Source organism: Camelimonas lactis, from assembly GCF_004342915.1.
GTDB lineage: Bacteria > Pseudomonadota > Alphaproteobacteria > Rhizobiales > Beijerinckiaceae > Camelimonas > Camelimonas lactis.
In genome coordinates this window covers 171,560-228,418 of sequence record NZ_SLWL01000005.1, presented here as the reverse complement: position 1 = coordinate 228,418, position 56,859 = coordinate 171,560, and the positions used below count along the sequence as shown (strand labels likewise).

54 protein-coding genes and 1 tRNA gene (2 of these 55 only partly in view) are annotated in these 56,859 nt (G+C 66.0%); 33 read left to right on the top strand and 22 right to left on the bottom strand.

Going from position 1 to position 56,859, the window contains the following annotated elements:
• The 6 genes from crcB to EV666_RS08350 all read left to right on the top strand — a co-directional run.
• Positions 1-255 carry the 3' portion of a fluoride efflux transporter CrcB gene (gene crcB, locus EV666_RS08375; RefSeq protein WP_132005956.1) on the top strand. 126 nt of this gene lie to the left of the window's left edge, so only the last 255 of its 381 coding nucleotides appear in the window; its start codon lies off the left edge, out of view; the stop codon is at positions 253-255.
• A 617-nt stretch (positions 256-872) separates the two neighbouring features.
• The gene (locus tag EV666_RS08370; RefSeq protein WP_132006025.1) at positions 873-2,177 is read left to right on the top strand and encodes an RluA family pseudouridine synthase; all 1,305 of its coding nucleotides are present in this window, start codon (positions 873-875) and stop codon (positions 2,175-2,177) included.
• 324 nt (positions 2,178-2,501) lie between these two features.
• Positions 2,502-3,275 (top strand): ATP12 family chaperone protein, encoded by a 774-nt coding sequence (locus tag EV666_RS08365; protein WP_132005953.1) that lies wholly within the window; start codon positions 2,502-2,504, stop codon positions 3,273-3,275.
• A 135-nt stretch (positions 3,276-3,410) separates the two neighbouring features.
• On the top strand, positions 3,411-4,946 hold the full coding sequence (locus EV666_RS08360; protein ID WP_132005951.1) for an acyl-CoA carboxylase subunit beta: 1,536 nt from the start codon (positions 3,411-3,413) through the stop codon (positions 4,944-4,946).
• 86 nt (positions 4,947-5,032) lie between these two features.
• Positions 5,033-6,016 carry a malate dehydrogenase gene (locus EV666_RS08355; RefSeq protein ID WP_132005948.1) on the top strand — a complete coding sequence of 328 codons (984 nt, stop codon included), beginning with the start codon at positions 5,033-5,035 and terminating at the stop codon, positions 6,014-6,016.
• Between the two features lie 262 nt (positions 6,017-6,278).
• Positions 6,279-8,291, top strand: a complete 2,013-nt coding sequence (locus tag EV666_RS08350; protein WP_132005945.1) for an acetyl-CoA carboxylase biotin carboxylase subunit — start codon at positions 6,279-6,281, stop codon at positions 8,289-8,291.
• A gap of 112 nt (positions 8,292-8,403) precedes the next feature.
• Here the strand turns inward: EV666_RS08350 and EV666_RS08345 are convergent, their stop codons facing one another.
• Positions 8,404-8,928 carry a hypothetical protein gene (locus tag EV666_RS08345; RefSeq protein ID WP_132005942.1) on the bottom strand — a complete coding sequence of 175 codons (525 nt, stop codon included), beginning with the start codon at positions 8,926-8,928 and terminating at the stop codon, positions 8,404-8,406.
• A gap of 244 nt (positions 8,929-9,172) precedes the next feature.
• On the bottom strand, positions 9,173-9,565 hold the full coding sequence (locus EV666_RS08340) for a rhodanese-like domain-containing protein (RefSeq protein ID WP_132005939.1): 393 nt from the start codon (positions 9,563-9,565) through the stop codon (positions 9,173-9,175).
• A 213-nt stretch (positions 9,566-9,778) separates the two neighbouring features.
• Between EV666_RS08340 and EV666_RS08335 the strand changes: the two genes are divergently transcribed.
• Together EV666_RS08335 and EV666_RS08330 are read left to right on the top strand one after the other, a co-directional pair.
• On the top strand, positions 9,779-10,474 hold the full coding sequence (locus EV666_RS08335) for a DUF599 domain-containing protein (protein WP_245514296.1): 696 nt from the start codon (positions 9,779-9,781) through the stop codon (positions 10,472-10,474).
• A 216-nt stretch (positions 10,475-10,690) separates the two neighbouring features.
• Positions 10,691-10,987 (top strand): DUF3253 domain-containing protein, encoded by a 297-nt coding sequence (locus EV666_RS08330; RefSeq protein WP_245514295.1) that lies wholly within the window; start codon positions 10,691-10,693, stop codon positions 10,985-10,987.
• 141 nt (positions 10,988-11,128) lie between these two features.
• Here the strand turns inward: EV666_RS08330 and EV666_RS08325 are convergent, their stop codons facing one another.
• The 8 genes from EV666_RS08325 to EV666_RS08290 form a co-directional block, all read right to left on the bottom strand.
• Positions 11,129-11,941, bottom strand: a complete 813-nt coding sequence (locus EV666_RS08325) for a YdcF family protein (protein ID WP_132005933.1) — start codon at positions 11,939-11,941, stop codon at positions 11,129-11,131.
• A 245-nt stretch (positions 11,942-12,186) separates the two neighbouring features.
• A complete protein-coding gene (locus EV666_RS08320) occupies positions 12,187-13,044 on the bottom strand; it encodes an aldo/keto reductase (protein WP_132005930.1) in 858 nt (285 codons plus the stop codon).
• Between the two features lie 55 nt (positions 13,045-13,099).
• Positions 13,100-13,927 carry an ornithine lipid ester-linked acyl 2-hydroxylase OlsC gene (gene olsC / locus EV666_RS08315; RefSeq protein WP_245514294.1) on the bottom strand — a complete coding sequence of 276 codons (828 nt, stop codon included), beginning with the start codon at positions 13,925-13,927 and terminating at the stop codon, positions 13,100-13,102.
• 421 nt (positions 13,928-14,348) lie between these two features.
• Entirely contained in the window at positions 14,349-14,699 is a 351-nt protein-coding gene (locus tag EV666_RS08310) for a hypothetical protein (protein WP_132005927.1), read from the bottom strand.
• Positions 14,700-14,787: 88 nt separating this feature from the next.
• Complete coding sequence (locus EV666_RS08305; RefSeq protein WP_132005925.1) at positions 14,788-15,198, bottom strand: PRC-barrel domain-containing protein; 411 nt, start codon at positions 15,196-15,198, stop codon at positions 14,788-14,790.
• A gap of 180 nt (positions 15,199-15,378) precedes the next feature.
• A complete protein-coding gene (locus EV666_RS08300) occupies positions 15,379-16,551 on the bottom strand; it encodes an isovaleryl-CoA dehydrogenase (RefSeq protein ID WP_132005922.1) in 1,173 nt (390 codons plus the stop codon).
• A 273-nt stretch (positions 16,552-16,824) separates the two neighbouring features.
• Positions 16,825-17,010 (bottom strand): hypothetical protein, encoded by a 186-nt coding sequence (locus EV666_RS08295; protein ID WP_132005919.1) that lies wholly within the window; start codon positions 17,008-17,010, stop codon positions 16,825-16,827.
• A gap of 352 nt (positions 17,011-17,362) precedes the next feature.
• Positions 17,363-18,196, bottom strand: a complete 834-nt coding sequence (locus EV666_RS08290; protein WP_207906362.1) for a glycoside hydrolase family 25 protein — start codon at positions 18,194-18,196, stop codon at positions 17,363-17,365.
• A 242-nt stretch (positions 18,197-18,438) separates the two neighbouring features.
• Between EV666_RS08290 and EV666_RS08285 the strand changes: the two genes are divergently transcribed.
• A complete protein-coding gene (locus EV666_RS08285; RefSeq protein WP_132005916.1) occupies positions 18,439-19,155 on the top strand; it encodes a TetR/AcrR family transcriptional regulator in 717 nt (238 codons plus the stop codon).
• A 96-nt stretch (positions 19,156-19,251) separates the two neighbouring features.
• On the opposite strand, the gene EV666_RS08280 is transcribed toward EV666_RS08285, so the two are convergent.
• Positions 19,252-19,989, bottom strand: a complete 738-nt coding sequence (locus tag EV666_RS08280) for an SDR family NAD(P)-dependent oxidoreductase (RefSeq protein ID WP_132005913.1) — start codon at positions 19,987-19,989, stop codon at positions 19,252-19,254.
• Positions 19,990-20,287: 298 nt separating this feature from the next.
• Here EV666_RS08280 and EV666_RS08275 point away from each other — a divergent pair, with 298 nt between their 5' ends.
• From EV666_RS08275 to EV666_RS08230, 10 genes are all read left to right on the top strand, one after another.
• A complete protein-coding gene (locus EV666_RS08275) occupies positions 20,288-21,502 on the top strand; it encodes an ABC transporter substrate-binding protein (RefSeq protein WP_132005910.1) in 1,215 nt (404 codons plus the stop codon).
• 238 nt (positions 21,503-21,740) lie between these two features.
• The gene (locus tag EV666_RS08270; protein ID WP_132005908.1) at positions 21,741-22,958 is read left to right on the top strand and encodes an ABC transporter substrate-binding protein; all 1,218 of its coding nucleotides are present in this window, start codon (positions 21,741-21,743) and stop codon (positions 22,956-22,958) included.
• Between the two features lie 425 nt (positions 22,959-23,383).
• Positions 23,384-24,619, top strand: coding sequence for an ABC transporter substrate-binding protein (locus EV666_RS08265; protein WP_132005906.1), 1,236 nt, complete (start codon positions 23,384-23,386; stop codon positions 24,617-24,619).
• Positions 24,620-24,891: 272 nt separating this feature from the next.
• The gene (locus EV666_RS08260; protein WP_132005903.1) at positions 24,892-26,097 is read left to right on the top strand and encodes an ABC transporter substrate-binding protein; all 1,206 of its coding nucleotides are present in this window, start codon (positions 24,892-24,894) and stop codon (positions 26,095-26,097) included.
• Positions 26,098-26,450: 353 nt separating this feature from the next.
• Complete coding sequence (locus tag EV666_RS08255) at positions 26,451-27,992, top strand: acyl-CoA synthetase (protein ID WP_132005900.1); 1,542 nt, start codon at positions 26,451-26,453, stop codon at positions 27,990-27,992.
• 109 nt (positions 27,993-28,101) lie between these two features.
• Positions 28,102-28,890, top strand: a complete 789-nt coding sequence (locus EV666_RS08250) for an enoyl-CoA hydratase-related protein (RefSeq protein WP_132005897.1) — start codon at positions 28,102-28,104, stop codon at positions 28,888-28,890.
• 2 nt (positions 28,891-28,892) lie between these two features.
• Complete coding sequence (locus EV666_RS08245) at positions 28,893-30,044, top strand: iron-containing alcohol dehydrogenase (protein ID WP_165909935.1); 1,152 nt, start codon at positions 28,893-28,895, stop codon at positions 30,042-30,044.
• Between the two features lie 36 nt (positions 30,045-30,080).
• Positions 30,081-30,836 carry an SDR family NAD(P)-dependent oxidoreductase gene (locus tag EV666_RS08240; RefSeq protein ID WP_165909934.1) on the top strand — a complete coding sequence of 252 codons (756 nt, stop codon included), beginning with the start codon at positions 30,081-30,083 and terminating at the stop codon, positions 30,834-30,836.
• A 106-nt stretch (positions 30,837-30,942) separates the two neighbouring features.
• The gene (locus EV666_RS08235) at positions 30,943-31,800 is read left to right on the top strand and encodes an MBL fold metallo-hydrolase (protein WP_132005888.1); all 858 of its coding nucleotides are present in this window, start codon (positions 30,943-30,945) and stop codon (positions 31,798-31,800) included.
• A gap of 220 nt (positions 31,801-32,020) precedes the next feature.
• Complete coding sequence (locus EV666_RS08230) at positions 32,021-32,809, top strand: hypothetical protein (RefSeq protein WP_132005885.1); 789 nt, start codon at positions 32,021-32,023, stop codon at positions 32,807-32,809.
• A 377-nt stretch (positions 32,810-33,186) separates the two neighbouring features.
• Here EV666_RS08230 and EV666_RS08225 read toward each other — a convergent pair whose 3' ends face one another.
• Entirely contained in the window at positions 33,187-33,648 is a 462-nt protein-coding gene (locus EV666_RS08225; RefSeq protein WP_132005882.1) for a hypothetical protein, read from the bottom strand.
• Between the two features lie 352 nt (positions 33,649-34,000).
• Positions 34,001-34,807: a potassium channel family protein gene (locus tag EV666_RS08220; RefSeq protein ID WP_132005878.1), complete on the bottom strand. Its 807-nt coding sequence runs from the start codon at positions 34,805-34,807 to the stop codon at positions 34,001-34,003.
• A gap of 421 nt (positions 34,808-35,228) precedes the next feature.
• Between EV666_RS08220 and EV666_RS08215 the strand changes: the two genes are divergently transcribed.
• The gene (locus EV666_RS08215) at positions 35,229-35,513 is read left to right on the top strand and encodes a hypothetical protein (protein ID WP_132005875.1); all 285 of its coding nucleotides are present in this window, start codon (positions 35,229-35,231) and stop codon (positions 35,511-35,513) included.
• Positions 35,514-35,536: 23 nt separating this feature from the next.
• Positions 35,537-35,665: a hypothetical protein gene (locus EV666_RS18770; RefSeq protein ID WP_280990830.1), complete on the top strand. Its 129-nt coding sequence runs from the start codon at positions 35,537-35,539 to the stop codon at positions 35,663-35,665.
• A gap of 253 nt (positions 35,666-35,918) precedes the next feature.
• Here the strand turns inward: EV666_RS18770 and EV666_RS08210 are convergent.
• Positions 35,919-36,004: transfer RNA gene (locus tag EV666_RS08210), tRNA-Leu, on the bottom strand.
• Positions 36,005-36,286: 282 nt separating this feature from the next.
• Between EV666_RS08210 and lipB the strand changes: the two genes are divergently transcribed.
• A complete protein-coding gene (gene lipB, locus EV666_RS08205) occupies positions 36,287-37,051 on the top strand; it encodes a lipoyl(octanoyl) transferase LipB (protein ID WP_132005872.1) in 765 nt (254 codons plus the stop codon).
• A 101-nt stretch (positions 37,052-37,152) separates the two neighbouring features.
• The gene (locus tag EV666_RS08200) at positions 37,153-38,760 is read left to right on the top strand and encodes a carboxyl transferase domain-containing protein (protein WP_207906361.1); all 1,608 of its coding nucleotides are present in this window, start codon (positions 37,153-37,155) and stop codon (positions 38,758-38,760) included.
• A 235-nt stretch (positions 38,761-38,995) separates the two neighbouring features.
• Here EV666_RS08200 and EV666_RS08195 read toward each other — a convergent pair whose 3' ends face one another.
• Positions 38,996-39,769: an FkbM family methyltransferase gene (locus EV666_RS08195; RefSeq protein WP_245514304.1), complete on the bottom strand. Its 774-nt coding sequence runs from the start codon at positions 39,767-39,769 to the stop codon at positions 38,996-38,998.
• 465 nt (positions 39,770-40,234) lie between these two features.
• On the opposite strand from EV666_RS08195, the gene map reads away from it, so the two are divergent.
• Positions 40,235-41,041, top strand: a complete 807-nt coding sequence (map, locus tag EV666_RS08190) for a type I methionyl aminopeptidase (RefSeq protein WP_280990829.1) — start codon at positions 40,235-40,237, stop codon at positions 41,039-41,041.
• A gap of 328 nt (positions 41,042-41,369) precedes the next feature.
• On the top strand, positions 41,370-42,083 hold the full coding sequence (gene radC / locus EV666_RS08185; RefSeq protein ID WP_132005862.1) for a RadC family protein: 714 nt from the start codon (positions 41,370-41,372) through the stop codon (positions 42,081-42,083).
• A 43-nt stretch (positions 42,084-42,126) separates the two neighbouring features.
• On the opposite strand, the gene EV666_RS08180 is transcribed toward radC, so the two are convergent.
• The gene (locus EV666_RS08180) at positions 42,127-42,729 is read right to left on the bottom strand and encodes an exopolysaccharide biosynthesis protein (protein WP_132005859.1); all 603 of its coding nucleotides are present in this window, start codon (positions 42,727-42,729) and stop codon (positions 42,127-42,129) included.
• Positions 42,730-43,146: 417 nt separating this feature from the next.
• Between EV666_RS08180 and EV666_RS08175 the strand changes: the two genes are divergently transcribed.
• The 4 genes from EV666_RS08175 to EV666_RS08160 all read left to right on the top strand — a co-directional run bounded on the left by EV666_RS08175 (position 43,147) and on the right by EV666_RS08160 (position 46,905).
• Positions 43,147-43,557, top strand: coding sequence for a CidA/LrgA family protein (locus EV666_RS08175; protein ID WP_132005856.1), 411 nt, complete (start codon positions 43,147-43,149; stop codon positions 43,555-43,557).
• A complete protein-coding gene (locus EV666_RS08170; protein WP_132005853.1) occupies positions 43,554-44,300 on the top strand; it encodes an LrgB family protein in 747 nt (248 codons plus the stop codon). Before EV666_RS08175 ends, EV666_RS08170 begins: the two co-directional genes overlap by 4 nt.
• Before the next feature lie 89 nt (positions 44,301-44,389).
• On the top strand, positions 44,390-46,399 hold the full coding sequence (locus tag EV666_RS08165; protein ID WP_132005850.1) for an acetyl-CoA carboxylase biotin carboxylase subunit: 2,010 nt from the start codon (positions 44,390-44,392) through the stop codon (positions 46,397-46,399).
• Between the two features lie 74 nt (positions 46,400-46,473).
• Positions 46,474-46,905: a DUF1489 family protein gene (locus tag EV666_RS08160; RefSeq protein WP_132005847.1), complete on the top strand. Its 432-nt coding sequence runs from the start codon at positions 46,474-46,476 to the stop codon at positions 46,903-46,905.
• A 100-nt stretch (positions 46,906-47,005) separates the two neighbouring features.
• On the opposite strand, the gene EV666_RS08155 is transcribed toward EV666_RS08160, so the two are convergent.
• The 3 genes from EV666_RS08155 to EV666_RS08145 form a co-directional block, all read right to left on the bottom strand.
• The gene (locus EV666_RS08155; RefSeq protein ID WP_132005844.1) at positions 47,006-48,259 is read right to left on the bottom strand and encodes a cytochrome P450; all 1,254 of its coding nucleotides are present in this window, start codon (positions 48,257-48,259) and stop codon (positions 47,006-47,008) included.
• A 150-nt stretch (positions 48,260-48,409) separates the two neighbouring features.
• Positions 48,410-48,730, bottom strand: a complete 321-nt coding sequence (locus tag EV666_RS08150; RefSeq protein ID WP_132005841.1) for a 2Fe-2S iron-sulfur cluster-binding protein — start codon at positions 48,728-48,730, stop codon at positions 48,410-48,412.
• Between the two features lie 75 nt (positions 48,731-48,805).
• Entirely contained in the window at positions 48,806-49,468 is a 663-nt protein-coding gene (locus EV666_RS08145; protein WP_132005838.1) for a TetR/AcrR family transcriptional regulator, read from the bottom strand.
• 272 nt (positions 49,469-49,740) lie between these two features.
• Between EV666_RS08145 and EV666_RS08140 the strand changes: the two genes are divergently transcribed.
• Positions 49,741-50,127: a hypothetical protein gene (locus EV666_RS08140; RefSeq protein ID WP_132005835.1), complete on the top strand. Its 387-nt coding sequence runs from the start codon at positions 49,741-49,743 to the stop codon at positions 50,125-50,127.
• 152 nt (positions 50,128-50,279) lie between these two features.
• On the opposite strand, the gene EV666_RS08135 is transcribed toward EV666_RS08140, so the two are convergent.
• Positions 50,280-50,564 carry a hypothetical protein gene (locus EV666_RS08135; protein ID WP_342635655.1) on the bottom strand — a complete coding sequence of 95 codons (285 nt, stop codon included), beginning with the start codon at positions 50,562-50,564 and terminating at the stop codon, positions 50,280-50,282.
• The gene (gene panC / locus EV666_RS08130) at positions 50,561-51,409 is read right to left on the bottom strand and encodes a pantoate--beta-alanine ligase (protein ID WP_132005832.1); all 849 of its coding nucleotides are present in this window, start codon (positions 51,407-51,409) and stop codon (positions 50,561-50,563) included. The genes EV666_RS08135 and panC overlap by 4 nt, the downstream gene beginning before the upstream one ends.
• Positions 51,410-51,658: 249 nt before the next feature.
• Here panC and EV666_RS08125 point away from each other — a divergent pair, with 249 nt between their 5' ends.
• Complete coding sequence (locus EV666_RS08125; protein ID WP_132005829.1) at positions 51,659-52,375, top strand: DnaJ domain-containing protein; 717 nt, start codon at positions 51,659-51,661, stop codon at positions 52,373-52,375.
• 361 nt (positions 52,376-52,736) lie between these two features.
• Here EV666_RS08125 and EV666_RS08120 read toward each other — a convergent pair whose 3' ends face one another.
• Positions 52,737-54,221, bottom strand: a complete 1,485-nt coding sequence (locus EV666_RS08120) for a D-alanyl-D-alanine carboxypeptidase (protein ID WP_132005826.1) — start codon at positions 54,219-54,221, stop codon at positions 52,737-52,739.
• 609 nt (positions 54,222-54,830) lie between these two features.
• On the opposite strand from EV666_RS08120, the gene clpS reads away from it, so the two are divergent.
• Both clpS and clpA read left to right on the top strand, forming a co-directional pair.
• Positions 54,831-55,175: an ATP-dependent Clp protease adapter ClpS gene (gene clpS / locus EV666_RS08115; protein WP_132005823.1), complete on the top strand. Its 345-nt coding sequence runs from the start codon at positions 54,831-54,833 to the stop codon at positions 55,173-55,175.
• A gap of 21 nt (positions 55,176-55,196) precedes the next feature.
• Positions 55,197-56,859, top strand: the 5' portion of a protein-coding gene (gene clpA, locus EV666_RS08110; protein WP_132005820.1) for an ATP-dependent Clp protease ATP-binding subunit ClpA. Its footprint extends 914 nt past the window's final position; the window shows 1,663 of its 2,577 coding nt (coding positions 1-1,663); its start codon is at positions 55,197-55,199; the stop codon falls past the right edge of the window.

Genomic DNA, 56,859 nt, shown 5'->3' with positions numbered 1-56,859 from the left:
ACCGGCTCGCTGGCCATGGGCCTGCTGGTAGGGTGGATGGCGCTGCGTCCCGATGGCGCGTCGCAGAATCTGCGGCTGTTTCTGGCGACCGGCGTGCTGGGCGGCTATACGACCTTTTCGACTTTTTCACTTGAGGCGGTTTTGCTGTGGCAGCGGGGCGATTTCGCCGCCGCCATGGCTTACGTTCTTGGGTCTTTGATATGTGGCGTCGCGGGTCTGGCGGTCGGACTTGTGATGATGAGGAGCCTGGCATGACCCGCGACACTGGCAACCGCAATGGCGGACGCGGGGGCAAACCCGGCGGGTTCAAATCCGGAGGCGGCAAATCCGGCGGCTTCCGGGCAGGCGGCGCGCGCCCGGGAGGTTCGCGGCCAGATGGCGCACGCGGTCCGGCGCGCGGCGGGCAGGGTTTCCGGGGCAAGCGCTTCGATGATCGCGGCGACCGGGGGTATCGCGGGCCTCCGGCTGAGGTGCAGAACACCGGAAGTGGCGGCGATGAAGACTGGTTCGCCAGGTCGCGGGGACCGGGCGGCGTCGCCGGCAAAAGCGCCGGCCGGCCAGACGCGCGCGGCGTCGGCGGCAAGGTGACTGGCAAGACGACTGGCAAGGCGACTGGCAGGGCGACTGGCAGGCCGGCGGGGAAGGCGGCTGGTCCGCGCAAACCCACTTACGACAAGGCCGCTGGCCGGTTCGTGCGCAAGGAAGAGGCGCGCGGCGCAGCCGCCGGCGCCCGATCGGGCAAACCAGCGCGTAAAACCGCAGGCCGTGGGGCCAGACGGGACGACGGTTATGCGCGCCCGGGCTGGAACCCGGCGGCAGACGAGGCGGAGGCCTCCCGCGACATCCAGACGGCGGACGCCGAACGGGGCGATATGTGGGATGGCGGCGTCGATGACGGCGACGCCGATATCGACTGGGCTGCTGTCGAGGTTGAGGCGGCCGGGGGCGTTTTCGCTGCCGGCTTTGACGATGACGATGACGGCGCGACCGGCGAAGCGGCGCCTGTCGTCGAAACCCGCCAGACCGGCGCCAGGCGCGCGCCGCAGGGAGGCCCGGAGCGGCAGCTGAAGGAGCGCCAGCCGGGCGAGCGCGCTGCCGCCCGCAAGCCGGTTGGGGGCAAAAGCATCGCGGCGCCAGGGCAGAAGGCCCGTATCCGCGCCGAAACCAGCGAGGCTTTGGCCACCGGCGTGCAGACGCTGATCGTTGAGCCGGATGAGGCTGATATGCGCCTCGACCGCTTCCTGACGGCGCGGTTCCCGCAATTGGCTTTCACCCACATCCAGCGCATCGTTCGCAAGGGCGAGTTGCGTGTTGATGGCGGGCGGGTGAAACCGAACGATCGCCTGAAGGCTGGGCAAAGCGTCCGCATTCCGCCGCTGAAGCTTACGGAAGCGCGCCCCACCGGCCGCACGCCGCGTCAGGATGAGGATGACGCCGCCTATCTGCGCTCGCTGGTGCTCTATGAGGACAAGGACCTGATGGTGCTGAACAAGCCCATGGGGCTGGCGGTGCAGGGCGGCTCCGGCACGCACCGGCATGTGGACGGCATGCTGGAGGCGCTGCGCGATCGGGATGGCCAGAAGCCGCGTCTGGTGCATCGTCTCGACAAGGACACAGCCGGCTGCCTGGTGATCGCCAAAACGCGTCTGGCGGCGGCGACGCTTGGCAAGAGCTTCCGCTCGCGCGTCACCCGCAAGGTGTACTGGGCGCTGGTGGCCGGCGTGCCGCGCGTCAAGCAGGGGCGCATCTCAACCTACATCGCCAAGGAAGAGGACCCCGACGGCGAATCGCGCATGGGCGTGGCCCAGCATGGCGACGACGGGGCCAGCCACGCGGTGACCTATTATGCTCTGGTGGAGAACTCGGCGCAGAAAGTGTCGTGGGTGTCGCTGAAACCGGTGACGGGACGCACCCATCAGCTGCGGGTGCACACAGCGCACATGGGGCATCCGATTGTCGGCGACCCGAAATATTTCAACGTGGAGAACTGGGAGTTGCCCGGCGGCATTCAGAAGAAGCTGCACCTGCTGGCCCGCCGCATCGTCATTCCGCATCCGCGTGACGGCCGGCCGATCGACGTCACGGCGCCGCTGCCGCCGCATATGGCGCAGACCTGGAACCTGTTGGGCTTTGACGCCTCGCGTTACGACCCGATCGTCGAATCGCCGGAAGAGTGAGGACAGAACGTAATCCCTGAAACTTGCGACGGAGATTAACAAAAGCATCGTAAGTATTTGTCAGGGAACGGATTCTGAGTGTTTGCGCTTTCATGCGCGTCCGCAAGCTCTTGCCCCCGTTTCTGACGGTTCGCTGTTGCGGTTGGCCGCCGGACCCGATGGCAGGTTTTTCACCTCGCCATGGCCGCGGCGATGAGACGGGCAAACAGGCTGCTCGCGCGGCGGATGGTCCTGGACGACCGGGGCGCGTCGTTATTGATTATATTGTATGAAAATCAATGTGATGTGCTTGTTTTCCGTCACATTGATTGAGCGGGGTTGACCATGAGTTTTCGTGCTCCTGACGGCGGTGATCCAATCCGTCTCAGTCAGCAGGCCATGAAGCCGGCGCTGCCGCGCCGGTTCTACAGGGACGTGACGGTTCAGGCAGAGGACGACGGGTCCTTTTCGGTGCGGCTGGACGGGCGGCAGGCCCGCACATCGGCGAAGCGCCTGCTGACCCTGCCGACCCAGGAACTGGCGGAAGCCGTGGCGGATGAGTGGCGAGCGCAGGTTGAACTGATCAACCCGGCGAACATGCCGCTGACCCGCATGGCGTTCGCCGCTCACGACGCCGTGGCTCCCGATCCTGAGCCGGTGCTTGCCGAACTCATCCGCTACGCCGGGACCGATCTGCTGTGCTACCGGGCGACGGAGCCGGAGAGCCTGGCGCTGCGGCAGACGCAGGCATGGGACCCGCTGCTGGCCTGGATGGACGAGCGTTACGGCGCACGGTTCATGCTGGCCGAGGGCGTCATGCATGTGGCGCAACCCCCGGAGACGCTGGCCGCGGCCGGGGCGGCGGCGCGCGCTTCCACAGGCCCGTTTTCCATTGCGGGCCTGCACGTGATGACCGCGCTGGCGGGCTCGCTGGTGATCGCGCTGGCGGTGCGCGACGGGCGACTCGGCGTCGCGGAAGCATGGGCCGCGGCCCATGTGGATGAGGATCACCAGATCGCCCGCTGGGGTGAAGACGCGGAGGCAAAGGCCCGCCGGGACCGGCGTTTCGCGGATTTCGCCGCGGCGGCCCAGGCGTGCAAAGCCGGCCTGACTGCGTGAATTAAGCCGTATTGCGCAGCATTTTGCAGTGAATTGGCTGCTGCGCACGTTTGTTGAGGAAGACGCTTCCTAATCCGTTAGTTGAGTGATAGGGAGCACGCCAGTTTTCGGCAATCCGATCGCGGGGGACCCAGAATGAAGAATATTCTCGAGGCGCTGGAGGAGCGTCGCGCCGCAGCGAAGCTCGGCGGCGGTCAAAAGCGCATCGAGGCGCAGCACGGACGCGGCAAGCTGACCGCGCGTGAGCGCATCGAACTTCTCCTGGACAGCGGCTCCTTCGAAGAGTTCGACATGTTCGTGCAGCACCGCTGCGTCGACTTTGGCATGCAGAACCAGGACAAGATCCCCGGCGACGGCGTCGTCACCGGCTGGGGCACGGTCAATGGCCGCACCGTCTTCGTGTTCGCCAAGGACTTCACCGTGTTTGGCGGCTCGCTCTCCGAGACGCACGCGCAGAAGATGGTCAAGATCCAGGACATGGCGCTGAAAATGCGCGCCCCGATCATTGGCCTGTTCGACGCCGGCGGCGCCCGCATTCAGGAAGGCGTCGCGGCCCTGGGCGGCTACGGCGAGGTGTTCAAGCGCAACGTGATGGCCTCGGGCGTGATCCCGCAGATCTCCGTCATCATGGGCCCCTGCGCCGGCGGCGACGTCTACTCGCCCGCCATGACCGACTTCATCTTCATGGTCCGCGACACGTCCTACATGTTCGTGACCGGCCCGGACGTGGTGAAGACCGTCACCAACGAGACGGTGACCGCTGAAGAGCTGGGCGGCGCCAAGGTTCACTCCACCAAATCCTCGGTCGCCGACGGCGCCTGGGACAATGACGTGGAGGCCATGCTGCAGGTGCGTCGCCTGATCGACTTCCTGCCCTCCAACAACACCGACGGCGTGCCGGAGCTGCCGAGCTTCGACGATCCGACCCGCTTCGACATGTCGCTGGACACCCTGATCCCCGACAATCCCAACAAGCCTTACGACATGAAGGAGCTGATCCAGAAGGTCGTGGACGAGGGGGATTTCTTCGAGATCCAGGAAGGCTACGCCAGGAACATCATCACCGGCTTCGCCCGCGTCGAGGGCCGCACCGTCGGCGTCGTCGCCAATCAGCCCATGGTGCTCGCCGGCGTGCTCGACAGCGACGCCTCGCGCAAGGCCTCGCGCTTCGTGCGCTTCTGCGACAGCTTCGACATTCCGATCGTGACTTTCGTCGACGTTCCGGGCTTCCTGCCTGGCACGGCGCAGGAATACGGCGGCCTGATCAAGCACGGCGCCAAGCTGCTGTTCGCCTACAGCCAGGCTACCGTGCCGCTGGTCACCATCATCACCCGCAAGGCCTTCGGCGGCGCCTATGACGTGATGGCCTCCAAGCACATTGGCGGCGACGTCAATTACGCCTGGCCGACGGCGCAGATCGCGGTGATGGGCGCCAAGGGCGCCGTGGAGATCATCTTCCGCCAGGACATTGGCGACGCGGAGAAGATCGCCGCCCGCACCCAGGAATACGAAGAGCGCTTCCTCTCGCCGTTCGTCGCCGCCGAGCGCGGCTACATCGACGAGGTGATCATGCCGCACTCCACCCGTCGCCGGGTGTCGCGCGCCCTCGCCATGCTGCGCACCAAGAAGGCGGAGCAGCCGTGGAAGAAGCACGACAACATTCCGCTGTAAGGCGGTTGTCGCACTGACCCGTTGAGCCGATCAGCGTCCGGTCCGGACCACAGCCATGGACCGGGCGCCACACTCAAGGAGCTAACATGAGCAAGACTCCCATGCGCGTCGCCGTCACCGGCGCCGCTGGCCAGATTGGCTACGCTTTGCTGTTCCGCATCGCCAATGGCGATCTCCTCGGCAAGGACCAGCCAGTTCACCTGTCGCTGCTCGACCTGCCGCAGGCCCAGAACGCCGTGCGCGGCGTGGTGATGGAGCTGGAAGACTGCGCCTTCCCGCTGCTCGCCGGCTTCACCGTCACCGATGATCCGAAGGTGGCCTTCAAGGACGCCGACGTCGCCATCCTGGTCGGCGCCCGTCCGCGCGGCCCCGGCATGGAGCGCGCCGACCTGCTGAGCGCCAACGCCGAGATATTCACCGTTCAGGGCCGCGCCCTTAACGACGTGGCGAAGCGTTCCGTCAAGGTGCTGGTCGTCGGCAACCCCGCTAACACCAACGCCTACATCGCCATGAAGTCGGCGCCGGACCTGCCGGCGGAAGCCTTCAGCGCCATGCTGCGTCTGGACCACAACCGCGCCCTGTCGATGCTTGCTTCCAAGGCCAATGTGCCGGTCGCCGACATCGAGAAGCTGGCCGTGTGGGGCAACCACTCGCCGACCATGTACCCGGACTACCGCGAGACGACCGTCGGCGGAAAGAAGATCGCCAGCCTGATCAACGATGAGGCCTGGAACCGCGAGACTTTCATTCCGCAGGTCGGCAAGCGCGGCGCCGCCATCATCGAGGCGCGCGGCCTGTCGTCGGCGGCTTCCGCCGCCAACGCCGCCATCGACCACGTGCGCGACTGGGTGCTGGGCAGCAATGGCAAGTGGGTGTCCATGGGCATTCCGTCCGATGGCAGCTACGGCATCCCGGAAGGCGTGATGTTCGGCGTGCCGGTGATCTGCGAAGGCGGTCACTACAAGCGCGTCGAGGGCCTGTCGTTCGACGACTTCTCGAAAGAGCGCATCAAGCTCACGCTTGACGAGCTGGAAGGCGAGCGCGCTGCGATCGCCCACCTGCTGAAGTAAGCAGAAACCGGGCGCCTGGCGCGCCCGCCGAACAACGCGATCCGGACCAGCTTCCGCAACTGGGCGGGCCGGATCGCAGGCAACTGGCGCGCTGCAGACAAGCTCCGCCCTTGGTGGACGCGCTGTGGCTCTGGAGCGCCTCCTGTGAATCATGGTTCACAGGAGGCGCCCTATCTCTCTGGTTCGACGCATTTTCTTCACGAAAAGTGGGGTCCACTTTTCCCGAAAATGCTCCAGCTTTTTGGAATGGAAACGGGCGGGCATGTTCAGCAAGATCCTCATCGCCAACCGTGGAGAAATCGCCTGTCGCGTCATCAAGACGGCGCGCCGGATGGGCATCAAGACTGTCGCCGTCTATTCGGACGCCGATCGCGATGCGCTCCATGTCGAGATGGCTGACGAAGCGGTTCACATCGGCCCGCCGGCCGCCGCCCAGTCGTACCTCCTGATCGACAAGATCATCGACGCCTGCAAGGCGACGGGCGCAGAAGCCGTGCATCCTGGCTACGGCTTCCTGTCCGAGCGCGCCGCCTTCGCTGAAGCGCTGGCCGCGGCCGGCATCGTCTTCATCGGTCCCAACCCCAAGGCCATCGAGGCCATGGGCGACAAGATCGAATCGAAAAAATTCGCCAACGCCGCCAAGGTCAGCACGGTGCCGGGCTATCTCGGCGTCATCGAGAGCGCCGAACAGGCCGGCAAGATCGCCGAGGAAATCGGTTTCCCGGTCATGATCAAGGCGTCCGCCGGCGGCGGCGGCAAGGGCATGCGCATCGCCTACAGCCTCGACGAGGTGAAGGAAGGCTTCGACCGCGCCCGTTCCGAAGCCGCGTCGTCGTTCGGCGACGACCGCGTGTTCGTCGAGAAGTTCATCGTCAATCCGCGCCACATCGAGATCCAGGTTCTCGGCGACAAGCACGGCAACGTGATTTACCTGGGCGAGCGTGAATGCTCGATCCAGCGCCGCAACCAGAAGGTGATCGAAGAAGCGCCGTCGCCGCTGCTGGATGAGGAAACCCGTCGCAAGATGGGCGAGCAGGCCGTGGCTCTGGCCAAGGCCGTGAACTACGACAGCGCCGGCACCGTGGAGTTCGTCGCCGGTCAGGACCGTTCGTTCTTCTTCCTTGAGATGAACACCCGCCTGCAGGTCGAGCATCCGGTCACCGAGATGATCACCGGCATCGACCTTGTCGAGCAGATGATCCGCGTCGCCTACGGCGAGAAGCTGGCCATCACGCAGAACGACGTGAAGCTGGACGGCTGGGCGGTGGAAAGCCGCATCTACGCCGAAGATCCGACCCGCAACTTCCTGCCGTCGACCGGCCGTCTGGTGACCTACCGTCCGCCGGAGGAAGGCGAGAACGAGTCGGGCGTCATCGTCCGTAACGACACCGGCGTCTACGAAGGCGGCGAGATCTCGATCTATTACGATCCGATGATCGCCAAGCTTGTCACGCACGCGCCGACCCGCCTGAAGGCCATCGAGGCCCAGGCCCAGGCGCTGGACGCCTTCGCCATCGACGGCATCCGCCACAACATCCCGTTCCTGTCGACGCTGATGCAGCATCCGCGCTGGCAGTCGGGCGAGCTCTCCACCGGTTTCATCGCTGAGGAGTTCCCGGAAGGCTTCAGCAATCCTGAGCCGGAGGGCGAAACCGCCCGTCTGATGGCCGTGGTCGCCGCATACATCGATCACCTGCAGAACGAGCGTCGCCGCGCCATCACCGGCCAGCTCGACCGCGTCATCGACGTGGAGTTCGAGAGCGAGCGCACCGCCGTGCTGGGTGAGCAGTCGTTCCCGATCCTGGTCAGCGGCGGTGAGGAAGACGAGGTCATCGTTTCCTTCGACGACGAGGAGCAGCCGCGCATCGTGGAATCCGACTGGGTTCCGGGCGAGCCGGTCTGGCAGGGCCTGATCGACGACGTCGAGGTGGTGGCGCAGGTCCGTCCGATCCTCAATGGCGTGCAGATCGCCCACGCGGGCACGCTGAGCGCCGCGCGCGTCTACACGCGTCGCGAGGCCGAGCTGGCGGCGTTGATGCCGGAGAAGGTGGCGGCTGACACCTCCAAGTTCCTGCTGTGCCCGATGCCTGGCCTGGTGAAGGCCATCAGCGTGGCCGAGGGCCAGGAGGTCAAGGCCGGCGAGCCGCTGGCCATGGTCGAAGCCATGAAGATGGAAAACGTGCTGCGCGCCGAACGCGACGGCGTGATCTCGAAGATCCACGCCAAGGAAGGCGACAGCCTGGCCGTGGACGCGGTGATCCTCGAGTTCGCCTGATCCTCTGGCGCTTGCGCACCTATGAAAAAGGCCCGGCGAAAGCCGGGCCTTTTTCATTGTCGATCAGCGCTGGCGACGGACTGCCCGGGCTGGCGAGCTTATGGCGGCGGGATCACCTCTGGACGGACGCCGCGCCTGATCGCGCGGACTTCGCCGCTTTCGCAGCATTCTGGTACTCCCGGGCGACATCGATCCGGGCCTGCTGGAGACGGCGATAGTAGACGAGGTAAGGCAGGGATCGGGTGTCCGCCGCGGGCTCGCAATAGTTCTGTCGTGACAGGGCAATCAGGTTGTTACGGCGGAAGATGCGCACGTGCATGCCATATTTTGCTTCAAATTTCTCAGGAATAAGGGCTTTCGGCGTCTCGAAATACTCCGTGACGCCAACGCAATAGATCTCTTCATCGCCGCCAGCGCGGATGCGCGGACCAGATATCGTGGCGTTGCGGATTTCGCCAAGGCGGACTGTTCCGCGCGGCTGAAGGCCAGCAGACCAGTTGCCGACCCTGACGGCGATTTGCTCTTCCCGACGCTCGAGCACCTTCGGGTCCTGCGCCGACGCCAGCGGTGGCCCCGGCGGCTTTGTAACGCACCCTGCAAGCGTCAGCGATGTGAGGGCGATGACGAAGGCTTTCATGGATCTCTTTGAACCCTGGCTCAGTCGGTGAGCCGCTGGCTGGCGAAGCGGCGGCGATGCCGAAGCGGGTATTGGGCCCTGATCTGGTGCGTTCCCCGGCAGGGCCGGTTGCGGCGGGCGGGGGCCGGGCGTCGCACATTGACGCCATAAGCTGCGCCGGCGCAACATCGCCGGCGCCGGCGCCGGCGCCGGCGCCGGTGGCGCGGGCCTCAGGTTTCCACTGGGTCTCAGGTTTCCCTGGGCCTCAGGTTTCCACTGGGCCGCCGGTTTTCTTCCAGGCGCCGAAGCCGCCGTCGATGTGGGCAACAGGCTTCAGGCCCATTTTCTGGGCGGTGTCGGCGGCGAGGGCGGAGCGCCAGCCGCCAGCGCAGAAGAACACGAAGGTTTTGTCTTCGCCGAACTGCGGCTTGTAATAGGGGCTGGCCGGGTCGATCCAGAACTCCAGCATGCCGCGGGTGCAGGAGAAAGCGCCGGGAATCTTGCCTTCGCGCTCGCGTTCGCGCGGATCGCGCAGATCGACAAAGGTGACGTCGTCACGGCCGTGCATGGCTTTGGCTTCATCAATGCTGAGGGTGCGAATGCGGGTGTTGGCGTCGTCAACCAGCGCCTTGACGCCGGTGGTGATGGTCTGGGGCATGGTTCTCTCCCTCATGTTGTTTTCAGGCAGCGCTCCGCCGCCAACGGTGAGACGGTAACGATGATGACGCCGGAAGTCATGGCCCCGCGTGGGGTCGGGAAAATTTTAAAGACGCCTCTCCGATTGGACGTGTTCTCCATTCTCAAAGCCGTTCATCATGCCCGGTAAGGACATGCGCGGATTCATGCGTGGATTTACAGGCGGAGCGGACGAATGAGCATGCCGTTTGGTTGGCTCGACATATTGGCTGTATGCGTTTTTCTTGGCGCCTGGGCTTTCTATGGCTACGCGGTGGAGCATTGGCGCGGGGCCGACCGTAGCCTGAACCTGCGGATGAACCGCTACCGGATGCTGTGGATGGAGCGTTCGCTGGCGCGCGAGCAGCGCGTGGTGGACTCCAGCATCATGGCGACATTGCAGAGCGGCGCGTCGTTCTTTGCCTCCACCACGCTGATCGCCATGGGCGGCGCGCTGGCGTTCCTGCGCTCCACGGATGACGTGCTGCGGATGGTGTCGGATCTGCCGTTGTCCACCGCGCCGTCCCGTCTGGCATGGGAGATCAAGATCATCGGCCTCGCCGTCATCCTGGGCTATGCGTTTTTCAAGTTCGCCTGGTCCTACCGGCTGTTCAATTACTCGGCGATTCTCCTGGGCGCCATGCCGCCGCCCGATTCCGGCGCGGCCGGGCTGCGTCACGCCCAGCGGGTAGGGGCGATGAACATCGCCGCTGGCAATCATTTCAATCGGGGCCAGCGTTCGATTTTCTTCGCCCTGGCTTATCTGGGCTGGTTCATGGGACCACTGGCGCTGCTCGGCGCGACGGCGCTGGTGCTCTGGTCCATGTGGGTGCGGCAGTTTCGTTCCGAGGCGCGCACATCTATACTGGGCGATGACCCAGACGCGCCATAGGCGGGCCGCCCATCTTGTGGACGCCCCTCCTGTCCTGGGCGCCCTCCTGTTCCTATCCTGGGCGTCCCTCCTGCCTTGGGCGCCGCCTGTGCGCCGCCGTCGCGCGGTCTTGACGCGGGCCGCTGACAGGCGCATCGATCCAGCATGGCGAAACAATCCGACCCCAAAGCTCCTTCCCATGATGCGTCCGCCGTTGGCGGCGCGCCGGAAAAACCCGTGCAGCGCCGGCGAGGCGTTGGCGTGCATCTGGGCCTTGAGGAGGCGGCGCGGGCGCTGCTGCGCGCGGCTGGCGAGGGGGAGCTGGTGGACCCGGCTGTGATCGCGCGCGCGGTTGGTGGTGAGAAGCCGGAGGGGTGGGGGCCGCTGATGCAGCCGCTGCGCCTGGCGCTCGTCAAACTGGCGCATGATGGCAGCGTCATTATCTATCGCAAGGGAACGCCGGCCGATCCTGATACGTTCAGGGGGCTGTACAAGGTCGGGCGCGGGCCGAATTTCGACGTCTGGGAAATCTGAGCGCCCCGGGCGCCGTCCTTCCGGGCGGGTGGCTGAAGCCACCGCCGGCCGTAGCGGCGCCATGCCCGGTCCCGATGCGCGGACATCAGCGCTCGGCGCTGAACGCCTGCCCATCTGCCGCCCGCATGCGGCGGGGCGCTGTCACGACGTCTGGTGACTGGGGGCGGCGCCGGGCAGCCATGTCGCCGTGTAGCCGGCAAGCCAGTAAATGGTCAGGCCAAGCCATTCCCGCACCGCCAGATCGGCCAGCCGCAGGCCGCTGGAGAAGCTGTGAAATGGCAGAAAATCAGCGATCTCGTCCCGTGTATAATAGTCGACCGGATAGGGCGTGACGTGAAAGCGCTCACGCTGGAACACGCCGGCGGCCCTGGGCATGTGGAACGCCGATGTCACCAGCAGCCAGCGCTCGCCGCGCCCGGGGGTAACAAGATCGCGGGTGAAAGCGGCGTTCTCGCGGGTATTGCGTGACCGGTCCTCGAAGATGACGCGGTCGCCCTCCAGCCCCATTTGCGACAGCAGCAGGCGCACGGCGTCCACTTCTCCCGCGCCGCGATCCAGCTGGATCAACCGTCCGTCGCCCCCAGAAAACACAACGCGCGCCTCGGGATAGCGCCTCGCAAGCGCCACGGCGGTGGTCAGCCGCGCCGCCGCGTCATTGAGCTTGATCTGCCCACGCCGCAAATGGGCGGAGCCGCCCAGCACGATGATGCCGTCCACCCGTCCCGGATCGTTCATGGCGACGGGCGGATACCGGTTCTCAAGGGCGCGCATCAGCAGCCGGGGCACGGGGCTGGCGGCAAAGATCACCAGGCCGCTCACCGCCACGACGCTCACGGCCAGTCCGGCGCGGCGCCAGCCCAGCAGCAACAGCGCCACGCCAACGACGCTCAGGGTGATCAACAGGTTGGACGGCGTGGCGAAGAACCATAGAATCTTTGAAACAGGAAAAAACATGCCGCTTCCCGAAAGCCTCCCGCGTCGCCAGCGCCCAGGGCAGACGCAGCAGGCTCCAGAAAAGCATCAGGCGGTTAACATCCTGGCCGCTCCAGCCAGGCCGGCCTGAAGCCGGGGCGGGGACGCAGGCCCGCTGCCTTCGCAAACGCCGTCCTGCAACGCCGCGCTCCCCCACAGCAAACACGGGGGCCCGGCCGCGCGCGACGCGTCTGTTCACTGCGTATGGGAGCCTCCCGCGCGGGCGGTCAGTCCCATGCCGGGGCGAAGGCGGGATTGATCATCCGCCCGTCGGGGCGGGCCAGATTGCTGATGCGGGCCATTTCAATCTCACCCAGCTCGAAATCGAACACGGCGAGATTGTTGCGGATGCGCTGCGGCGTCACCGACTTGGGCGCGGCGATGACGCCTGGTTGCTGGACAAGCCAGCGCAGCACGATTTGCGCCGGCTCGCGGCCGTGCGCTTCGGCGATGGCGGTGATCACGGGGTCGGCCAGCAGTGCGCCACGGCCCAGCGGCGAATAGGCGGTGAGCGACAGGCCGTGCGCGGCGCAGGCGCGGATCAGCCGCCCCTGGTCGAGCCGGGGGTGATATTCCACCTGGTTGGTGACCAGCGGCTCCTCGCTGAGGCGCACTGCCTCCCCGATCAGCGGAAGTGTGAAGTTGGAGACGCCGATATGGCGGGCCAGCCCCTCGCGCTTCGCCGCCACGAGGCCAGCCAGCGAATCGGCCAGAGGCACGTCCGGGTTGGGCCAGTGCAGCAACAGCAGGTCGACCGGTCCCGAATCGAGCCGGCGCACGCTGTCCGCCGCCGAGCGCAGCACGGCGTCGCGGGCCATATCATCCCGCCACACCTTGGTGGTGACGAAGAACTGGTCGCGCGCCACGCCGGAAGCCCGGATGCCTTCCGCCACCTGGGCCTCGTTGCCGTAAGCGACGGCGGTGTCGATGTGCCGATAGCCGCTGCGCAGCGCCTCCCCGACGGCGCGGGCGCAGGCGTCGTCTGTCGATTGCCAGGTGCCAAGGGCGACGGCGGGGATCGCCGCGCCATTGGCGTGCACGACGATCTGGCCATTATCGATCCGGCTTTCAGGCGGCCTGGTCATGGGAATCATCCTTGCTGGAGGCGCTGGGCCTGAAGGCGGGCCGCAGCGGGCAGGCTTATGGCTGGGGGCGGTTCCGCAACGCTTCGGCCTGGGCGTAGAACTTCTTTTCCCACTCCTTCTGGTTGTCGGCGCCCTCACGGATGAACGGCGTGAACACGGCGACATTCAGCAGCAGCCAGTTGAAGAGGCTGGCCGGGAAGCGGAGTGGCTTGACGAAATCCACGAACAGCACGACGCGGGTCTTGTCGGTGTGGTTCCACGCCTCGTGCTCGTAGGCGTCATCGAACACCAGCGCCTTGCCTTCCTCCCAGTGGCAGACCTGATCGGACACGCGAATGGCCAGCTTGTCGCGCGGCTCGGGCACGATCAGGCCGAGGTGCAGGCGCAGCACGCCGTTATATGGGCCACGGTGTGGCTTCAGGTGTTTGCCAGGTTCGAAGATGGAGAACATCGCCGTCTTCAGGCCCGGGATCTTCTGCATGATCCGCCAGGTTTCCGGGCACTGCTCGATGTTGCGATCGGACTTCAGGCCGTAGCCGGCGAGAAAGAAGGTTTTCCACCGGCTGTCGTCGCTGATGGTTTTCACGTCAGGCGACAGGTCGTGGAAGCTCGGCAGTTCGGACTGGCGCGCCAGCACCTTGTCGAGTTCGGCGCGGATCAATGGCCATTCCCGCTCGATCTCCGCCACCCAGGGGAAGGTCGCCTTGTCATACACGGGCGGGTTGCCAACCTTTGAATGGCGCAGGTTCAGGCGCTCCACCCGCTCCACCACGCCCATCAGCAGGCGCGTGATGAAGCCCGGGCGCTCCATGGCTTCAATGCCGGACGTGCCGAAGTTCTGCGAGGGCTTGCCGGTGGGGGATGGAGTAGCTTGCTGGGTCACGATCTGGTCCGGACTTGGTGCAGGGGCGCCGCCGCGAACAGGGCGGCGGTCAATCGCGCGGATGTTGCATCCGGCAATGGGCGTTTGGCAAGGCGCGGACGAAAGAAAGCGGGGACCGCCAGGGCGCGGATTTTGCTCGAAAAAACCGTCCATGTGACGGAAATATGCCATCGCGGACGTGCCGTCGCGAAGGAAGAAGGCGTCGCGAAAGAAGAGGGCCACGCGGCCGCCGGCGCGCGGCATCCAGCCACGGCAGGCTGCCGGAGCAGCCTGCTGGCGGCCGGGGCCTGTCTGCGAATCCCTGGAGAGACGGCTTCCGGGCAAACGGCTTCCGGGCAGGCGACCTCCGCGGAAGAAGCCTCGCCCCGCGCTTTAAAACCGCCGTTCTGGCCTGATCCGGGGTCCTGCCGTTCCGGCCGGATCAGCGGTGCTGATGTGTGTGATGGCGCTTGACCCGCGCCGGCGCGTGACGGGTTTTTTGCGGCGCGTGGCGCACGCGCGTGTCGTGGCGCACGCGCGTATCCTGGGGCACGCCGAGAACGCCCTTCACGCCGCCAACAACGCCGCCGCCCACCGCGCCGGCTGCTCCGCCGACCGCGCCGCCCACCGCGCCGCCAACGGGTCCGCCTATCTGGTTGCCGGCCCGTGAGCCGGCGCTGGAGCCCTGCTCGGCGCCGCGCACGACGCCCTGGGCAGGGGCGATCGTAGGCGCCAGCATCACGGCCGCGATCGCGACGCAGCATGCGAATGCGCCTGTAACAAGCGTTTTCATGGTGACCTCCACTGCCGCCGCGAGGACTGGCGATGTCGCCAGCCCCCCGCTGTCCGGTGTGGTCCGCGTTTTGTGCGGGCCAGACAGGTTATTTGGCGAAACGGCCTTCATACTTGAATTGTGGCGCCGCCTTCAGCTGATCCTTGGTGGCGTTGATGCGGGCATTCCATTTCTTGTCGCTGTCGTTCCACGTCACCGTCAGCGCGGTCGGGTCCACCGCGACATAGTGCGTGCCGGCGCCCAGGAAGCCACCCACCGAAAGAATGTAGGCATTGACGTTATGGCCGTCGATGACCACATCGGCAATTTCACCCACGGTTTCATCGCCAGCATTCTTGACGTTGAGGCCCTTGAGGCTGCTGTAAACTGCAGGACCTTCCTCAACGGTCAGAAAAATTGGCTTGTTTGTCGGTGTTGGCGCAGTTTGGGCAAGAGCAGCTCCAGAAAATGCGCCTGAAGCCATCAGCGCAACGGCAACACATCCTGCAAGCTTGTTCATTATCTTGTCTCCTGCGAATTAAATGACATTAGGTAAAGCAGGGAGGCAGGCTTTTGTTCCCGAATTCGTGTGCTTTTTGCGCCAGGCGACGTTCTGCATACGCCATGGCAAACAGCCCGGCGCGGAAAGTCGGGCCGGGCTGTCGGGTCAGTTTTCAGGAGGCGATGCGAGGGGGGCGGGTCAGCCCGTCTTGTTGAACAGCTCGCGGCCGATCAGCATGCGGCGGATTTCGCTGGTGCCGGCGCCAATCTCGTACAGCTTGGCGTCGCGCAGCAGGCGCCCGGTGGAATAGTCGTTGATATAGCCGTTGCCGCCGAGCAGCTGGATGGCGTCGAGCGACATCTGGGTGGCCTTTTCCGCCGCCAGCAGAATGGCGCCGGCGGCATCCTCGCGGGTGGTCTCACCCCGGTCGCAGGCGCGGGCGACGGCATAGACGTAAGCGCGGCAGGAATTGAGCGCCACATACATGTCCGCCACCTTGCCCTGGACAAGCTGGAAAGCGCCGATGGACTGGCCGAACTGCTTGCGCTCATGGATGTATGGCATCACCACGTCCATGCAGGCCTGCATGATGCCGAGGGGGCCGGCGGCGAGCACGGCGCGCTCATAGTCGAGGCCGCTCATCAGCACCTCGACGCCGCGTCCAACCTGGCCGAGCACATTCTCTTCGGGAACTTCGCAATCCTCGAAAATCAGCTCGCCGGTGTCGGAGCCGCGCATGCCGAGCTTGTCCAGTTTCTGGGCGGTGGAGAAGCCTTTCATGGTCTTCTCGATCAGGAAGGCGGTGATGCCGCGCGGGCCGGCGTCGGGGTCGGTGCGGCCGTAGACGACCAGGGTGTCGGCGATGGGGCCGTTGGTGATCCAGAATTTCGTGCCGTTGAGGACGAAACGGTCGCCCTTGCGCTCCGCCTTCAGTTTCAGGGACACCACATCGGAGCCGGCGCCGGTTTCCGACATGGCGAGGGCGCCGACGTGCTCACCGGACATCAGCTTCGGCAGATATTTGCGTTTCTGGGCGTCGGTTCCGTTGCGGCGGATCTGGTTGACGCACAGGTTGGAGTGGGCGCCGTAGCTCAGGCCGATGGAGGCGGAGGCGCGCGAAATCTCCTCCATGGCGATGCAGTGCTCAAGATAACCGAGGCCCGCGCCGCCGTATTCCTCCTCGACCGTCATGCCGAGCAGGCCGAGCTCGCCCATCTGCGGCCAGAGATCACGGGCAAAGGTGTTGGTGCGGTCGATCTCTGCGGCGCGCGGCGCGATCCTGTCCTGGGCGAACGCAGCCACGGTGTCCCTGATCTGGTCCGCGGTCTCACCGAGATCAAAGTTGAAGCCCGGCGAATTGCTGATGGCCATGGGTCCCTCTCCTGAAGTCCGGCCCATCGTTATCTGGGCGGGCGCGGCGGCGCGCCGTCAGGGCCGGTCGCCGGACAATACAGCGCGGCGGGCGCGGATGGGCAAGCCTCCATCCGCAGGCGACGGCCGGCGGCCACAGACGTTGGGAGGCGCGGCGGCCCGTCAGCCGGCGGTGGGGCCGGCTGACGCGATCTCCGCAGGCGGGCAGGCTGGCCGGCTTCAGGCCGTGTGGCCTCAGGCGGGGTCTGCGCCAGCGCGCCCCGCCGCCGCCTGTCAGAGGCAAAGTCCGTAGCCGGCGATCCCCCAGGGCCAGCCGCCCGCCGCGACTGGCGCGCAGACCGCGGCGCAGTTCATCAGGTTGAGGTCCGTGGCGTTGGTGCAGGCGAGCGCATGGGCGGGCGCCGCGCCGGCAACGGCGACGCCCAATGCAACCATGGCGGCAATCAGTTTGGCTTTCATGACATCTCTCCCTGTTCAGTTCGCATGAGATCCGTTCAGAAACGGTCTCCGGCTCACAGTGCCGGGGAGATGCCCCGCCGCTACCGCCATTGGGGAGCAAAATGACCAACGCCCGCAACATTCTGGTTGCGGGTTGACCAGAACGCGTCGCGGCCGGGAAAATCTGTCGCGCCAGCGGATCATCATCTGGCGTGTCGCGCGCTGGCGGCCGCCTGATGCTGGTGGCGCGCCCCGATGCTGGCGGCGCGCCTGACGCTGGCGGCGCCTCGATGCTGGCGGGCCTCTGGCGGCGGCAGACATTTTCAGGGCGCGGCATGCGTTGGCAGTCCCGCGCCCTCCTGGCGTCCGATGTTTACAGATCGCCCCTGGTGAACTTCGCCCACATGTCAGCGGTGCCGAAGAAGGCGTTGCGGTCCACCGCGCCCTTGATCCCTGGCGTCCGGCCCGTGGTGGTGTACTGCCAGAAATACCAGCGGCGATCGTAGCGCATGTGGGGTTCGGCGGCGGTGCTGCGGATCCACAGGGGGTACTGCTCGAAACCGCCTTCCTGCAGCACGTCGCGGAAGAAGGGGATGTCGGTGTAGATCACCGGACGCTTGCCGGTGTGCTGGTGCAGGGCGGTGAGCATGATTTCCATCATCTCATGGGCTTCCGCGCGCGACACCCGCTTCGGGCAGGTCCTGGAATGTCCGTTCCACTCCACGTCGAGCACCGGGGGCAGGGCGTCCGGATCGTTCGGGATATGCTGGAGGAACCACTCCACCTGCTCGCGGGCGGGGCGGCACCAGTAGACGAAATGGTAGGCGCCGCGCCAGACGCCGGCGTCCCGCGCGCCATACCAGTTGTCGAGAAAACGCGGATCGACATGGTCGCCGCCCTCGGTGGCCTTGATGAAGGCGAAGGTGGCGCCCGCCCGGCGCACCGCGCGCCAGTCGATGTCGCCCTGCCAGCGCGACACGTCGATGCCGTGCACCGGAAGCTTGAGCGCCTTGACCACGCCCGGATGGGGGCGCGCGTCGGTCATCTCGCCAAAAACCATGGACGACTGTTCAGCCGCGCATGAGGCGAGAACGGCGGAGACCAGCGCCGCCGCGACAGCGCGGGCGCGGAACTTGCTGGCGAGGGCCTTGCCAAAGGCGCGCGGGAGCGCCGCGGCAGACCGGATGCGGGATGCTGTGCGGACCATGGATTTTCTATGTCCGCGAAATGTTGACGGAGCCTTACCGAACAAGGTGAACGCGGCGTTCCTGCCGCAGGTCAGTCATCTGTTTCACGCCCGCGCTTCAGTCCGCGATGTTTTGTCATCTGTTAACCGTCCAGGCTATTGACCGGGTCATCGAATTAAACCTAAATTCAACCGGTGAGCGAGGCAGGTTGTGTGAATTTATTTCCTCGTGAATATATAATGATTATTCAGGGAATATTGCCATGTCGTCAGATGTTACTTCAGAGCGTATTCGGCGTGCGTCACGGAAACTGTTCGCGAAGCGCGGAGTCAATGGTGTCTCTGTGCGGGAGGTCGTTGCGGAAGCGGGCGCGCGCAACAATGGCTCCATCCATTATTATTTCGGCTCCAAGGACGCGCTGGTAAAAGAACTGGTGATGGAGGGCGCGCGGGCGATCGACGAATACCGGCGCGAGGCGCTGGATGCGCTTGAAAATGGCGTGGCGGCGCCGGATCTGCGCGCCATCATGGCCATTCTGGTCGACAGCATGGTGAACGAGGCTGACGAGCGCCTTGACGGCTACGCCCGGTTCATGGCCGGCGTCCGGCTCAACCAGCGCCACCTGGCCAACAATCCGCTGGAGGGACGCTGGAGCGTCGGCACCCGCCGGTGCTACGCCCACCTCGGGCGCCTGCTGCCGGGCTTTTCGGAAGCGGCGCTCCTGCAGCGCTTCACCATTTCACAGGCGCATATCGTGGCGGCCCTGGCCGAGCGGGACGCGATCCAGGACCTGGCCGCCCAGCACGACGCGACGCCAGAGATTCGGGAAAGCGCGGCGTGGTGGGGCAGCCGCCTTGCCATCGATGACGTGATTGACACGGCGGTGGCGCTGATGGTCACGCCGGCCCGGCCTGGCGCCGTGCTGTCCCGGACGGGCCTCGCCGCCGCCGCCCGGGCGCGGACGGGCGACGCCCAGTAACAGGGCCCTTCGGAGCAGGGGCCCTCGGGAACAGGCGCCTTTCGGAACAGGGGCCTTGGGGGGAGCCGGGCGGCGAGGCCGGCCGGCTTTCCGGGGTCAGTGCAGGATCAGGCCGCCGTCGACGGGGATCGACTGGCCGCAGACATAGGCGGCGAGCGGCGAAGCGAGGAACAGGGCGACGCCCGCCATGTCCGACGGCAGGCCGAGCCGGCCCATGGGGATGCCGCGCAGCGACGCCGCCAGCCGGTCGGGGTTTTCCGTGGTCACCTTGGTCAGCTTGGTGTCGACCAGGCCGGGCGCGATGCCATTTACCCGGATGCCATCCGGCGCCCAGGCTTCGCCCAGCGTGCGCACCAGGCCAACGGCGCCGGCCTTGGAGGCGTTATAGGCCGGGTTGCCTTTGGTGGAATGGAACGCGGCGGTGGAGCTGATCATGATCAGTGATCCCCGGGAGGCCGCCAGCATGTCGTGGAACTTGATATTGACGGCCATCAGGCTGTTCAGATTGATGTCCATCACCTTCTGGAACCCGTCCATCCTGAACTCGCCGCGCCGGTAAATGACGTAGCCCTGGGACTGGATCAGCACGTCCAGGGTCCCGAACGGCGGCTTGTGCGCCGCCACGGCGTCGAAATCGGCGACATCCACCTGGGAATAATGCAGGCCGGTGAGGTCACAGCCTTCGTCGGGCCGGTAGTCGGCGGCGCTGGCGCGCGTGCCCCAGACGAAGACATTGGCGCCCTTCGCGCGGAAAGCCTGGGCGATGCCATTGCCGATGCCGCTCGAGCCGCCAACCACGAGCACGTTCTTCCCGGTGAAATCAAGTTCGTTCATCTGGCGTCTCTCTCCCTGGCTTTTTTGCTGCGGCGTCATCGCGCCGCATCGGCCTGCGGCAATCTTTCAAGCAAGCGCTTGATTGCGTCAAGCATACATGATCTTGCGGGGGCGCCGCTGTGGCGTGGGGCGCCAATTTCCGGGGGGCGCGGCCTGTGGAGGTCCTTGCCGCCATGAACAGCCTCCCCTATGGCTCGCCCGCCCGTCGCCCGTTGCGAAAGGCTCCGCGGGCGGCGGCGCCGGTAGGGCGCCGCAATATATAACTTTCCAAAAAAACTTTCCAGGGAGAGCACGATAAATGATCAGCAGGCGTTCGCTTCTGCTTGCCGGAATGGCCGGCGTGATGGCCAGTTCCATGGCCGTCGCATCCGAAAAGAAATATGGTCCGGGCGTCACCGACGCTGAAATCCGGCTGGGCCAGACCATGCCGTACAGCGGGCCAGCCTCCGCCTATGGCCTCCAGGGCGTCGTCCAGCAGGCGTTCTTCAAGGAAATCAACGACAGGGGCGGCGTCAACGGGCGCAAGATCCGCCTGATTTCGCTCGACGACGGTTATAGCCCGCCCAAGGCGGTGGAGCAGACGCGCAAGCTGGTCGAAAGCGAGGACGTGCTGGCGATCTATGGCTCGCTCGGGACGCCCAGCAACACCGCGACCCAAAAATACCTCAACAGCAAGAAGATCCCGCAAATTCTGATCTCAAGCGGTGCGTCCAAATGGAACGATCCCTCCCGGTTCCCCTGGACCACGCCGTTTTTCCCGCTCTATGACGTCGAGGGCGAGATTTATGGCCGCTACGTCGTGGAGAATATGCCGAACGCCAAAATCGCCATCCTGTCGCAGAACGACGATTCGGGGCGCGATTACGTCAAGGGGTTCAGGAAGGGCCTTGGCGACAAGGCGCGCGATATCGTCGGCGAGGCGACCTATGAGGTCACCGACGCCACGGTTGATTCACAGATCGTGAAGCTGAAGGCGTCTGGCGCCGACATGTTCTTCCTGATGGCGACGCCGAAGTTCGCCGCCCAGGCCATCCGCAAGAAGCACGAGCTGGACTGGAAGGCGACCACCATCGCCTCCAGCGTCGCCGCCTCCATCGGCTCGGTGTTCAAGCCCGCCGGCTTCGACGCCTCCCAGGGCGTCATCACGGCGTCCTTCATGAAAACCCCTGGCGATCCCCAGTACAACGACAGCCCGGACATGAAGGCGTATGTGGCGTTTCTCAAACGCAACAACATGGAGCAGCATTTCCTCGACGCCAACGCCGTGCTGGCCTTCCTTTCGGCAAGCGTGATGACGCGGGCGATCGAAAAGGCAGGCGACGACCTGACCCGCGAAAACCTGCTGAAGCAGGTGACTTCGCTGAAGATGACCGATGCGCCGCTGCTGCTGGCAGGCGTGGTGGTCGAAACGAGGCCAGACAATTACAGCGCGTTCAATACCTTGCGCCTGCAACGCTTCAAGGGGGAAGGCTATGAGCTGTTCGGTGAGCCGATCAGCGTGGCGGGCAAATAATCGCCTGTCGCCGCCAGAATGCTGGTGACGCGCAAGCCGGGCTCGTGAGCCCGGCTTTTTTACTTGTCCGGCGGTCACATGCTTTTGGTGAATTGACCCCGGACAACTTTGTGAGCAAGCTCAAACTCCTGATTGAAGGAAAAGCCCGCCGGAGCGTCCGGCCAGAGACGCGGCGGGGAAGCGACATCGACACAGCAGCCAGCAAGGCCGGTCGGTGAAACAGGTTCAGGGAGGCAACATGATACGCAGACGCGCATTTCTGCTCGCGGGTCTGGCGAGCGTCGCCATGGCTTCAGCCAGCGTCGCAGCCGGCAAGAACCACGGTCCCGGTGTTTCCGACACGGAAATCAGAATCGGCCAGACGATGCCCTATAGCGGACCCGCTTCCGCCTATGGCGTTCAGGGCATGGTCGAAGTCGCCTATTTCAGAAAGCTGAACGAGAAGGGCGGGATCAACGGGCGCAAGGTCAATCTGATCTCGCTGGACGACGCCTACAGCCCGCCGAAAACCGTTGAGCAGACCCGCAAGCTGGTTGAGAGTGAAAACGTGCTGGCCATCTATGGCACGGTGGGGACGCCAACCAATACGTCGACGCACAAATATCTCAACAGCAAGAAAGTGCCGCAGATCCTGATCTCCACGGGCGCCGCCAAGTGGAACGATCCGAAGAACTTCCCATGGACGACCGCGTTTTTCCCGCTCTATGACGTGGAGGGCGCGATCTATGGCCGTTACATCATCCAGAACATTCCGGACGCGAAGATCGCCATCCTGTCCCAGAACGATGACGCCGGGCGCGACTACGTGCGCGGCTTCAAGGAAGGGCTCGGCGACAGGGCCAAATCCATGGTGGTGGCCGAGACGACCTATGAAGTGACGGACGCCACCGTCGACTCGCAGATGGTCAAGCTGAAAAATTCAGGCGCCAATGTTTTCTTTCTGATGGCGACGCCAAAATTTGGCGCCCAGGCCATCCGCAAGAAACACGAGCTGGACTGGAAGGCCCAGACCTTCCTGGTGAGCGTGGCGGCGTCCATCGGCTCGGTGCTGAAGCCGGCCGGTTTCGAGGCTGCCCAGGGGCTGATCACCGCCACCGCCATGAAGACGCCGGGCGACCCGAAGTGGAAGGACAGTCCCGACATGAAAGCCTACGCCGATTTCATGAAGAGCGCCGGCATGGAGAACCTGTTCACCGATTCCAGCGCAGCGCTTGGCTATCTGTCGGCGACGCTGCTGCACCGGATGCTGGAAGCGGCGGGCGATGATCTGACCCGCGAAAACCTGATGAAGCAGGCGACGAACCTGAACATGACGGATCTGCCGATGCTCCTGCCGGGCGTCGCCATCCACACGACGCCAGAGAACTACTCCCCATTCAACACGTTGATGTTGCAACGTTTCAAGGGCGAAGGCTTCGAACTTTTCGGCGAGCCGATCTCGGCGCAGAAGCACTGAGCGACGATGGGGGGCAGGCCAGGCTGGCCAGGCCCCCGGGTTATTCTGGCGCGCTCCGCGGACGCGGGCGCGGCCAGGGTGGGGGACATTCATGGGGCGGTCTCCGGCCTGCGTGCGAGCGGTCAACCCGGCGCCAGTCCGTACGCCAGCTGTGGGGCGGCTGGCGCGGGACGTCTGGCGTGGGACGCCTGGCGCAAGACACCTGGCGCAAGACGCCTGGCGCGGGACGCCTGGCGGAAGCGATCCGGCGGCCCGGTTGCACGCAGGCGCACGCCAGCCGTCAGTTGCGCAGGCCGCCATGACCTCGGGCGCCATGACCGCGTCAGGAACCTTACGCTCTCCAGGAGCCCGGTGCTGGCGCAACGATATCCCCCTGACGACCGGAGTTTTGACAACGCCTGACTGCAAGAAAGGGAACGAACGGGATGAAGCGCATAGCCCTGCTCGCGGCGCTGGCCGCCGTAGCCATGACAGCGTCGCCGCTGCTCGCCGCTGAAAAGCAACCTCCGAAGCAATCGGAAAAACAGTACGACCAGGGCGCCACCGACACCGAGATCAAGATCGGCCAGACGCTGCCGTGGAGTGGCCCGGCCTCGGCCTACAGCGTGGAAGGCATGGTCCAGCGCGCCTATTTCGACCGGACGAACCGGCAGGGCGGCGTCAATGGCCGCAAGATCAACTTCATCTCGCTTGACGACGCCTACAGCCCGCCAAAAACCGTCGAGCAGACGCGCAAGCTGGTGGAGCAGGAGGGCGTGCTCGCCATGTTCGCGGCGATCGGCACGGCCCCCAATATCGCGGTGCACAAATACCTCAACAACAAGAAAGTGCCGCAGATCCTGATCCTGACCGGCGCCTCACGCTGGAACGATCCAAAGAACTTCCCGTGGACGATGGCGTTCTATCCGCTCTACGACATGGAGGGGATGATCTTCGCGCGTCACGCGCTGCAGGCATGGCCCAATGGCAAGATCGCCATTCTGTCCCAGAACGATGACGCGGGGCGCGATTATGTGCGCGGCTTCAAGGAAGGGCTGGGCGACAAGGGCAAGGCCATGGTGGTGGCCGAAGCAACCTATGAGGTCACCGACCCCACCGTCGATTCCCAGATCGTCAAGCTGAAGAACTCCGGCGCGGACGTCTTCTTCCTGATGGCGACGCCGAAATTCGGCGCCCAGGCGCTGAAGAAGGCCCATGAGGTGGCGTGGAAACCGAAGACCCTGCTCGTCTCCGTCGCCTCGTCGATCGGCGGCGTGCTCAAGCCGGCGGGACTTGAGGCCTCGCAGGGCGTCATCACCACGGCCACCTTCAAGACGGCGCTTGATCCGGCCTGGGACAATGCGCCGGACATGAAGGAGTACATTGCCTTCATGAAAGAGTCGGGCCTGGAAAAATACATCACCGACCGCTCTGCCTCGCTGGGTTATGTGTCGGCGGCCCTGATGGAGCGCATCCTGCAACGCTGCGGCGATAACCTGACCCGGGCCAATATCATGAAGCAGGTCAGCAGCCTGCATGACAGCGATCTGCCGCTGCTGCTGCCCGGCGTCACGGTGAAAACCACGCCGGACAATCTCAGCCCCTTCGGCGCCATGCGCCTGCAGCGCTTTGAGGGCGAAGGCTGGGTGCTGTTCGGCGAGGCCATCTCGGCGCAGCACTGACGGCAGCTGTGCGGGTGGGCGTGGCGCATTGCCAACGCGCCGCGCCCATGCGGCGCAACGGGCATCAGGACGCGGCGACAGCGTCGCGATCCGGGCGTCGCCATTCACGGAACGAAGGCGCAAAAAGCGCCCGGGCGCGGGAAACGCGTCATGCAATCGGAGCCGGCTCCGCCGCCTGGCGACCGAAGCAGGCTCCGGACGACCCGCGAGACGGCGCCCATGCGCCGGGCAGAGCGGGCGGCAATCAATAAAACATGGGAGGATATCCGGGTATGTGGAAACGGTCAGTGTTGTTGGCGGGGGTGCTGGCGGCCGGAATAGCCGGTTCGGCCGGCGCGGCGGACAAGAAATATGGGCCGGGGGCTTCGGACAGCGAGATCCTTATCGGTCAGACCATGCCTTACAGCGGCCCTGCCTCGGCTTATGGCGTGCAGGGCATGGTGCAGCAGGCCTATTTCCGTAAGGTCAATGAAAAGGGCGGGATCAACGGCCGCAAGATCAGGCTGATTTCCCTTGATGACCATTACAGTCCGCCGAAAACCGTCGAACAGACGCGCAAGCTCGTGGAGAGCGAGCACGTGCTTTTCATCTACGGAAATGTTGGAACGCCGAGCAATACCGCCGTTCACAAATATCTCAACGCCAGGAAGGTGCCGCAAATCCTGATTTCCACTGGCGCGCGCAAGTGGAATGACCTGAAGAATTTTCCATGGACCATGGCGTTCTATCCGTCATACGACATGGAGGCGCATATCTTCGCCCGCCATATCCTGAAAACGAAGCCGGATGCGAAGATCGCCATTCTCTACCAGAATGACGACTTCGGTCGCGACTATCTCGCCGGCTTCCGCGACGGGCTGGGCGACCGGCTCAAGGACATGGTCGTGGCCGAGGCCAGCTACGAGATCGCCGACGCCACCGTCGACTCGCAGATCGTCAAGCTGAAGGCCTCCGGCGCCGATACGCTGTTCACCATCACCACGCCGAAGTTCGGGGCCCAGACCATCCGCAAGGTGCATGAGCTGGACTGGAAGCCGATGCACGTGATCGTTTCGGTCTCCGCGTCGATCGGCGGGGTGCTGCGTCACGCGGGGCTCGACAAATCGAAGGGCCTGATCACGGCGATCGCCTACAAGACCCCCCATGATCCCCTGTGGGACAACGCCGCCGACATGAAGGAATTCATTGCCTTCATGGAGGGGGCGGGCCTGCGCGAGCGCGTTATCGAGGGCAGCGCCATCATCGGCTATATCTCCGCCGTGCAGTTGCATCGCCTGCTTGAACGCGCCGGGGACGATCTCACCCGTGAGAACATCATGAAACTGGCGACCAGCATCGACGAGCCGTCGCTGCCGATGTTGCTGCCAGGCGTCGCCGTCAAAACGACTCCCGGGGACGTCAATGCTTTCCGTTCCCTGCGGTTGCAGACGTTCAACGGGCAAAGCTGGGTGTTGCAGGACGATCTCGTCGGTCGCTGAGCTGGCGGCGTCGGGCGGGGCCATGGCGCAGGGCATGGCGCGTGGACTGCAGGGGCGCAGGGGGAGGGGCAGGGCGAGGCAGAGGCGGCTGGCAATGCCTGTTCTTCCCCGCATCGAAGGGCAATCCTGGACACGGCGGACCGTTCCCGCGCGGGCCCCCGCGCAGGAATTTCGCGCGGGGGTATCCCCAGGCCCGCGCATGGCTGCGTTTGTTGGCAGTTGATCTGATCATCGCTTTGCTGTCCCTTGTCATGAACTAAAGACCAGGCCGCGCCAGACCCGTGATGGGCTGGCCGGCGCGGCGGCAACGGGTGGCGACGGCGGACCTCTGCGCTGGCCACGGGAGGAACAGGATGGGTCAGATCATCAGCGGCGATCGCCGCATCACGACCGAAGCGCTGATGGAACGGGCGGCGCGGGCGGCGTCCGGCCTGCGCGAACTGGGCGTTGGTCGCGGCGACACGGTCGCGGTTTACCTGCGCAACGACTTCGCATTTTTTGAAGCCAGCTTCGCCGCCGGCATGGTCGGGGCCTATTCGGTGCCGGTCAACTGGCACTATACGGAGAGCGAAGCCCGCTACCTGTTCGAGAACAGCGAGGCCCGGGCCATCGTCATTCACGCCGACCTGTTGGACGGCGTGCGCAAGGCCTTCCCGAAGGATGTGCCGGTGTTCGTGGTGGAGACGCCGCCCGAAATCCGGGCCGCCTACGGCGTTTCCGACGAAAAGGGCCGTATCCCGGAAGGCATGGTCAACTGGTCGTCCTGGCTGGAAAAATACGCGCCGCTGGCCGATCCGCCCCAGGATACGCCCGGTTCGATGATTTACACCTCTGGCACCACCGGCAATCCCAAGGGCGTGCGCCGGGCCCAGCCGACGCCTGAACAGGCGGCGATGACCCAGGTCATCCTGTCGCGCGCCTTCGGCTTCTATGGCGAAACCGACCTGAACGATCTGGTCACCGTGGTGACCGGGCCGATGTATCATTCGGCCCCCAACGCTTATGGCTCCATCCTCGCCCGCCTTGGCGCCAACGTCATCCTGCAGCCGCGCTATGACAGCGAGGAGTTGCTGCAACTGATTGAGAAGCACCGCATCACCCACATCCATATGGTGCCGATCATGTTCAACCGGCTGCTGCGCCTGCCGGACGAGGTGAAGAACAGATATGACCTGTCGTCGCTGCGCTTCATCGTGCACGCCGCCGCCCCGGTGTCGCCGCCGATCAAGCGGCAGATGATCGAATGGTGGGGGCCGGTCATCAACGAATATTACGGATCGACGGAAACCGGCAGCGTCACCTTCTGCACCAGCGAGGACTGGCTGCGCTATCCAGGCACGGTCGGCCGCGCTTTCCCGGAATCGACGGTGAAAATCCTCGACGCCGATGGCAATGAACTGCCGCCCGGCGAAATTGGCGACGTGGGGGCCCGCACCTTTGGCCTGGCCGATTTCACCTACCAGCTCGATGACGCCAAACGCGCCAGTTCCGAGCGCAGCCGGCTGATCCTGCCTGGCGACGTCGGCTACATGAACGAGGAAGGCTTCCTGTTCCTGTGCGATCGCGCCAAGGACATGATCATCTCCGGCGGCGTCAACATCTATCCGGCCGAGATCGAGGCGGCGCTGCACCGCATGCCCGGCGTCGCCGACTGCGCGGTGTTTGGCGTTCCGGATGACGAATACGGCGAGGCGGTGATGGCGGTGGTGCAGCCGCAGCCAGGCGTTGACCTGACGGCGCAGGAGGTCCGCGCGTGGTTGCGCGGCGAGATCGCCGGCTACAAGGCGCCGAAGCAGGTGGAGTTCCTCGCCGACCTGCCGCGCGAGGACAGCGGCAAGATCTTCAAGCGCAAGCTGCGCGAGCCCTACTGGGCCGGCGCCGGCCGCCAGATCTGAGCGTCACTATCCAGTTCAGGCGGGCGCTGTCCGCCTGAATCCATACGAACAAAAGACAGGGCGATGGCCCGTGACGGGCGTTGTTCTGCGACAACGGAGGAAGCAGCTCGTGTCAGACACCGCCCAGCCAGCCGTCACGGTTGAAAAAGCCGGCGACCATATCGCCCTTGTCACCATCAACCGCCCCGAGGCGCGCAACGCCGTCAACGGGGCCGTCGCCCAGGGGCTGGAAAAGGCGGTGCGCGACACCGAGGCGGATGATGACATCTGGGTCGTGATCCTCACCGGCGCCGGCGAGCAGGCGTTCTGCGCCGGCGCCGACCTCAAGGAGGTTTCCGCCGGGCGCCGCGGCGGCATCGCCACGGAAGCTGGCGGCTTCGGCGGCTTCGTCCACATGCCGCGCAACAAGGTGTGGATCGCCGCCGTCAATGGTTTCGCCCTGGCCGGCGGTCTGGAAATCATGCTGCGCTGCGACATGTCCGTGGCCTCCGAGCGCGCCGCCTTCGGCCTGCCGGAAGTGATGCGCGGTCTTGTCGCCCTGGCCGGCGGCATCTATCGCCTGCCGCGCGCCATTCCCCGCAATATCGCTATGGAGCTGATCGCCACCGGCGGCCGGCTCGACGCGAAGCGCGCCGGCGAGTTCGGCCTGGTCAACCGCGTGGTTCCGCACGAGAAACTGATTGAGGAGGCAAAGGCGCTGGCGGCGACGATCTGCGCCAACGCGCCGCTCGCCGTGCGCGAGAGCCTCGCCGTGGCCCGGCAGGCCTATGACCTTAACGACGCCGAGCTGCGCAAGCTCAGCGAGGAGGCCGGGGCGCGCAACGCCCGGACAGAGGATTACAAGGAAGGGCCGCTGGCCTTCGTGGAAAAGCGGGCGCCGCGCTGGAAGGGGCGCTGACCGTGCGCGCGGGAGCCTACCGTTTTCCCGTCGCCGACGGCATTGTCTTTGGCGTTCCATGGCGGGAAGCGCTGGCCGCAGAAGTGCGGCGCGGCGGGTTCTCACGCGTTTTCGCCCTGGTCAGCGGCAGCCTGGCCCGGGCGCAGGATCTCGAGGCGGGGTTGCGCGCGGCGCTGGGGGAAACCTTCGTCGCCATGCATTCCGGCATTGGCGCGCATTCGCCGCGCGCCGACGTGGCCGCGGCCGCCCGCCGGGCCCGTGAAGTGGGGGCTGACGTCGTCGTGGCGATCGGCGGCGGCTCGGTGATCGACGCCGCCAAGGTGATGCAGCTTTGCCTGGCGGCTGGCGTGTTCGCGGCGGAAGGCTTCGACGCCATCGTCGGCGGCGGCAAGCCGGTGCATCAGCAGGCCCTCAAGACGCGGGTCATCGCCTTGCCGAGCACGCTCTCGGGGGCAGAGTTCACCGCTTTCGCCGGCGTCACCGACACGGCGCGGCGGCGCAAGGAGATGTACCAGCACCGGCAGATGACGCCGTTGACGGTTATTCTCGATCCGGCCCTGACCCGCGACACCCCCGCCGAACTGTGGCTTTCCACCGGGGTGCGCGCTGTCGACCATGCGGTGGAAGACCTGTGCTCCATCAATAGCCAGCCGCTGGCGGACGCCGCCTCGGTGCGGGCGCTGGGGCTGCTGGGCCGCGCCCTGCCGGCGACGCGACGTGATCCCGATGATCTTTCCGCGCGCCTCGACGCCATGATTGGCGTCTGGCTGTCGATGGTGGGCAGCCAGGGCGGGGTGGAAAAGGGCGTCAGCCACGCCATCGGCCATGTGCTTGGCGGAACCTTCGGGGTTTCCCATGGGGTCACCTCCTGCATCACCCTGCCGCACGCCATGCGCTGGAATGCGCCGGCCATCACCGGACGGCTGCCGGAGATCGCCGCGGCGCTGGGGCGCCCGGGCGAAGACGCCGCGGATGCGGTGGCGAAGCTGATCCACGGGCTTGGCCTGCCCCATACCCTGGGCGCCGTTGGCGTGACGCGCGACCAGGGGCCGTTGCTGGCGGAGCTGACCATGCAGGATCGCTGGACCGGGACCAACCCGCGCAAGGTCAATGGCCCGCAAGATATTCTCGACATTCTGAAAGACGCCTGGTGAGAGCGTCACGCCAATAAGGATACAGGGAGAAACATCGTGAAGCGTTTTGAAGGCAAGGTCGCGGTCATCACTGGCGCGGCGTCGGGCATTGGCCGCGCCACGGCGCAACTGTTCGCCAGCGAGGGCGCCCAGGTGCTGGCGGTGGACCGGCCGGAATCGGAGATTGGTTCGGCCCACGCTGGCCACGCCAATATCGTGACGCTGGCCAAAAGCGTCGCCGATGCGGATGCGCCGGAGGCAATGCTGGAAAAGGTCCAGGAGACTTTCGGCGGCGTCGATATCCTGTTCAACAACGCCGGCGTCAGCGGCCGCTCCCTGGCGGAAGAAACCACCGATGATGAGTGGCACCGCCAGATGAGCGTCAATGTCACGGCGCAATTCCGGGCGTCGCGGACGTTCGTTCCGGCGTTGCGCGAGCGGGCGCAGCAGAAGGGGCGGGCGCGCATCATCAATACGGCGTCGGTGATGGCGTTTGACACGGACATCGGTCTCACCGCCTACACCGCCTCCAAGCACGCGGTGGCCGGACTGACCAAAACCCTGGCGCTGGAGTTGGGCAAATTCCGCATCACCGCCAACTATCTGATGCCCGGCGCCATCCATACCGGCATGACCGGCGCCTCCTTCGCCAATCCGGAGATCGCCGCCATCTGGGCGAAGAAGGCGGCGCTGCGCCGCCTTGGCCAGCCGGAAGACATGGCCCGGGCCGTGTTCCTGCTGGCATCTGACGAAGCTGATTTCATCACCGGCCACGGCCTGGTCGCCGACGGCGGCCTGACCCTGCGCACCTGAAGTCATCACGCCGGCGGCCCTGGTCCGCCGGATTTTGCCCAATGCGACGGCGACGCCCGGAATTCACGGGCGTCGCGACAAACAGAAGCGGACAAGGATCGGCGCCATGGCGGAATTCAGGGTTGGCGACATATCGGTGACGCGGGTGGTGGAGCTGGCGGCCACCGGCGGCAGCAAGTTCATTCTCCCCCAGGCGACGCCGGAGGACGTCAGCAGGATCGGCTGGTTGCAGCCGCATTTCGCTGATGAACGGGGGCGCCTGAAAATCGCCGTGCAGACCTTTGTCATCCAGACGCCGGACGCACGCATTCTCGTCGACACCGGCCTCGGCGCCCACAAGCAGGGCCGGAAAGTTCCACACTGGAACAACCGCGCCGATCCGTTCCTCGACATGCTCGCCGACGCCGGGGCGCCGGCCGACACGGTGGATCTGGTCATCAACACCCACCTGCATGTCGACCACGTGGGCTGGAACACAGTGCTGGAAGGCGACCAGTGGGTCCCGGCGTTCCGCAAGGCGCGGTACGTCATGGGCCGCGACGACTTCAACTACTGGCGCGACCAGCAGGAAGACGCCGAGCATCGGGCGGTGTTCGATGATTCCGTGGCCCCCATCGCCGCCGCCGGCCTGGCCGATCTGGTGGGCGATGGCGACGAAATCGCTCCTGGCGTTTCGGTGGTGGCGACGCCAGGCCACAGCATCGGCCACATGAGTATTCTGCTGCGCTCGAAGGGTGAAGAGCTGCTGCTGGGCGGCGACGTGATGCACCACCCCTGCCAGATCGCCCGGCCGGAATGGTCGTCCACGGCGGATTATGACCAAAACCAGTCGGCGCAAACGCGCAAGGCGCTGTTCGACCGGCTGGCCGACGCCGGCACGCCGCTGCTCGGCGGCCATTTCACCGGCGCCGGCCGGGGCCGCGTTCGCCGTGACGGCGCCAGCTTCCGCCTGGATATCATGTGACGCGCGCAGGCTCGTTCCAGCTGAAGAACATCCCGCGTAAACGCATCCCGGCGCCGCCTGATCAGACCGGCGTTTGGGGATTGCGGGCTCGAGGGACGTCTGGTCATATCCAGCGCATCGCCGCGCCTGCCCAGGCGTGGCGCAGCCGTTATTTCACTCAGGGCCTTCACGTTGGGGCTTTTACAGGAACCAGGCGGATAGCCGGTTCAGGGAGCGGATCATGATCTGGGCGTCACACGTTGGTCTATCTGGCGCGCCCCGCTTCCGCCGCGTCGGCCTCAGGCGGGCGGTTTTTGCCATCGCCATGGTCACCGGCGGAGCCGCCAGCGCAGCCGAGGCGTGTGTTGACCTGCCGGATCTGGCGACCGCCGGGCCGCTGACGACGGCGCTGGTGCGCCAGGGCGTCGCCAAAAGCCATTTCTACAAGGGAGCGCCCACGGACAAGGCGTCGGCATGCCCCGGCTTCTCGGACAAATGCTGGGAAAAGGCCTATGTGGTTGCCGGCGACCGTATGATCGTCTCGGGTTCTGTCGGGGATTTCGTCTGCGCCCATTTCGTCGCGCCGCGCAAACGCGGCAAGGAAACCTTCAACGAAATCGTGCGCGCGGGCTGGCTGACCAGCGCCGATCTGGCGCCGGAGCCGGCGGCGAAGCCGCCAGCCTGGACCGGTGACTGGACGCGGGTGGAAGCCGCCATCGCCATCCGGGCCGGCCGCCAGCCGGGCATGCTCACGATCAAGGGCGATGCGACCTTTGGCTCGCTGGATCCAGACCGGGTGAAGCGGGGGGCGGTCAATATGGGAGAAATCGCCGGCGAGGCGAAGCCCCTCGACGGTGAGTTGTCTTTCGCCATGGGAGACAAGGGCGCCATTCCGGTCACGAAGGCAGATGAAACGGATTGCAAGGTGTGGATGCGCCGGGTCGGCCCGTGGTTGCTCGTGGAGGACAACCGCCAGTGTGGCGGGGCCAATGTCTCGTTCAGCGGTCTTTATACCAGGCAGGCAAGGTAACCTGAGACCCAAAGCCGGAACCCGGCAAGCGGCGACTGTTGGCTGGCGGCGGAGCCCCGGGCCTTCGTAGGGATCAGGCCAGACACGTCGCCCCTGGCGCGCTGGCCGGGCAGCGCTTAGCGCGCCCATGGGACGCCGGCAGCGCCCTGTCGCGCGCCCGTAGGAAGATTGTGAAGCGCGCGGACAGGGCCTGCCCTGAAGCTCCCGGTGGGGCGCGATCAAGTGGCTGCCCTGGGGCGAGAGCCAGCGTTGGCGCCGTCGGCGGGCCCCGGCGACGCTGATTTTCTCCTGGGAGCACGCGGATACCCGGTTCAACAGCCGGATCCCACGGGCGCCAGCGAAGCAGGCGGCGCGAGGCTCCCGCAGACGTCGGCCGGTTATAATTTGTCGGCCGTTTTGGGGGCGCTTTGCATCTGGCTGGCGCGATAACGGTTGGCCATATCGGCCATGTAGGCGTCGGCCATGCGGCAGGCTTCAGGCGAGGGGTTGCGGGTCAGCAGCCATGCCTCGTCCCAGCATTTGCCGCGATCGTCCGGGCTAACGGCGATTTCCGCGTCGTGCACCTGCCGCCGCGCTTCCAGCCGGGCCCCCGGATTGCGCAAAAATGCGGCGCATTCATCGTTCAGATGCCAATAAGTATAAAGTTGCAGCAATCGGGCGTGGCGCAGCTCAATTGCCTGGCGGCGGCTTTCGATGCCGCCCTTCCTCAGACTTTGCAGGATTTGTTCAACGGTTAATTTGGGGCCAGTTTCTGCGGCGGCTGCGCCAGACATCGCAATGACGCCGGCGAGCGCGATCAGCGTGTTTCTCATGGAATGTAATCCCCCAGCGAAATACACCGGCAATTCCCTATGAAATCACCCGGCCAGGCGACCCGCCGCACTCCAAAGCGAAGAGCAGAAAGCCGGCCTGAGCCGGTGGAAAAGCCGTATTGAAAAAGCTGACTGGAACGGGATGTTTTTGCAAGCGTATGGGATCGACCATACCGTCAATGCATACCAAAGACTGAAGAATGAATGCCCCGCGGCTAACCCATCCTTGCCCCAACCAGCGGACCCGTGGGGCCCGCAATATGGTTGGCGCGGCCGAGGGCCCGAACGCGAAAAATTTTCTTATACCAATGATAACTATTGATATTTTCACGAACCTGTCAGGACAATGTGTGAAAGTCCCGTGTGGAGGGCAGGGGCCTTAGTCACCTTCATCCGGTATCTTGAGGATCTGACCGCAGGCTTTGCAATGCACGGCGTCGGGATCGTGACGCTGAAGTCCGCACCGCGGACAGGGGAAATAGACCTTTTGTGGTCGAAAAATTGCCTGCGCCAGCCGCACGAAAAGCGAAATGCCGACAAGCATGGTGACAATAGCGGTAAGCTTTCCGGCGCTGCCAGGTAGCACAATGTCACCAAACCCCGTCGTGGTGACGGTTGCGACTGTGAAATAGAGAGCATCTACATATCCGGCGATGCCAGAATTATTGCGGAAAAAGAACGTATAGACGAACCCGGTAACCACCAGCAGAAAAGTCAGGAGATTAATGACGGCATGGCTTGCATCTCGCCATTCGCGAACCGCGCTACGTGGGAAACGCCGCCAAAGGGTTCCACTTCGGGATAGTGACCACAGCCGCAGAATGCGCAGGAATCCCAGATTGGCGAGGGTCTCCGGAAAAAGCAGGGTGACGAGAATGAACAGATCGACCCAGGACGTGGGTTGGCGCAGCAATCGGATCGGATCGTTGGCGGCGAGCATCCGCGCCCCCAGATCGGCGGCAACGATGGCCGCCACCGTGTAGTCCAGCCAGAGAAAGGACGACGTTCCCCTCAGGACTGGCGTGGCTATGAAGAAGGCAACGATCATGAGATCGACGACAATGACACCAACCTGGAAACGGAACGCTGTCGGCGTCGAGCCGTGATAGAGCTTCCGGAGCGTGTCGCGGGACCGGGACAGCGGTGAGCCTCCCTCAGGCGTCGTCTGCTTCCTGCTGGCTACCATTGCACCACGCACAACATCTGGCGCCCTTTCCATTCCGTTCCCGCAGCATCGTCGTGCGGGTGTTGGTGTCGGCGGAATTAGATTTGTTGCTCCAGCCCATTCTACGCTCCGATGCCCGCCCCAGTCTCAACCTACTTCGGGTTTCAGGCGTGGCTATCCTGAAGTTGCCACACACACCTCCGGCCTTCTGTCCCATACGTAAGCCAGCCCAGTTTCCCGGAGGAGAGGCCGGGACGTAACGTTTCGCCATATCGGCAGGGGCAAGAACTGAGAGGCAGGACTTACGCTGTTCACTGAGTTGTTTAGTGCAGGTAAGGAGACAACGACTAGACTTTATGTCTAGCCCGCCCGTTCTCTTTGATCCGGTGGGCGCGAGGCGGCGCGACCGTGGGCCTGTATCCGCCAATGAAGGGCATGCACCATGGAACAGCTTCTGATTAACCTGGTCGCGGGCGCGGTGGGGGGTAACGCCACAGGCAAGGCGTCGCCTGCATTCGACATGGGCGTAATCGGCAACACGATTGCGGGCCTCGTCGGCGGCGGCATTCTCGGTCAACTGGTTCCGCTGGTGCTGCCAGCCGTTCAGGCCTCCTTTGCCAGTGGCAATTTCAGCATCGGCAGCGTCGTGACCAACATCATCTCAGGCGGCGCTGGCGGTGCGATCCTGACGGCGATTGTCGGGGCCATCAAAAACAGGATGACCTGACGAAGGGGCGGCGGGAGATGGACGTGGCGGGCTTCCAAATGGTGCTGACGCGTTCCCCCGGTGGCCTTGCGGTCTGGTTCCACGAGACACTTATCGGCCAGTACAGCTGGAGCCCCTTGGTGGACCCGGATGTTCTGCTGCAAAAAATCTGAAACGGCATACTTCCCGCGACAGACCGCCGTTTCCCTTCCCGGTGGGAGAGTTACCCTCGTGCGCGGCTGGACGCGGCATAATCCGGGTCAGAAGGAATGTGGGGCAGGCGGGCTTGCTTGACCGCTTCGAGGGCCTCTGTGTCCTTGAAAGGACTAGCCATGGGCAAAGCCATGTGTGTGCCCCCCGTGTGAGCGTGGGGACGTCGTAAGTTCTTGTTATCAGGAAGATTATTTGCAGCCAATCACTTGGGATTGGTGCGGTCGAGAGGACTCGAACCTCCACCCCGTTTCCAGGACTAGCACCTCAAGCTAGCGCGTCTACCATTCCGCCACGACCGCTCGTGATCAACGCTCCAGGCTGTTTCTGGATCATCCTGAGGAGGGATGATCGTCTGCGAAAGCAGCCGTCCGCTGTCGATGAAGGGGCGTGTAACAGATGGTTCAGGCGGCGACAAGGGGCGGTTGTGAACAAGTCAGACATAGCTGTGAGTTGCGCTCCGTCGGCCATGGCGAGCGCCTTGCTGGCGGCTCCGCGCTTGCATTCGCGGGCCTCAAGGCAGACATCAGGACCCGGTGCCCCCGGCTGTTGGCTGGAAGCATCGGGCACGGGAGATGCGCCGGATGGGCGAGGCGAAGAACATTTTTTCGGAAACAGGCGTTGGGCAGGCGCAGGGCGTCGCTGAAACTGACACCCATGGTTTTCAGGCGGGCGCCGGCGCTCCGCCGGTGGAATGGCTGGTGAGCGATGGTCTCGTCGCTTACGAAGACGCGGTCGCGTTCATGGAGGACCGTGTGGCGCGCATCGCGGCTGGCGAGGCGCGCGAGCTGGCCTGGCTGGTGGAGCATCCGCCGCTGTACACCGCCGGAACCTCGGCAAAGGCGGAAGACCTGGTGGCGCCAGGTCGTTTTCCAGTGTTCGAAACCGGGCGGGGCGGGCAGTTCACCTACCATGGCCCTGGCCAGCGCGTCGTCTATGTCATGCTGGACCTGAAGCGGCGGCGGCCGGACGTGCGGGCGTTCGTCTGCGCCCTGGAGGCGTGGCTGATCGGAACGCTGGCCAGCTTCAACATCACTGGCGAGCGGCGACAGGGACGCGTCGGCGTCTGGGTGCGACGGCCGGAAAAGGCGCCGCTGCCGGACGGGACGATGCGTGAGGACAAGGTGGCGGCTATTGGCATCCGCCTGCGCCGCTGGGTGTCGTTCCATGGCGTCAGCCTGAACGTCGAGCCGGAACTGGAGCATTTCTCCGGCATTGTGCCGTGCGGCGTGCAGGGCCATGGCGTCGCCAGCCTGGTGGAGCTTGGCATTCCCGTGACCATGCCGGAGGTGGATCACGTGCTGCGCCAGCAGTTCGAAAGCGTTTTCGGGCCGACAATGCGCGCCTGAACCAGCGGGCGTTGCGCCCGCTGGGCTCCTCCAACCAAAATCGCACTTGAATTCTGCGCGATACGCGTCAGTACTGACCCGGGTGAGACGGGAGGATGCGCGTGCCGATTTTAGAAACTGCGATCAGCCGGGAGAGCGAGGACTTTCGCGCCAACGCCGCGGCCTGGGAGGTTCTGCGCGCCGAATTGCAGGCCAAACGCGACGCGGTGTTCGCTGGTGGGCCGGAAAAGGCGCGGGCGCGGCATGTGGGGCGCGGCAAGCTGCTGCCGCGCGAGCGGGTCGCGGGACTTCTGGATGCGGGCGCGCCGTTTCTTGAAATCGGCGCGCTGGCGGCGGACGGGATGTATGGCGAGGCCATTCATGGCGCCGGGCTGATCGCTGGCGTTGGCCGGGTCAGCGGCCGTGACGTGATGATCGTCTGCAACGATTCCACCATCAAGGGCGGCACTTACTACCCGATGACGGTGAAGAAGCACCTGCGCGCCCAGGAGATCGCCGCCGAAAACCGGCTGCCGTGCATCTATCTGGTCGATTCCGGCGGCGCCAACCTGCCGCACCAGACCGAGGTGTTTCCGGATCGCGAGCACTTCGGGCGCATTTTCTTCAATCAGGCCAACATGTCGGCCCAGGGCATCCCGCAGATCGCCGTGGTGATGGGCTCCTGCACGGCCGGCGGCGCCTATGTGCCGGCCATGTCCGATGAAACCATCATCGTGCGTCGCCAGGGCACCATCTTCCTCGGCGGCCCGCCGCTGGTGAAGGCGGCGACAGGCGAAGTGGTGTCGGCCGAGGATCTGGGCGGCGCCGATGTGCACGCGCGCCTCTCCGGCGTCGCCGACCATTATGCGGTGGACGACAACCACGCGCTGGAAATCGCCCGCCGCATCGTCGGCACGCTGAACAGCGCCAAGCGGCCGGACATCGATCTCATCGCGCCGGTCGCGCCGCTTTATGACGCCGCCGATCTGGAGGGCCTCGTTCCGACCGACCTGAAGAAGCAGTACGACGTGCGCGAGGTCATCGCCCGCCTGGTCGACGGTTCGGAATTCGACGAGTTCAAGAAGCTGTACGGAACCACGCTGGTCACCGGCTTTGCCCGCATCCACGGCATGCCCGTGGGCATCATCGGCAACAATGGCATCCTGTTCTCGGAAAGCGCGCTGAAGGGGGCGCACTTCATCGAGTTGTGCTGCCAGCGGCGGATTCCGCTGCTGTTCCTGCAGAATATCTCCGGTTTCATGGTGGGCCGCCAGTATGAGGCGGGCGGCATCGCCCGCGACGGCGCCAAGCTGGTCACGGCCGTGGCGTCGGCGCGCGTGCCCAAGATCACCCTGGTGATCGGCGGCTCGTTTGGCGCCGGCAATTACGGCATGTGCGGCCGGGCCTATTCGCCGCGCTTCATGTTCACCTGGCCGTCCAGCCGCATCTCGGTGATGGGCGGCGAGCAGGCGGCCAGCGTGCTCGCCACGGTCAAGCGCGACAACTTCGACGCCGAAGGCAAGGTATGGTCGCCGGAAGACGAGGAGGCGTTCCGCGCGCCGATCCGCGCCCAGTACGAGGTGGAGGGCAACCCCTATTACGCCACCGCCCGCCTGTGGGACGACGGGGTGATCCTGCCTTCGGAAACCCGCGACGTGTTGGGGCTGGCGTTCTCGGCCTGTCTGAACGCGCCGGTCCCCGAGACGAAGTTCGGCGTCTTCCGCATGTGACCGGCGCCGGGGCGTGGACGCGGATTTCAACCGCCCGTCATGCCCGCATTATGGCGGGCGCCTGCGGGCAGTCGCGCTCCAGACGCCGGCAGGGCCTGTTTCGTGGATGGCCGGGAGAGGCCCGGCCATGATGCGATCGGCGGGCAGGGCGCCGCGCGCGTCGGACGCCTTGCGGCTGGGTGAGCGCGCCGCTGGTGGCGGCGTCAGCGCCGTTTCCTGAAAAGCCGGGAAAGCCTCAGTCCGGGTCGCGCTCGAAAACGAAATTCAGCCGTGTGCGCAGGGCCTGGCGATAGCCGCGCTGCTTCACCAGGGCCGGCAGGTCGATCTGCCAGCGATCCGAGCCGTCTTCCATGATCAGCAGGCGCGGCAGCAAATTGTCGGGGGCCGCGCGCAGGAACGGCTCCAGAATGATGTCCTCGGCGCCTTCCACGTCCAGCTTCATGGCGTCGACATGGTCAAAGCCTTCGTCGACCAGCAATTGCAGCAGCGGCACGGCGGAGACGCGGATGTTTTTCGCGGCGCTGGAAGCCAGCACCTTCAGGCTCGATTCGCCGCTGTTGTCCGGGTCGAGAAACAGGGTCAGCTCGCCGGTCTTGTCGGCGACGGCGCAGGCGATGGCCTTCACGGTTGGCCACGGGCACTGGCGGATGTTGAAGGTGAGACGCTCAAAAATATCCGGTTGCGGCTCAACGGCGAGAATGCGGGCGTCGGGACCGGCCAGCGCCGCGACGTGAACCGAGTAGGCGCCGATGTTGGCGCCGATGTCGATGAAGCTGAAGCCGCGGCCGGCGCCGCGCGCGCCGCTCACGTGTCGATCGAGAATCGCCAGTTCCTGGGGGTCAAAGAACTGCGGCGTGAACAGCACCTTCTTCTCGCAGACATTGCGATAAGGGTAGAGCCGCATGCGGGCGCCCAGGGCCTCCACGTCCACCGGCGCGCCTTTCAGCGAGCGGATGGCGAGCTTGCGCAGGGCCAGGGCGACGCGGCGCCCGGCCCAGGTTTCCGGCATCTTGCGGGTGACGCCGAGCACGGCGCGGGTCAGGCGGCCGGGCGCAAAGGCGCCGAAGCCGCCGTCGGGCGGGCTGTCAGCGCCGGCTTGCAGGGTGGCTGTTGGCCGGGTGGTCTCGGTCATGGTCGCAACCGCTTCAATTGTGGCTCGCGGCCGGGGCTGGCCAGCGCGCAGCGTCCGGGCGTCTTGGGGCGACGTCAGTCGGCTCGCTCATGGACATGCCTCTCATAAAAAGTTGGAGCCTTTTCCGGCGCCGCCGCCGGAAAAGGCTCCAACATTCATCCGTAAGGCGCGAAAGCGCCGCCGGACGGGACGAGCCATGGTGCATACACTGCTCCGCCATGGCGTGCAAAATATGGTCGGCGGCCCGGGTGGTAAAAACACTGGCCCGATCTGTGGCTTGACGCGCCGCGCGGGGGGGTGCATCCGGGGCGTGTCGGGAATGAAAACAGAGAGGGCGCGCTGGTGGCCAGGCGGCGTACGGAACAGATCAGACTGCACGAACCCGCTGACTTCGAGGGCATGCGCAAGGCTGGCCGGCTCGCGGCGGAAATTCTCGACATGCTGGTGGGACGGGTCAATCCCGGCGTCACCACCCTGCAAATTGACGACTGGGTGCGCACGTTCGGCCTGGAGCGTGGCGGCTATCCGGCGCAGCTCAACTACCGGGGCTTTGGCTTCTCCTGCTGCACGTCGATCAATCACGTGGTCTGCCATGGCATGCCCGGCGACAAGCCGCTGCGCGAGGGCGATATCGTCAATATCGACGTGACGGTGATCGTTGACGGCTGGCACGGGGACAGCAGCCGCATGTATGCGGTGGGCGCCATTCCGCGCAAGGCGGCGCGGCTGATCGATGTGACCTATGAGTGTCTGCAGCGTGGCCTGGCGGCCGTGAAGCCCGGCGCGACCACCGGCGACATTGGCGCCGCCATCCAGGAATACGCGGAGAGCGAGCGCTGCTCCGTGGTGACGGATTTTTGTGGTCACGGCCTTGGCCAGGTGTTCCACGACAATCCGTCGATCCTGCACTTCGGCCGGCGCGGCGAAGGTCCCGAGCTGAAGCCGGGCATGTTTTTCACCATCGAGCCGATGATCAACCTGGGCAAGCCGGCGGTGAAGGTGCTTTCGGACGGTTGGACGGCGGTGACACGCGACCGGTCCCTGTCGGCGCAGTTCGAGCACTCGGTCGGCGTGACCGAAAATGGCGTGGAAATTTTCACCAAATCTCCGGCAGGACTGGATAGGCCGCCGGTTATATTGGGAAAGTAACCGCAAGATATCAGGCTGGCGGACCGGCTTGATTCACTGGCGCGCATCTGGCGCGCCGGCGCTTTATCTTGTGATGGCGCCGGTGGTTTGGACGCGCCGGCCCAACGGACTGGCGTTCGGGCTCTGGTCCGCAGGGGCGTGAAGAGGCGGCGCGGGGGCATCGCCGCTTCACGGGCTGTCTGGCGGAGCTATCCCGCGCTACGTGACGGTCCCTGACATGGCGGCGGCCTGTCAGCGCCGTTCAGGTTGCGGCGCCCGCCCGTATGGGCTGGCGGCTTTGGCGCAACGGCAGACCCGTGCGTCCGGGGCGCATTGTGTGGGGGCCGGGATGTCCGCGAAACACGCCGGTGTTGATCCGCCGCATCATTATGGTCATCGCGACCGGCTGCGCGCGCGCTTTCGCGATGGCGGCGCCGACGCCCTGCCGGATTATGAACTGCTCGAACTGCTGCTGTTCCGCTCCATTCCCCGGCGGGACGTGAAGCCGCTGGCCAAGGCGCTGGTGGCGCGCTTTGGTTCGTTCGCCGAGGTGATCGCCGCGCCGCCCCGGTTGCTGACAGAGGTGGAGGGCGTTTCCGAAGCGGTCGCGCTCGACCTGAAGATCGTGGCGGCGGCCGGCGGCCGCCTGGCGCGCGGCGCGGTGGTGAAGCGGCCTGTGCTGGCTTCCTGGTCCCAGGTGCTGGAGTATTGCCGGACGGTGATGGCTTTCGCCGAGCGCGAGCATTTTCGCGTGCTGTTTCTTGACAAGCGTAACGCCGTCATCGCCGACGAGGAGCAGCAACGCGGCACTGTCGACCATACGCCGGTGTATCCGCGAGAGGTGGTGCGCCGGGCGCTGGAGCTGTCGGCCTCCGCCATCATTCTCGTCCACAATCACCCCTCGGGCGATCCTTCGCCGTCATCGGCCGATATCCGCATGACGCGGGAAATCATGCGCGTCGCCACGCCGCTGGGCGTTACCGTGCACGACCACATTATCGTTGGGCGCAATGGCCACGCCAGCATGCGCGGCCTGCGCCTGCTGGAGCCGGACGCGGCCTGATGTCCATGGGTGCGTGAGTTGCGGCCCGCCGGGGCGCCAGGCCTCAGAAGCCGAACAGCGACGCCAGGCCACCGACAATCGCCACGACGAAGCTGAGACTGAGGGCAATGCCGATGGCGCCGAAGGTGATGCCGCTAACGGCCATCACCCCGTCGCGCTCCACCAGGCCGAGGCCGACGAGGCAGGCGGCGAAGCCGAGCGGAATCTGGCCGATGAACGGCGGAGCCACCAGCAGGCCGGCGGCGATCAAGAACAGCAGCACGCCGGTGATGCGCATGCCCCATGGCTTGTTGAAGAAGGCCAGCCGCATGCGCGAGATGCGCTCCAGCCGGTAAACCGCCGGCAGGGCGCGGGCGATGGCGCGGGCCACGTCGGCGCGGGCCACGGTCTTGCGCAACAGCGCCGGGGGCAGCCAGGGCGTGTTCATGCCGATGGCGATCTGCACGGCGACGAAGCCGAGCAGCAGGCCGGAAATCAGCGGGATTGGCGGCGGCATGGGCAGGCAATTGGGCAGCCCAAGAACGACCACCAGCAGGGCGAACGCCTGCTGGCGGAGCGAATCGACAATCTCGCCCACGGACACACGCTCGCTGGAGCCTCCGGCGAGCGCGATCAGGACGTCGGAGGTGCGTTGCCTGGTGTCCAAGGGTTCTGCCGAAGGGTTGTCGATCTGAAGCAGCTGTTTAGCCTACATAAGGACTCTGGCCAACGGGGGCGACGTTGGCTGGTCGTTATTGCCGCATGAGCGGTCGCCCGATAAGGCCATATCTCCTGATCATGTCCCGCGAGAATCCGGCGCAATCATGTCGGATGGGCGGCCCGGGCGGCAGGCGCATTTCCCCTGTCCGCTCAGTTCGCGGCGGACGACAGGCGCCTGGAGGGTGTTTGCGCGCTTTCACCGGCGCGAGGCGCTATACATCCCCGGGGTTGGCGGGCGAGTCGCTGGCCCGCCGACGGATTGTTGCGGGTCGGCGCAGCCTGTCGGAAGCGCGCCGGGATTTTCAGGTGAGCATGTTCCGTAGCGATCTTCCTCCAGTCTCGCTGGAAACGCCATGGTGACGCGATGACAGGTTATCTGCCCGGATTGCTGGCGCTGTTGCTCTGCCAACTGGCGGGCGAAGCGCTGTCGCGCCTGTTGCGGGCGCCGCTTCCTGGCGCCGTGCTGGGTCTGCTGCTGATGACCGCGATCCTTCTCACCCTGCGCGGCCGCACGCCCAAAAGCCTGGTGCACGCCAGCCGCTCGCTGATTGGCGTGCTGTCGCTGCTGTTCGTGCCCGCGGGCGTTGGCGTGATCAGTCTTGGCAAGGTGGTGGCGGGCCAGACTACGGCGATGGTCGTGGCCCTGCTCGTCTCGGTGGTGATCACCCTCGCGGCGACAGCGGGCGCGTTCGTGGCCACCAGCCGCTGGCAGGAGCGGCGCCGCGCCGCAACAGGGCGCCCGGCGGCCGGGCGCGGCGGCGAGGACGCGGCATGACCGGGCCTGACCTCTACCAGACCCTGCTCCAGAATCTGGCCGCGTTGCTGGCCTGGTCGGAGCAGGCGCCGCTGGCGTGGATCGCCCTGACCCTCGGCGCGTTCGTCGTCGCCACATGGATCGCGCGCAGGAGCGGCAATCATCCCCTCGCCAATACGGTGATGATCTCGGTGGCGCTGGTCAGCGCCGCGCTCTGGCTGACGGGCGCGCGCTATGAGGATTACTTTCGCGGGGCGCAGTTCATCCATTTCCTGCTTGGGCCGGCGACGGTGGCCCTGGCGATCCCGCTGGTCGAGAACATGGCGCTGGTGAAGCGGGCGCTGCTGCCCATCGTCGTGGCGCTTGTTGTGGGAGCCCTGACCGCGATGACAACGGCCGTGGGCTTTGCATGGGCGCTGGGCGGCTCGCCGCTGCTGCTGGCCTCGCTGGCGCCGAAATCAGTGACGGCGCCGATCGCCATGAGCGTGGGCGAGATCATCGGCGGCCTGCCGGCGCTGGCGATGGTGGCGACGATCTCCACGGGGATTCTTGGCGCGATGATCGGCCGGCCGCTATTCGACGCCATGAAAATTCGCGATCCGGCGGCGCGGGGTTTCGCCATGGGGCTCGCGGCGCACGGCATCGGCACGGCGCGGGCTTTCCAGGCCAGCGAGGTGGCCGGCGCCTTCGCCAGCGTCGGCATGGCGCTGAACGGCATGCTGACGGCGCTGTTGCTGCCGGCTCTGGCGGCGTTGCTGCGCTGAACGGGCCCGACGAAAGCCAGGCTTGCCCTGCTCCGGTACGCTGGCGTACTGTTCGCCGGCTTCGGGAGGAAGCGGCAGGAGGCAGCAGCGTGTTCGACAGCGTATTGATCGCCAACCGGGGTGAAATCGCCTGCCGCGTGGCCCGCAGCGCCCGGGCGCTCGGCATGCGGGTGATCGCCGTGCACTCGGAGGCGGATCGCGACGCGCCGTTCGTTCGCCAGGCGGATGAGGCGATCTGCATTGGCCCCGCCGCCGCCGCCGAAAGCTACCTGCGCATTGACCGGATTATCGCGGCGGCGCAACGTAGCGGCGCCCGGTGCATCCATCCCGGTTACGGCTTCCTCTCCGAACGGCCGGACTTCGCCGACGCCTGCGCCGCCGCCGGCGTCGTCCTGGTGGGGCCGCCGGCCGCCGCCATGCGGGCCATGGGCCTGAAGGACGCCGCCAAGGCGCTGGCGCAGAAGGCCGGCGTGCCGGTGGTTCCCGGCTATCATGGCGACAACCAGGATCCCGCCTTTCTGAAACAGCAGGCCGACGCCATCGGTTATCCGGTGCTCATCAAGGCGGTGTCCGGCGGCGGCGGCAAGGGCATGCGCCGGGTCGACGCGGCGGAGGATTTTCTCGCGGCGCTTGAGAGCGCCCAACGCGAGGGCGCCAGTTCGTTCGGTGATCCGCGGGTGCTGGTCGAGAAATACGTGCTGTCGCCGCGTCACATCGAAATCCAGATATTCGCCGACAGTCATGGCAATGTCGTCCACCTGTTCGAGCGCGACTGCTCGCTGCAGCGCCGCCACCAGAAGGTGATCGAGGAAGCGCCGGCGCCGGGCATGACCGACGCCATGCGCGCCGCTATGGGCAAGGCCGCCGTCGACGCCGCCCGGGCCGTTGGTTACGTCGGCGCCGGCACCGTGGAATTCATCGCCGACGGACGCGACGGCCTGCGGCCAGACCGCTTCTGGTTCATGGAAATGAACACCCGCTTGCAGGTGGAGCACCCGGTCACCGAGGCGATCACCGGGCTCGATCTGGTGCGGTTGCAGTTCGAGGTGGCGGCCGGCGGCCGGCTGCCGTTCGTTCAGGATGACCTCAGGATCGACGGTCACGCGGTGGAGGCCCGGCTCTATGCCGAGGACCCGGAGCGTGGCTTCCTGCCGTCCACCGGCCACATCTGGCTGCTCGACCTGCCGCAGGGCGAGGGCGTGCGCGTCGATTCCGGCGTCGCGGCCGGCGGCGAGGTGTCGTCCTGGTACGATCCGATGATCGCCAAGATCATCGCCCATGGCCCGACCCGCGCGGTGGCGCTGGACCGGCTGGCCCGGGCGTTGGGCGAAACCCGCGTCGCCGGGCCGCGCGCCAACGCCGCCTTTCTCAAGCGGCTGGTCGAGGCGGCGGATTTTCGGGCCGGCGCTTTCGACACCGGCTTCATCGACGCTCATATGGAAGAGCTTGGCGTGCTGCCGGCCGGCTCGCCGCCGCCCGCGCCGGACGCCGCCGCCGTGGCCGCCGGCGTGCTGGCGCTGCAATTGCGGGCGGGCGCCGCGCCGGCTGGCGCGGCAGGCTGGCCCGACCCCTGGTCATCGCTGCAACAGGGGCGCCCGGCATTCCAGCTCCTCGGCGCCCGCACGGTGCGACGACAGATCACCGCCGATGGCGAGAAGGTCGTGGCGGATGTGCGCTGGGACGGGACAGGGCTTGCCGTAACGGTGGATGGCGCCGGGGTCCGGGCGGCGGACGCGAAGGTCACCGACGGCGTGGTGAGTTTCGCCGACGGAGCTGTCGCCGTGCGCGCGGGGGGCAGCCAGCTGGTGGTGAGCCATGGGCGACAGGTGACGGTTGCGCCGTTCGATCCGTTCACCGTCGATCTCGATCATGTGGGCGATGCGGGCGGCGTGGTGAAATCGCCGATGCACGGCAAGATCATCGCCGTGCTGGTGGAGCCCGGCGCCGAGGTGACCAAAGGGCAACGCCTCGCCGTGGTCGAGGCGATGAAGATGGAGCACCCTTTGACAGCGCCGAAGGCCGGCGTCATAGCGGAGGTGCGCGCCAGCGTCGGCCAGCAGGTGGCGGAAGGCGCGACGGTAATCATGCTGGCGGAGTGAGCCCGGCGCCGGGCCTTCAGCGCCGGGCCTGGAGCCGGAGCCCGCGCAACGGCGGCTCCGGCATGGCGGAATGGATGTCTCTCAATCTGATCAAACTGTGCGTCGGCTGCGATTCAATCCAGGACCTGGAAAGCTGGATCGCCGCCAACGCCGACGCCGCCCGCAGCGGCGGCTTCGCCTATGAACAGGTCGCCACCACGCGCATGATGCCGAAGCGGCGCGGCGAGATGGACGGCGGCTCGCTCTACTGGGTGATCAAGGGCCAGATCGCCTGCCGCCAGCGTATCCTCGACCTGCGCCCGTTCACCGACGGCGACGGCGTGGGTCGCGTCCACATTGTGCTCGACCAGACGGTGGTGGCTGTGAAGCCGCGTCGTCACCGGGCCTTCCAGGGCTGGCGCTATCTGGAGGCGAAGGACGCGCCGGAGGACCTGGCAGGCGCCGCCGACACGGGTGACATGCCCGAGGCGATGAAGCGCGAACTGGCGGACCTGGGGCTGCTGTAGGGCTATCGCCAGGGGCGCTCGCCCCGGGGCCCGGGCCGCGTCCGATGAAGGCGATCACCGGACGCCGGCGCGGGGTCGATCCATCCGCCGGGCGGCCGGATCAGGGTATAACGCGCACGGGAAGTTCGGTGTAGCCGCGAATGAAGGCGGAGAAGACCCGCTTCGGCGGCCCGACAACCTCAACCTTGCTGAAGCGTTGCAGGATTTCCTCCCACAGGATGCGCAGTTGCAGTTCGGCCAGGCGGTTGCCGACGCAGCGGTGAATGCCAAAGCCGAATGACAGGTGCTGGCGCGGCCGGGCCCGGTCGATGATGAACTGGTCCGGATTGTCGATGGCCGCGCTGTCGCGGTTGCCGGAGACGTACCACATGGCGAGTTTGTCGCCCTTGCGGATCGTCTGGCCGTGCATCTCGAAATCTTCCAGCGCCGTGCGCCGCATGTAGGCCAGCGGCGTCTGGTAGCGGATGATCTCCGACACCATGGGCTCGACCAGCGCCGGATTGGCGCGCAGCCTGGCGTATTCGTCGGGGTTCTGGTTGAGGAAGCAGACGCCGCCGGTCATGGAATTGCGCGTGGTGTCGTTGCCGCCGACGATCAGCAGCACCAGGTTGCCGAGGTACTCACGCGGGCTCATGTTGCGGGTCGCTGGCCCGTGCGCCAGCATGGAAACCAGGTCAGACCCGGGCTCCGCGTTGACCCGCTCGTTCCAGAGCCGGGTGAAATAGGCGAGGCATTCCGCCAGGATGCGCTCGCGGGTTTCTTCGGAGTCCACATGGCCGCCGCCCAGGGTGTTGGCGGTGGCGCTGTCCGACCAGTAGGTGAGCAGCGCCCGGTCATCGAAGGGGAAGTCGAACAGGGTCGCCAGCATCATGTTGGTGAGGTCGATGGAAACCTTCTCGACCCAGTTGAAGGTTTCATTGCGCGGCAGGGCGTCCAGCACCCGCTGCGTCCGCTGCCGGATCAGCTTCTCCATGTTTTCGAGGTTTTGCGGCGACACGATCGGCTGCACCACCTTGCGCTGCTCGTCGTGCTTCGGCTGGTCCATGGCGATGAACATGGGCAACTCTTCGCGCTGGTCCATCAGCGTGATGCCGCCAAAGGTGGAGGAGGAGGAAAACACCTTGGTGTTCACCTCGGTCGCCATGATGTCCTTGTAACGGGTCAGGGACCAGTACGGCCCGATGATCCTGTCCTCGCAGTAGTGAAGCGGCGCCTCCTCGCGCAGCCGGCTGAAATAGGGCCGCCAGACATCCATCTCCATGTATTTGGGGTTGGCGGGGCTAAACTCTTCCAGCGGAATGGTCCGGGCCCGTTCGGCGTGCTCGGCGATGAAAGGATTGTGGAAGGGGTCCATGGTGTTCCTCCAGCCTTGAGCTTTTCCGCTCCGGTAGCCGGACCAGCGCCCGGCGTTGTCTGTCGCTACATGCTGTTTCCGGGTCTCTTCTGTCTGGCGCGCCGGCTTGTCCGCTGCTTGCCGCCAGCCTGGTCGCGGCGCCCGCCGGGGTCAGTGCTGGGCGACGGGCGTTTCCACGACGATGCCGTCAAGCGCGCTGGTCAGGATGATCTGGCAGGCGAGGCGCGAGTTGGGCTGCGCCGTGGCGGCGAACGACAGCATGCTGGTTTCCAGCTCGGTGGGTTCGCCGCATTTGTCGAGCCAGGCGTCATCCACGAAAACATGGCAGGTGGCGCAGGCGCACTCGCCGCCACAATCGGCGTCGATGCCAGGCACGTCATTGAGAACGGCCACCCGCATCAGGTTTTCGCCCTCGGCGCCTTCAACGGTGCGGCTCTCGCCGGCGTGGTCAATAAAAGTGGCGCGCGGCATTGCTTTCTCCTGGCATTGTTTTCCTCCGTTGACGGGGCGGAGCCAGCCGGGCCGGCTGGCGTTTCGCCCCCGTGTTCATGATGCGGCGTCTGGCGCGCCGGCGGTGATTTCTCCGGGCTCCACCATCTCTGCCGGCGCGGACGCGCGCACGGCGGCCGGGTCGATGACCAGGCGCATGACGCCATCGATAAGCGCGCCGGGATCCGCATCACCGACGTGGCCGCGGAATATCGGGTCGTGGAGCAGGGCGGCGAGGCCGCGCACGGCCGCCAGGCCGAAAATCATGGCGTGCAGGGCGGGGGCGTCCTGGCGCCATCCGGCCGCCTGGGCGGCGTGGGTGGCCCGCAGCAGCGCCTCCATGCGCTTGCCGTAGGCTTCCTTCAGGGCGTCATCGGCTTGCGCCGCGACCTCCGGGTGGCGTCCGCTGCGGTAATAGGCGGGGTGTTCAAGGCTGAAGCGCACATAAGCACGGCCGAGCGCGGCGAGATGCTCCAGCGGATCGGCGTCCGGCTGGTTGCCGGCGGCGAAGGTATAGCGCCCGAGCGCCTCGTGGCCTTCCGTCGCGAGGGTGCGCAGCAGATCAACCTTGTCGCGGAAGTGGCGGGACGGCGCGGCGTGCGATACGCCCAGGTCCTGGGCCAGGCCACGCAGGCTGAGGCCCTCGACGCCCTGCTCCGCGATGACGGCGGCGGCGCGCTCAAGCAGCGCCTTGCGAAGGTTGCCATGATGATAGGTCATGGTCGCGCCCGATGTAGTCAATGACTACATTGAGAATGGCGAAACTTTCCGACCGGTCAACCGCTACCTTGGAATGATATCAAAAATCACACATGTCTTGCCGGCGCCAGTTCGGGAGGGCCCGATGTCTGGCGCCGGGTGACATCCATTATTCTGAAATCAGGCCTGGCTCCCGGATTGACGCGCCCAGCGCATGACTGGAAAACGGTCTGGCTGGAAAAAACGTTCCGGGCGGCGGTTCTGGCTGAAGCCGGCTGGCGAGGGAGAGAGGCATGGGGAAGCAGGAGGCGGCGTTGTTTTCAGGGGCGGTCGCGGCCGAAGCCATGCAGGACCCGGCTGTCCGCCAGAAAACCGGCCGGCCGGACGCGGCGCCGCGCGCCAGGGTATGGGCGGGCGTGGCGGCGCTGGCGCTGGGGGCGGTCTTTTGCGTCGGGCTGGCGGGGCCGCTGGCCGCCGGTGAGCGGCCGCCGGTGAAGAAGCGCAATCCGGCTCAGGTACGGCAGGAATTGCGCGAACCGCGACTGGACGCCAAAGCCCTTGCCGACCGGATTGACCGGCGTGAGCCCGCCCGGAGCGGCAAGGGCGTCATGCGTTTTGGCGACACCGAAATCCGCGTCGGCGGCCGCGCCAGTGTTGGTTACGGCTATTCGGGGCGCTGACGGGCTCCGGCATCGCGACGCCAGCGGGACTGGAGCGCGGGCGCCGCTTCCCGGGCGACGCCGGTGAATTACGCCGCGCAGGCGGCGTTTCGCCTTGCTGGGCGGGCCCGCTGGCCTGGCGAGAGGCGAGCGCGGCTTGCATCCGGAACAGGCTAGCGAACGCGCTGGAGATGACAGACCCTGACCTGGCCGCCGCGTCCATCAGCCTTCCAGACGCAGCCTTCGCGGCGCGGCTTGCGATCATACAGATAGATGCGCCCGCGCCGTTTGGCGTCGAAGGTCTGGTGGGAAAAATCATGGCCGCCGATGCGGACGTTATTGCCAAACCGCACTTCGGCGGCAGCCGGAAACGCGAAACCGCCGAGCATCGCCAGCGCCAGCGCGGCGATGGCGCCGTTGAAGCGGGGCCGGGGCCGGGGCCTGGTCGTCGCGCTCATACGCCGATATTGTCGATCAGACGGGTCGTCCCGAGCCGCGCCGCCACCAGCAGGCGCAGGGGACCGTCGGCGATGCTGTTGACCTCCGCCAGCGTCACCGCGTGGCGGGCCACCAGATAATCGACCTTGAAGCCTTCCGACTCCAGCGTCTTCACGCCGTCCGCCATCACCGGGGCCGTGGCCGCGCCGGTGCGCAGCCGTTCGGCGCAGACACTGAGCACGCGGGCGATGGCGGGCGCCACGGCGCGGTCTTCCGGCGACAGGTAACGGTTGCGCGAGGAGAGGGCGAGGCCGTCCGCCTCGCGCCGGGTGGGCGCGCCGATGATCTCAACCGGAATGTTCAGGTCGCGCGCCAGCTGGTTGATGACCTGGAGCTGCTGGTAGTCCTTCTCGCCGAACACGGCGACGTCCGCGCCGATTTGCAGCAGCAGCTTGGCGACGACCGTGGCCACGCCGTCGAAATGGCCGGGGCGGTGGGCGTCGTCCAGCCCGGCCTGGGCCGGGCCGCCGATGCTGATGCTCGTGGCGAAGCCATCCGGATACATGGCGGCCACGTCAGGGGTCCACGCCAGGTCCGCGCCCACGGTTTCCAGCAGGGCCAGGTCCTCGGGCAGGGTGCGGGGGTAACGGGAGAAATCTTCGTTGGGGCCGAACTGTTTCGGATTGACGAAAATCGAGACGATCACCTTGTCCGCATGCTGTTGCGCAAGCCGCACCAGCGACAGGTGGCCATCGTGCAGGGCGCCCATCGTCGGGGTCAGGGCGATGCGGGCGCCGTCACGGCGCCACTGCGCGACCTTCTCCCGCAGTTGCCCCACCGTGGTCGCCGTTTCAACGCTGCTCATGTGCTGGCTCCGTGTTCTGCGTCGTGGCCGATGGCGGACCTATCGCGCATGCGCGCCGCTGGCAATGTTCGGACGCAATGATATGCGGGAATGTATGGCGATGGCAGGACATGACGCGCCGCCAGCCGCAACGCCGGCCCGGATGCGCATCAGGCGTGATTGCGGTAGAGGATTTCGGGTGAAGTTGCGGGGCGTGAGATCCGCGCGCCGCGGAACGGTGGGGAACGGAACGGTGGGGAACTTGAGCGCATGGCGCTGATCGCTGGTCTGGTTGCCGTCGCGGCGCTGTGGTGGCTGCTCACGAACTATCGCAACGCCGATATGGCGAAGCTGGCCCCCCTGCTGCGCAAGGCGGGCGGAATCGCGGCGTTCATTGTCGCCGGCGTGCTGTTGTTGCGGGGCCGGATCGACATGGCGCTGCTGGCGGCGGGCGCCGGGGCCTGGGCCTACGGCGAATTGCCGTTCCGGCTGCCGTTCAATCTGCCATTCCAGAAAGGCGCGGCAAGCGGGCGGGTGTCGCGGGCCCGCTCCGCGTTCATCGAGATGACCGTCGACCATGACAGCGGCGCTTTCGATGGACGGGTGATCGCCGGGCCGCGAGCGGGCGCCCGGCTTGGCGCGCTGGAACTGGGGGAGCTGATTGCGTTGCGCCGCGATTGCCTGGCGCGTGACCCGGATGGGGCGCGGCTGTTAGAGGCTTATCTCGACAGCCGGTTTCCCGCATGGCGTGAAAACGCTGATGGCGATGCTGACGCGCGGAGCGGTAACGGGCGTGCGGGCGCGGGAGCGATGACGGAAAAGGAGGCCTATGAGGTCCTGGGCCTTGCTCCGGGGGCCAGCGCCGAAGACATCCGGCGCGCCCACCGCACGCTGATGAAACGTCTGCACCCCGACCAGGGGGGCACGACGTGGCTGGCGGCGCGGGTCAATCAAGCCAAGGATATTCTGCTGGCCCGGCATCGCTAACTCCACCACGGTGTTTTCCGGCGAAGCGAAACGGGCCTCGCATCAGAAAATTGTTTCAACCAGAAACCTGGCGCGGTGCGCCAGGCGGGCGATCCGGGCATGTCCCAATGAAGCGCGCCTTTCCAGGCCATGCTTCGTACGCGGGATTGCCCAAAGGCATTGATCGGGGCGCGTTGGCCGGCGCGGCGGAAGCGTCCCGTATCGTTCGTGCATCGCTGGCGCTGTTTCGCTTCACGATGTTCCGGCGGAGCGCCGGGGAATTCAGGGCGCAGGTCGCCTGTCGCCCCGCCAACCTGTCGATGGCTCGCGGACCAGGGGGCGCCGCGTTGGGCGCCGTTGCGTCTGGAGATCGCCCCGTGGATCAGCCGCGTGTGGCGAAGCACTCGTAGCCGTTGTCCTTGAGGGAACGGCAGGCGTCCTGCGCGCTCTTGGGGCCGAAGCCCGAGAAGCGGGCCCGCCACAGGGTGGCCTTGCCGCGCACCACCTTTTCCGTGAACGGCGACGCGGATTTGAGGAATTCGCTGGAGCCGCGCGCCTCGGCCAGAAGCTGCCTGGCGGAGGCTTCGTCTTCCGTCGCGCCCAGCTGGATGACCCATGAACCACCCCGGGCGACAGGCGCCGCTTCCGGCTCTGGCGCGGCAGCCGCCTGAGGAGCCGGCTTGTTCGCTTTGGTCCTGATCAGACGGGCCAGACCACGGGAATCAAGCTCGCGCGGCGCGGCCGGCTCGGATTCCGGCGCGTAGGCGAGGCGGGTGACCGCCGCTGAATCCTGTTCGCTGCGCGGCGCCACCCAGCGGAAGGTGGAGGGCGTCGCGGTGTCCGAGGCGGACGCCGAGGCGACCACCGGCCGGACGCCGCGCGCCGGAAGGTCGGCGGGGCGCGGTTCGGGACGCGGCGCGGTGGCGGCGGCCACCCGCACGGCGGCCCCGGATTCGCCAACCGCCGGGGCAATGCGGGCGCCGGCGTAAGCCGTCGGCATATGCTCGGCCACCAGCGAGGCCATGATGCGATCGCGAATGGCGCCAGACCGGCCGCCGAGCACCACCGCCACGATGTGGCGGTTGTGGGCGCGCGCCGAGGTCATGAGGTTGAAGCCGGACATCCGCGTGTAACCGGTCTTGATGCCGTCAACGCCCTCCACGGCGCCAAGCAGCCGGTTGTGATTGCCGATAACCTGGTTGCCGAACTGGAAACTGCGCGTGGAGAAATAGCCGTAATACTGCGGGAATCGGTCTTGCACGGCGCGGGCCAGAACGCCGAGATCACGGGCGGTGGTGATCTGCCGCGCGTCCGGCAGGCCGGAGGCGTTGACATAAACCGTGCCGGTCATGCCGAGCGCCCGGGCCTTGCGCGTCATCATCTGGGCGAAGCGCGTCTCGGAGCCGGCGATGTTCTCGCCGATGGCCGAGGCAATGTCGTTGGCCGAACGGGTGACCAGCGCCTTGATGGCGTTCTCGACGCTGATCGAACCGCCGGGACGGACGCCCAGCTTCGACGGCGGCATCGAGGCGGCGTGCGCCGAAACCCGCAGCGGCGTGTCGAGGCGCATGCGGCCCTGCTCAAGCTGCTCGAACAGCATGTACAGGGTCATCACCTTGGTGAGGGAGGCGGGGTGGCGGCGGGCGTCGGGGTTTTTGGCGTAAAGGGTCTTGCCGGTCTTGGCGTCGACAACGATCGCCGCGAACGGCGGGTCGTAGACCTGCGAGGCGCCGCCATGGTGGCGGATGCGGTGCTTCCTGCGTGCTTCCGCGGGCGCGACGCTGACCGATGCGGTGACGGCGACGCCAAGCGCCACCGTCAGGATCCAGCGTACATTCCGTCGCGTTTTGCTGTGACCAGAGACCATGATCGTCTGTTCCGCTGTCGTCCGCTCGTCGCCAGGTCCGGCGCCGCATCTGCATGGGGTGCTGTGTTCGACATGAACCTGCCACGATCGCGGTTACCGGAGCGTTAAACGGCGGCCGCGCCGGCGCGGCGACCGGCGGGGCGGGACGGGGCGGGCCAGGCGCCCGGCAGGACGCCGCGGGCGCTGGAGCGACCCGGAGATTGTGGAAATATCGTTCAGGATCAAGGGCAGCGCGGCGGCGCGCTCCCGGGCGGGGGCGCTGGCTCCTTCCGGCGTCATCCGCGTCCCGCTGCGGGACGGGCTGTGGGTGTTAACCAGAACCACAAAATTCCCGCGCGCGTTCATCCGGTAACGTTCGTCCGTCGCTCCGGGAGCGCGCCGCGGCGTGAGGTTTGCCGGCCACGCGGCGGGGCGGCGGGGGGCGCGATGTGCTTTTCGTCGCAAAGGCCAGGGCGGGTGGGCTGGCGAAGCGGTCGCGGGAGGACTAGATTATGGACAGCGCGCTTCGGTCCGGTTCGCGGCGCACGGAAAGATCAGGCGAGACGACGCGCAACGATGTGGAAAAGACTGCTGGAGGAAGCGAAGGCCGGCGCTGTCCGGGAACGTTCGATGGGGACCCGGCGCGGAGGCGGCGGATCCGGCGATGGGCCTGACGACCGGCAAGGAGCGGGGGCGGCCCTGTTGACCCGTACGCGTCCGAAACGTCCGGACATGTACCGGGTTCTGCTTCTGAACGACGACTACACGCCGATGGAGTTTGTCGTTCAGGTGCTGGAGCAGTTCTTTAACAAGTCGCGCGAGGACGCGACCAGGATCATGTATCACGTGCATCAGACGGGAGTTGGGGTTTGCGGCGTTTACACCTTTGAAGTGGCCGAAACGAAAGTCGCCCAGGTCATGGATTTTTCGCGCCGCCACCAGCACCCGCTCCAGTGCGTGATGGAGAAAAACTGAACCGCGCATAAGGGGAAGCCGTTGCCGACATTCTCACGGAGCCTCGAACAAGCCCTGCATCGCGCGCTCGCCCTGGCGAATGAACGCCGGCACGAATATGCGACGCTTGAGCACCTGCTTCTCGCGCTGGTCGATGATCAGGACGCATCGGCGGTCATGCGCGCCTGCGGGGTCGATGTGGACGTCCTGCGCCGGACGCTGTCCGATTACGTCGACACCGAGCTCAGCAACCTCATCACCGATGGCAGCGAGGATTCCAAGCCGACGGCCGGGTTCCAGCGGGTGATCCAGCGCGCTGTCATCCATGTCCAGTCGTCCGGGCGGGAGGAGGTCACCGGCGCCAATGTGCTGGTGGCGATCTTCGCCGAACGCGAAAGTCACGCCGCGTACTTCCTGCAGGAGCAGGACATGACGCGGTATGACGCGGTGAACTACATCAGCCACGGCATCGCCAAGCGACCCGGCATGTCCGAGGCCAGGCCCACGCGCGGCGAGGAGGACAGCGAGCCACGCGCGGCGTCCTCCGACAACGACGACAGCGCCCGGAAGAAAAAAGGCGACGCCCTCGACGCCTATTGCGTCAACCTGAACAGGAAGGCGCGCGAGGGCCGCATCGATCCGCTGATCGGCCGGGCGCGCGAGGTGGAGCGCACCATTCAGGTGCTGTGCCGCCGCCAGAAGAACAACCCGTTGCTGGTGGGCGACCCCGGCGTGGGCAAGACCGCCATCGCCGAGGGCCTGGCGCGCAAGATCGTCGCCGGCGATGTGCCGGAGGTGCTGCGCGAGGCCACTGTCTATTCGCTCGACATGGGCGCGCTGCTGGCTGGCACCCGCTATCGCGGTGACTTCGAAGAGCGTCTCAAGCAGGTGATGAAGGAGATTGAGGCGCACCCCAACGCCATCATGTTCATCGATGAAATTCACACGGTGATCGGCGCGGGCGCTACCTCCGGCGGGGCGATGGACGCCTCCAACCTGCTGAAGCCGGCGCTGGCCTCCGGCACGTTGCGCTGCATCGGTTCGACCACCTACAAGGAGTACCGTCAGTACTTCGAGAAGGACCGGGCCCTGGTGCGCCGCTTCCAGAAGATCGACGTCACCGAGCCGACCGTTCCGGATTCAATTGAGATTCTCAAGGGGTTACGGCCGTATTTTGAAGAGTTTCATCATGTCCGTTACACCAATGACGCGGTGAAGGCGGCGGTGGAGCTGTCGGCCCGCTACATTCAGGACCGCAAGCTGCCGGACAAGGCGATCGACGTCATCGACGAAACCGGCGCGGCGCAGATGCTGCTGCCCGAGAGCAAGCGCCGCAAGGTGATCGGCGTGCGCGAGATCGAAACGACGGTCGCGACCATGGCGCGGATTCCGCCCAAATCGGTGTCGCGCGACGAGGCCGAGGTGCTGCGCCATCTCCAGGAAACCCTGGAGCGGGTGGTCTATGGTCAGGATGACGCCATCAGGGCGCTGTCGTCAGCGATCAAGCTGGCGCGGGCCGGCCTGCGCGACCCGGAAAAGCCCATTGGCTCCTATCTGTTCGCGGGCCCCACCGGCGTCGGCAAGACCGAGGTGGCGCGCCAGCTGGCGGCGTCGCTGGGGGTGGAGCTGATCCGCTTCGACATGTCGGAGTACATGGAGCGGCATACGGTGTCCCGGTTGATCGGCGCGCCGCCAGGTTATGTGG

Coding starts and splice junctions, on each gene's coding strand:
- EV666_RS08370 (WP_132006025.1), top strand. CDS start 873: ATGTGGGATGGCGGCGTCGATGACGGCGACGCCGATATCGACTGGGCT.
- EV666_RS08365 (WP_132005953.1), top strand. CDS start 2,502: ATGAGTTTTCGTGCTCCTGACGGCGGTGATCCAATCCGTCTCAGTCAG.
- EV666_RS08360 (WP_132005951.1), top strand. CDS start 3,411: ATGAAGAATATTCTCGAGGCGCTGGAGGAGCGTCGCGCCGCAGCGAAG.
- EV666_RS08355 (WP_132005948.1), top strand. CDS start 5,033: ATGAGCAAGACTCCCATGCGCGTCGCCGTCACCGGCGCCGCTGGCCAG.
- EV666_RS08350 (WP_132005945.1), top strand. CDS start 6,279: ATGTTCAGCAAGATCCTCATCGCCAACCGTGGAGAAATCGCCTGTCGC.
- EV666_RS08345 (WP_132005942.1), bottom strand. CDS start 8,928: ATGAAAGCCTTCGTCATCGCCCTCACATCGCTGACGCTTGCAGGGTGC.
- EV666_RS08340 (WP_132005939.1), bottom strand. CDS start 9,565: ATGCCCCAGACCATCACCACCGGCGTCAAGGCGCTGGTTGACGACGCC.
- EV666_RS08335 (WP_245514296.1), top strand. CDS start 9,779: ATGAGCATGCCGTTTGGTTGGCTCGACATATTGGCTGTATGCGTTTTT.
- EV666_RS08325 (WP_132005933.1), bottom strand. CDS start 11,941: ATGTTTTTTCCTGTTTCAAAGATTCTATGGTTCTTCGCCACGCCGTCC.
- EV666_RS08320 (WP_132005930.1), bottom strand. CDS start 13,044: ATGACCAGGCCGCCTGAAAGCCGGATCGATAATGGCCAGATCGTCGTG.
- EV666_RS08310 (WP_132005927.1), bottom strand. CDS start 14,699: ATGAAAACGCTTGTTACAGGCGCATTCGCATGCTGCGTCGCGATCGCG.
- EV666_RS08305 (WP_132005925.1), bottom strand. CDS start 15,198: ATGAACAAGCTTGCAGGATGTGTTGCCGTTGCGCTGATGGCTTCAGGC.
- EV666_RS08300 (WP_132005922.1), bottom strand. CDS start 16,551: ATGGCCATCAGCAATTCGCCGGGCTTCAACTTTGATCTCGGTGAGACC.
- EV666_RS08295 (WP_132005919.1), bottom strand. CDS start 17,010: ATGAAAGCCAAACTGATTGCCGCCATGGTTGCATTGGGCGTCGCCGTT.
- EV666_RS08290 (WP_207906362.1), bottom strand. CDS start 18,196: ATGGTCCGCACAGCATCCCGCATCCGGTCTGCCGCGGCGCTCCCGCGC.
- EV666_RS08285 (WP_132005916.1), top strand. CDS start 18,439: ATGTCGTCAGATGTTACTTCAGAGCGTATTCGGCGTGCGTCACGGAAA.
- EV666_RS08280 (WP_132005913.1), bottom strand. CDS start 19,989: ATGAACGAACTTGATTTCACCGGGAAGAACGTGCTCGTGGTTGGCGGC.
- EV666_RS08275 (WP_132005910.1), top strand. CDS start 20,288: ATGATCAGCAGGCGTTCGCTTCTGCTTGCCGGAATGGCCGGCGTGATG.
- EV666_RS08270 (WP_132005908.1), top strand. CDS start 21,741: ATGATACGCAGACGCGCATTTCTGCTCGCGGGTCTGGCGAGCGTCGCC.
- EV666_RS08265 (WP_132005906.1), top strand. CDS start 23,384: ATGAAGCGCATAGCCCTGCTCGCGGCGCTGGCCGCCGTAGCCATGACA.
- EV666_RS08260 (WP_132005903.1), top strand. CDS start 24,892: ATGTGGAAACGGTCAGTGTTGTTGGCGGGGGTGCTGGCGGCCGGAATA.
- EV666_RS08255 (WP_132005900.1), top strand. CDS start 26,451: ATGGGTCAGATCATCAGCGGCGATCGCCGCATCACGACCGAAGCGCTG.
- EV666_RS08235 (WP_132005888.1), top strand. CDS start 30,943: ATGGCGGAATTCAGGGTTGGCGACATATCGGTGACGCGGGTGGTGGAG.
- EV666_RS08230 (WP_132005885.1), top strand. CDS start 32,021: ATGATCTGGGCGTCACACGTTGGTCTATCTGGCGCGCCCCGCTTCCGC.
- EV666_RS08220 (WP_132005878.1), bottom strand. CDS start 34,807: ATGGTAGCCAGCAGGAAGCAGACGACGCCTGAGGGAGGCTCACCGCTG.
- EV666_RS08215 (WP_132005875.1), top strand. CDS start 35,229: ATGGAACAGCTTCTGATTAACCTGGTCGCGGGCGCGGTGGGGGGTAAC.
- lipB (WP_132005872.1), top strand. CDS start 36,287: ATGGGCGAGGCGAAGAACATTTTTTCGGAAACAGGCGTTGGGCAGGCG.
- EV666_RS08195 (WP_245514304.1), bottom strand. CDS start 39,769: ATGCCGGAAACCTGGGCCGGGCGCCGCGTCGCCCTGGCCCTGCGCAAG.
- radC (WP_132005862.1), top strand. CDS start 41,370: ATGTCCGCGAAACACGCCGGTGTTGATCCGCCGCATCATTATGGTCAT.
- EV666_RS08175 (WP_132005856.1), top strand. CDS start 43,147: ATGACAGGTTATCTGCCCGGATTGCTGGCGCTGTTGCTCTGCCAACTG.
- EV666_RS08170 (WP_132005853.1), top strand. CDS start 43,554: ATGACCGGGCCTGACCTCTACCAGACCCTGCTCCAGAATCTGGCCGCG.
- EV666_RS08160 (WP_132005847.1), top strand. CDS start 46,474: ATGTCTCTCAATCTGATCAAACTGTGCGTCGGCTGCGATTCAATCCAG.
- EV666_RS08155 (WP_132005844.1), bottom strand. CDS start 48,259: ATGGACCCCTTCCACAATCCTTTCATCGCCGAGCACGCCGAACGGGCC.
- EV666_RS08150 (WP_132005841.1), bottom strand. CDS start 48,730: ATGCCGCGCGCCACTTTTATTGACCACGCCGGCGAGAGCCGCACCGTT.
- EV666_RS08145 (WP_132005838.1), bottom strand. CDS start 49,468: ATGACCTATCATCATGGCAACCTTCGCAAGGCGCTGCTTGAGCGCGCC.
- EV666_RS08140 (WP_132005835.1), top strand. CDS start 49,741: ATGGGGAAGCAGGAGGCGGCGTTGTTTTCAGGGGCGGTCGCGGCCGAA.
- EV666_RS08135 (WP_342635655.1), bottom strand. CDS start 50,564: ATGAGCGCGACGACCAGGCCCCGGCCCCGGCCCCGCTTCAACGGCGCC.
- panC (WP_132005832.1), bottom strand. CDS start 51,409: ATGAGCAGCGTTGAAACGGCGACCACGGTGGGGCAACTGCGGGAGAAG.
- EV666_RS08125 (WP_132005829.1), top strand. CDS start 51,659: ATGGCGCTGATCGCTGGTCTGGTTGCCGTCGCGGCGCTGTGGTGGCTG.
- EV666_RS08120 (WP_132005826.1), bottom strand. CDS start 54,221: ATGGTCTCTGGTCACAGCAAAACGCGACGGAATGTACGCTGGATCCTG.
- clpS (WP_132005823.1), top strand. CDS start 54,831: ATGGGGACCCGGCGCGGAGGCGGCGGATCCGGCGATGGGCCTGACGAC.